The sequence below is a fragment of the Streptomyces altiplanensis genome (genome assembly GCF_053591575.1).
Genome location: NZ_JBSFUB010000035.1, coordinates 1 through 54,640, shown reverse-complemented (window position 1 = coordinate 54,640; position 54,640 = coordinate 1). Strand labels below are relative to the sequence as shown.

Genomic DNA, 54,640 nt, shown 5'->3' with positions numbered 1-54,640 from the left:
CGGCGGTCGCCGTTCCCGGTCCGTAGCCGGGCGGGCCGGGCGGGCCGCGTCCTTCCCGGTGGCGCCCGGACGCCCTGACACCAGGGCCGGTCCATGGACGAAGCGCCCGGTCCCGCCGTCGCCCCGGTCACCGGTGCCGGGGCCGCGGGCAGGTCCACCGCCGCGCAGGCGCTCACCGGGCGCCTGCCGCGCGCCGCCGACGTGCGCGCCGTCGCGGCCGGAGGGCGGTGAGCGAACGGGTGTGCGCGGGCCTTGCCTCCGCGCGGTGGTGCGGGACACCATCGACCGCGACCGCTGCGCGGCTGACGAAGAACGACCGGCGAGCTGAGAGCGTGAGGGCTTCCATGAGCGACGTGCGTACGGCGACGGGCGCGGACACCGGCACGGGCATGACCCGGCGGCGGTTCGGTGTGCTGGCCGGTGCCGGTGCCGCCGCACTGGCGGTGCCCGCCAGCGCGCAGGCCGCCCGGGCGACGCGTCGCGCCTACCTCGGTACGTACACCACCCAGCCCGGCGGCGGCACCGGCATCGGGCTCGCCTCCTACCGGCCGCGCAGTGGAGAGCTGGCCTCCACCGGGGTGCTCGCGGGCGTGCAGAACCCTTCCTTCCTCGCGCTCTCGCCCGACCGCCGCACCCTCTACGCCGTCGACGAGCGCGCCCAGGGCGCCGTCACCGCCGTGCGCGTCGGGGCCGGGGCGCCCGAGGTGCTGGGGCGCGCCCGCGCCACCGGCGGCGCCGACCCCTGCCACCTCTCCGTGCATCCCGGCGGGCGGTTCCTGCTGACCGCGAACTACACCGGCGGCAGCGTCTGCGTGCACCCCGTCGGGCGCGGCGGCGTGCTGGGCGAAGCCACCGACGTCGTACAGCACACCGGGTCCGGGCCCGATCCCGAGCGGCAGGAGGGCCCGCACGCGCACATGGTGGTCACCGATCCCGGCGGACGGTACGTCGTCGCCGTCGACCTGGGCACGGACTCCGTCCACACCTACCGGCTCGACCCGCGCACCGGCCGCCTGGAGGAGCGGGGACGCGCCGCGATGAGGCCGGGCGCCGGGCCGAGACACCTCGCCTTCCACCCTTCCGGCCGGCACGCGTACGTCGTCAACGAGCTGGACAGCACGCTGGTCGTGTGCGGCTACGACCGGCGCGCCGGGACCCTGACCCCCGGCGCCCCCCAGCCGACGCTCCCGCCCGGCACCGGGCTCACCGGGCGCAACTACCCGGCAGGGGTGCTGGTCTCGCCCGACGGACGGTTCGTGTACGTCTCCAACCGGGGCCACGACAGCATCGCCGCCTTCGCCGTCGAACGCGGCGGCGCGGCGCTGCGGCCGCTGTCCGCCACGCCGTCCGGAGGTTCGTACCCCCGGCACATCACGCTCGACCCGTCCGGCACGCTGCTGTTCGCCGCCAACCAGAAGTCCGGCACGGTCGCCGTGTTCCGCGTGGACCGGGGCACGGGCCGGCTGTCGCCGGCGGGCGCGGTGCTGACGGCGCCGGTTCCGGTGTGCGTGCTGCCGGTGTAGGGCCGGCCGGTCCCGGCCCGGGGCGGCGGACGTACGACCAAAGGCCGAGCGCGGACCGCCCCGACGACAGGGTTCATGCGCCGGTACGCCCCTTACCCTGAGCGAATGACCGCCCTGGAACCGCGCGACGCCGAGGTCGCGCCCGAAGCCGCCGGGACCCCCGGCGTACCCGCCGCCGACCGGAGCGGTGTTCTCGGCAGCGCCCACCGCGCGCTCAGCATCGGCATCATCGCCGTCGTCCTGCTGATCGCCTTCGAGGCGACCGCCGTCGGCACGGCCATGCCCGTCGCCGCCCGCGAGCTGAACGGCGTCTCCCTCTACGCCTTCGCCTTCTCCTCCTACTTCACCACCAGCCTCTTCGCCATGGTGCTGTCCGGCCAGTGGGCCGACCGCAGCGGCCCCCTCGCCCCCCTCGCCACCGGCATCAGCGCCTTCGCCGCCGGACTGCTGCTCTCCGGCACGGCGGACGCGATGTGGCTGTTCATCCTCGGCCGGGCGGTCCAGGGGCTCGGCGGCGGACTCGTGATCGTCGCCCTGTACGTCGTCGTCAGCCGCGCCTACCCGGCGCGGCTCCAGCCCGCGATCCTGGCCGCGTTCGCCGCGAGCTGGGTCGTGCCCTCCGTGGTGGGTCCGCTCGTGTCCGGGACGGTCACCGAGCACCTCGGCTGGCGCTGGGTCTTCGTCGGCATCCCCGTCCTGGTCGTCTTCCCGCTCGCGCTCGCCCTGCCCGCGATACGCCGCACGGCGGCCGGCCCCGCCGGGGCGGGCGCCCCCGCCCCGGCCTTCGACCGCCGCCGGATCCGCCTCGCGCTCGGCATCTCGCTGGGCGCCGGGCTGCTCCAGTACGCCGGTCAGGCCGCGTCTGTCCAGGGCGCGCGGTGGCTCGCGCTGCTCCCGGCGGCGGTGGGCGGCGCGCTGCTCGTGCCGGCCGTCCTCGGGCTGCTGCCGCGCGGCACCTACCGGGCGGCGCGCGGGCTGCCCTCGGTGGTGCTGCTGCGCGGCGTCGCGGCCGGGTCGTTCATCGCGGCGGAGTCCTTCGTACCGCTGATGCTGGTCACCCAGCGCGGGCTGTCCCCGACGGCGGCCGGGCTCTCGCTCGCGGTCGGCGGCGCGACGTGGGCGCTCGGTTCGTACGTCCAGTCGCGGCCGCGCATGGAGCCGTACCGGGAACGGATGGTGTCCGGGGGCATGGTCCTGGTCGCCGCGGCGATCGCGACCGCGCCCAGCGTGCTGATCACCGCCGTCCCGGTGTGGGTGGTCGCGGTCGCCTGGGGCGTCGGCTGCTTCGGCATGGGCACGGTCATCGCCTCGACCAGCGTGCTCCTGCTCAAGCTCTCGGCCCCCGAGGAGGCGGGCGCCAACTCCGCCGCCCTCCAGATCTCCGACGGCCTCTCCAACGTCATGCTCCTCGCGGTCGGCGGCGCGGTCTTCGCGGCGCTGGGCGGCGGCGCGGTGGGCTCCGCCCACACCGCGGCCTCCACCGCCACCGCCTCCCACCCGGCGGCCTTCGCGGCGGTGTTCCTGCCGATGGCGGGGGTGGCGCTGGCGGGGGCGTGGGTGGCGACCAGGCTGCGGACACGGGACGCGTGAACCGGCGGCCGCCGGGGAAGGGCTTCGCGCGCTCGTGTGAGGTGGGTCCCAACGGCGGGTGGTGCGGCGACGTTCATACGTGAGGCCGGGCGACCCGCCGGTAAGGTGGCCCGGTTGTCGTACGACCCTTCGGCGACCGTCCCGCCACGTACCCGAGCGCCCCGAACCGGAGACCGTGACTACTACCGCCTCCCACCACCTCTCACCCGCCTTCCCCGGCCGCGCCCCCTGGGGCACCGCCAACAAGCTGCGTGCCTGGCAGCAGGGGGCGCTGGAGAAGTACATCCAGGACCAGCCGCGCGACTTCCTCGCGGTCGCCACCCCCGGCGCGGGCAAGACGACCTTCGCGCTGACGCTCGCCTCGTGGCTGCTGCACCACCACGTCGTGCAGCAGATCACGGTGGTCGCGCCGACCGAGCACCTCAAGAAGCAGTGGGCGGAGGCCGCCGCCCGGATAGGCATCAGGCTCGACCCCGACTACAGCGCCGGTCCGCTCAGCAAGGAGTACCACGGGGTCGCCGTCACCTATGCCGGTGTCGGCGTACGCCCCATGCTGCACCGCAACCGCTGCGAGCAGCGCAAGACGCTGGTGATCCTCGACGAGATCCACCACGCCGGTGACTCGAAGTCCTGGGGCGAGGCCTGCCAGGAGGCGTTCGACCCGGCGACCCGGCGTCTGGCCCTGACCGGCACGCCCTTCCGGTCGGACACCAACCCCATCCCCTTCGTCGCGTACGAGGAAGGCAACGACGGCATCCGGCGGTCCTCCGCCGACTACACCTACGGCTACGGCAACGCCCTGGCCGACGGTGTCGTCCGGCCCGTCATCTTCCTCTCCTACAGCGGCAACATGCGCTGGCGCACCAAGGCCGGTGACGAGATCGCCGCCCGGCTCGGCGAGCCGATGACCAGGGACGCCATCGGGCAGGCCTGGCGCACGGCGCTCTCGCCGACGGGGGAGTGGATCCCGAACGTCCTCGCGGCCGCCGACAAGCGGCTGACCGAGGTGCGCAAGGGCATCCCGGACGCCGGCGGGCTCGTCATCGCCACCGACCAGGAAAGCGCCCGCGAGTACGCCAAGATCCTGAAGAGGATCACCGGTGACCGGCCGACCGTCGTCCTGTCCGACGAGAAGGCCGCCTCGAAGAAGATCGACCAGTTCAGCGCGGACGAGTCCCGCTGGATGGTCGCGGTCCGCATGGTGTCGGAAGGCGTCGACGTACCGCGCCTGGCGGTCGGCGTGTACGCGACGACGATCTCCACGCCGCTCTTCTTCGCCCAGGCCGTCGGGCGCTTCGTACGATCGCGCAGGCGCGGCGAGACCGCGTCCGTGTTCGTTCCCACGATCCCGATGCTCCTCGAATTCGCCAACGAGATGGAGGTCGAGCGGGACCACGTCCTCGACAAGCCCAAGAAGGGCGGCGAGGACGAGAACCCGTTCGCCGAGGAGGACAAGCTCCTCGCCGACGCCGAGAAGCCGGAGGACGAGGAGACCGAGGAGCAGCTGCCCTTCGAGGCCCTGGAGTCCGACGCCGTCTTCGACCGGGTGCTGTACGACGGCGCCGAGTTCGGCATGCAGGCCCACCCGGGGAGCGAGGAGGAGCAGGACTACCTCGGTATCCCCGGACTGCTGGAGCCCGACCAGGTGCAGCTCCTCCTCCAGAAGCGGCAGTCCCGGCAGATCGCGCACAGCCGCCAGAAGCCGGCCGCGGAGGCCGACCTGCTGGAGAAGCCGGCCGAGGCGCGTCCCGTGGTGACGCACAAACAGCTGCTGGAGCTGCGCAAGTCGCTCAACACGATGGTCGGCGCGTACGTCCACCAGAGCGGCAAGCCGCACGGCGTCATCCACACCGAGCTGCGCAGGGTCTGCGGCGGTCCGCCGAGCGCCGAGGCCACGGCCGGGCAGCTCCAGGACCGCATCAAGAAGGTCCAGGAGTGGGCCACCCGCATGCGGTGACGCCCGCCGGGAGGTGACGCGCGGGGCCCGGAGACGCTTCTCCGGGCCCTGTCCGTTCCGGGGGCGGGACCCGCCGGCCCGGGAAGAACACGGATTCGGTCGAATGCGGATCAAGTGCCTTCACGCGCCCGGATTCTGGACGAGGCCTTCCGCTGAGCGGAGTCGATCGCTACCTTTCCCGCAACGCATACGCCCCGTGGCAGAGCCGCCGCGGAGCGCAGCCGGTGCCATGGCCTGCCGGCGGCCTCTGCGCGCGACGTCGACGGGACCGGCGGCGCACCCGTCGGAGAGCCGCCGCACTCACCACAGAGGAGTGGGCGTCGTGACCGCGGAGACTTCCCAGACGCTCGACCGGGGACTACGTGTCCTCAAACTGCTTGCCGACACCGACCACGGGCTGACCGTCACCGAGTTGTCCAACAAACTCGGGGTGAACCGCACGGTCGTCTACCGCCTGCTCGCCACCCTCGAGCAGCACGCGCTGATACGCCGCGACCTGGGCGGCCGCGCCCGCGTCGGCCTCGGCGTGCTCCGCCTGGGCCGGCAGGTCCATCCGCTCGTACGGGAAGCCGCGCTGCCCGCGCTGCGCTCCCTCGCCGAGGACATAGGGGCCACGGCGCACCTGACGCTGGTCGACGGCGCCGAGGCCCTCGCGGTCGCGGTCGTCGAGCCGACGTGGACCGACTACCACGTGGCGTACCGCACGGGGTTCCGCCACCCCCTCGACCGGGGGGCGGCCGGCCGGGCCATCCTCGCCGCCCGCCAGGGCGCCCTGGGGGACGGCGGTTTCACCCTCACCCACGGCGAACTGGAGGCCGGCGCCAGTGGCGCGGCGGCGCCCCTGGTCGGCATCACCGGCCTCGAGGGCAGCGTCGGTGTCGTCATGCTCGCCGACTCCGTTCCCGAGCGGGTGGGGCCGCGCGTGGTCGACGCCGCCCGTGAGGTCGCCGACGCGCTGAGGTGAGGGGGCCGCCCGGCGGCCCGGAGGCCGCGAAGCGGTGCGAGGGGTGCACGGGGGAGAGGGGCGCGCGCCCACTAGATTGGGGACGTGCTCTCACGTCTCTCCCGCCCCCGTGTCCTCGCCCTTTGCGGGGCCCCCGCGCTCGCGCTCTTCGCCGTGGCCGCCTTCGCGCCGCTGCCGTACGTCCTCGCGCAGCCCGGCAGCACCGCGAACGTGCTCGGTGCGGACAAGGGCGAACCGGTGATCACCATCACCGGCGCGCCGGTGCGCGAGACCGCCGGAGAGCTGCGGATGACGACGATCGTGGCGACGGGGCCGTCCGTCGACATCGACCTGGGACAGGTCGTCGACGCGTGGTTCAGGACCGACCGGGCCGTCATGCCCAAGGAGGCGGTCTACCCGTCCGGCGACACCGACGCCGAGGTCGAGAAGCACAACGTCGCGGAGATGGAGCAGTCGCAGGAGACCGCCGTCGACGCGGCGCTCGACTACCTCGGCAAGAGCCCCGACCAGGTGAAGGTGGACCTCAACCTCGCCGACATCGGCGGCCCCAGCGCCGGGCTGCTCTTCTCCCTCGGCATCGTCGACAAGCTGGACGGCGACGGCTCGGGCGGCGACCTCACCGGCGGCCGCACCATCGCCGGTACGGGCACGATCACTTCCGACGGCGACGTGGGCCCGGTCGGCGGCGTGCCGCTCAAGACGCAGGCGGCCCGGCGCGACGGGGCGACGGTGTTCCTCGTACCGGAGGAGGAGTGCTCGCAGGCCCGGGCGGAGAAGCCCGAAGGGCTGCGCCTGGTGCCCGTCACGACGCTGAAGGACGCGGTGCGGGCGCTGGTGGCGCTGGAGAAGAAGAGCGGGAAGGTTCCGAGCTGCTAGCGGGCGCCTGTACGGGCGGTACGTCGTCCATCGTCCGCCAGGACGGGAAGACCACCGGGCTCAGCGTCGCCAGGAAGTACGCCCCGCCGAACACCAGCAGCGCCGTCACGAGCCCCGCCTCCTCGACCAGCAGCCCCGCCGCGAGGCCGCCCAGCGGCATGGTCAGCTCGCAGCCGGCCGTGGACACGCCGCCGACGCGGCTGCGCAGTTCCTGGGGGACGCGTTCGTACGTCACCGTCGTCAGGATCGGGTTGAGCATCCCGGCGGCCAGACCGCCGACCGCCATCGTCACGGCCAGCGCCGCCGTCCCGTCCACCAGCGCGGCGACGGCGAAGCGCGGCAGTCCGCAGAGCAGGAACGCGACGGTGAAGACCACCCGGCGCGGGAAGCGCTCGCCGACCGCCCCGTAGAGCAGGGCGCCGAGCAGCGCCGCCCCGCCGAAGACCGCGGCGAGCATGCCCAGGACGGCCGCGCCGCCCGGGTCGCCCTGGGCGTGGACGGGCAGGAGGACCGAACTCCAGCCCTGGTCGAGGCCGTTGGTGAGCATCACCATCAGGACCACGGCCAGCAGGAGCCGCCGGCGCAGGAGGAAGACGTACCCCTCGCGCAGTTCCGTGCGGTACGTCGTGAACGACACCGGCGCCGCCTTCTGCGGCTCGGCCGCCCGTACGCCCCGCACCCCCGCCGCGACCAGCAGCGCCGACACCGCGAACGTCGCCGCGTCGAGCAGCAGCACCGCCTCGGCGCCGAGCACCGCGATCAGTACGCCCGCGAGCGCGGCGCCGATCATGCGGGCCCCGCGCGAGACGCCCTCGAAGAGGCCGGCGGCGCGGGTGAGGGTGGTGCCGGCGTGGGCGGCGAGGTCGGGGAGGAGGACGTAACGGGCGGTCGTGCCGGGCGTATGGGCGAAGCCGCCGGCCGCCATCAGCGCGCACAGCATCCAGAACTCCAGCGCGCCGGCCCAGTGCAGCAGCGGGATCGCGCCGACGGCGAGGCCGCACACCAGGTCGGAGGCGACGGAGACCCGGCGGCGGCCGATCCGGTCGATGAAGGGACCGCCGACGAGCGCGGCGACGACGACCGGCAGCGTCGCGCAGAAGGCGACCACACCGGCCCGGCCGGCGCTGCCCGTGGTGTCGAGCACGAACCACGGGACGCCGATCATCGTGAGCGAAGTGCCCGCTGTGGAGACGGTGTTGGCGGCCAGGACGGCCGCGAAGGGTTTCTTCCGCCCCTGCGCCTTCACGCGATACGGGCAGGCCGGGCCGGGGGCTGCTGGGCGAGGCGCAGCCCCAGCTCGACCATGGTCCAGCCGAGGCGGGCGCGCAGGGGGTGCGACGGCGCGGGGCGGGGGACACGGGCGTACCCGGCGGCCCGGGCGCGCAGTTCGGCGGCGCGCTGGTGGTGGAGCCGCAGGTGTATGTCGGAGTGCATGGCGGGCGGTTTCCTCTCAGTCCGTGGGGCGGCGGGGGAAGGAGTGCGTGTGCAGGCGGACCTGGGAGGAGCCCTCGTCGGACAGCCCGTAGTAGCTGGTGATGAGGGCGTGCATCTTCTCGTTCAGCTCCTTCAGCTGCTCAGGGGTGAGCTGGAGCGTGAAGTCGCTCAGGTCCGAGCTGCCGGCCCACTCCTCGGGCCATTCGCGCGCCGTGCCGAGCCAGGTGCTGACCTCCTGGGTGTGGATGTTGGCGATCTCGTGCATGAAGAGGTCGGCGGCTCCGCGCACGGCGGGATCGGGGCTGTTGTGCAGCTCCCTGCTGAAGGTGGTCCCCTCCTGTGCCGCCTTCCACCACCGCTCGCGGCCCTTGCCGCGCTCCGGCTCGTCCTCGACGAAGCCGTGGGCGGCGAGCTGGCGCAGGTGGTAACTGGTGGCGCCGCTGGACTCGCCGAGGCGCTGGGCCAGTTGGGAGGCGGTGGCGGGTCCGTCGTGGCGCAGGGACTTCAGCAGCTGGATGCGCAGGGGGTGGGCGAGTCCGCGCAGCGACCGGGCGTCCAGTACGCGGGAGTCGGGCTCCCGGTGTTCGGCGTCGGCGGGTGCGGGGGTGCCGGGCTGCTCGGGCTCTTGGGGCATGCCTCCACCCTAGGCTTGCAAAGAAGTCTCTGCAAGCACTTCGTTGCAACGGCTTCTTTGCATCGATTCCTTTGCGGGTCGCCTTCGCGTGCCTGCCTTCGCGTGCCTGCCCTCGCGCGCTTCCGTCCGCCCGGGCCGGCCCCCGTCAGGCGGGCCCGTCCGCCGCGGCCTGCTCCACCAGCGGGATGATCCGCAGGGGCACGGGATTCTCCATGACGATCGCCGTGGAGGCCCGCACGATGCCCTCGAAGCCCACCACCCGGTCGATCACGCGCTGGAGATCGGCGTTCGAGCGGGCGACGAGGCGGCAGAGCATGTCGCCGTGCCCCGTCGTCGTGTGCAGCTCCAGCACCTCCGGTACGGACGCCAGGTGCGCCCGTACGTCGGCGCCCTGGCCCTGTTTGATCTCCAGCGTCGCGAACGCCGTCACCGGATAGCCCAGCGCGGCCGGATCGACGTCCGGGCCGAACCCGCGGATGACTCCGTTGGACTGAAGGCGGTCCATCCGCGCCTGCACGGTCCCGCGTGCCACCCCCAGGCGGCGCGACGCCTCCAGCACCCCGATCCGGGGCTCGCGCGCCAGCAGCACGATGAGCCGGCCGTCGAGTTCGTCGATACCGTCCGTGGACATGGGCCGCCCCGCTTCCCGACACCTCGTGCTGAGCCTGGTCATCCTGTACAGATCGCCCGGCCATTCTGACGAGTTGGTGAACAGATTGCCCAGCATTTCGACGAACTATTGCGCAGCTTGCGATACGGAGAGAGCCTGCCGCCATGACTGAGACCACGCAGCACACCACCCCCAGCACCGCGCGCGAGGCCGATCCCTTCCCGGTCAAGGGAATGGACGCGGTCGTCTTCGCCGTCGGCAACGCCAAGCAGGCCGCGCACTACTACTCGACCGCCTTCGGCATGAAGCTCGTCGCCTACTCCGGACCGGAGAACGGCAGCCGTGAGACCGCGAGCTACGTCCTGACGAACGGCGCCGCGCGCTTCGTCCTCACCTCCGTCATCAAGCCCTCCACCGACCGGGGCCGCTTCCTCGCCGACCACGTCGCCGAGCACGGCGACGGTGTCGTCGACCTCGCCATCGAGGTCCCGGACGCCCGCGCCGCGTACGCCTACGCCGTGGAGCACGGCGCGCGCGGCATCGAGGAGCCGCACGAGGTCAAGGACGAGCACGGCGTCGTCGTCCTGGCCGCGATCGCGACGTACGGCAAGACCCGCCACACCCTCGTCGAGCGCTCCGGCTACGACGGCCCGTACCTGCCGGGCTTCGTCGCCGCCCACCCGATGGTCGAGCCGCCGGCCAAGCGCACCTTCCAGGCCATCGACCACTGCGTCGGCAACGTCGAGCTCGGGAAGATGAACGAGTGGGTGGCCTTCTACAACAAGGTCATGGGCTTCACCAACATGAAGGAGTTCGTGGGCGACGACATCGCCACCGAGTACTCCGCCCTCATGTCGAAGGTCGTCGCGGACGGCACCCTGAAGGTCAAGTTCCCGATCAACGAACCCGCGATCGCGAAGAAGAAGTCGCAGATCGACGAGTACCTGGAGTTCTACGGCGGCGCCGGCGTCCAGCACATCGCGCTCGCCACGAACGACATCGTCGCGAGCGTGCGCTCCATGCGGGCGAACGGCGTCCAGTTCCTGGACACCCCCGACTCGTACTACGACACGCTCGGCGAATGGGCGGGCGAGACGCGCGTACCCGTCGAGACGCTGCGCGAGCTGAAGATCCTGGTGGACCGCGACGAGGACGGCTACCTGCTCCAGATCTTCACCAAGCCGGTCCAGGACCGGCCGACCGTCTTCTTCGAGATGATCGAGCGGCACGGCTCGATGGGCTTCGGCAAGGGCAACTTCAAGGCCCTCTTCGAGGCGATCGAGCGCGAGCAGGAGAAGCGCGGCAACCTCTAGCACGCTGCCGCAGCACGGCATTTGGGGCATCCGCCACGGCCTTCCCGGTCTGGTGGGTGCCCCCTTCTTCGCCCTGATGATCTCCCCGGTACTCTGACCGCTCGCATGCGTCACGGGGGAGCGGAATGGCTGAAAGTGGAAGCATAAATGTCGAGCCGTCGGAGCTGCGGGCCTCCGCAGGCGCCGCCGACGCGATAGGAGACGGCCTGCGCGCGCCGGTCGAGAAGGCGGAGCGCGACGCACGGTCGGCCTCCGTCTCCATGAACAAGTGGTCCCTGGCCGCCGAACTCGACCGGGTGGCGAACGACTGGGGCACGGCCCTGCACGACCTGCGCAAGAGCATCGGCGGCGAGGGCGGCGACAGCGAGGCCGAGCGGCTGAGGCGGACCGCCGACGGCCACCAGTTCAACGAGGACCTGACCGCCCAGTCCTTCGCGGCGGTGATGTGAACCATGGCGTCTCAGTTCGGCGTTCTGATGAAGCAGGACTTCTCCGACCTCGAAGCGGCCGCCGACTCCTGGCGGGCCCTGGCCAAGTCCCTGGAGACGGGCCAGGTCCAGCACCGCCGCCAGGTCACCGGGCCGCTGCACGCCAGCGGCTGGGAGGGCACGGACGCCACGTACGGCTTCATGATGATGGAGGACAACGAGCGCAAGCTCGGCAACGCCCAGTCGCAGGTGAGCTCCATCGCCACGGTCCTCAAGGGCACGTGCGAGAAGATGCAGCTGGCGCAGCAGAATCTGCGCAAGGCGGTCCGCGAGGCCGAGGCCGACCGGTACGCCGTCGACGACGACGGGTGGGTCTCCGACCCCACCGACGACAACATGTCCTCGGCGGAGCGGCACGATCCCGACTACCAGCGGTCCCGGCAGGCGCGCAGCGGCCCGCTCGGTGAGTACCGGGCGCGTATCGACCAGGCGATCGCCGACGCCGAGAGCGCCTCGGACGAGGGCAAGGCACTGCTGCACCAGATCGACACCTTCGACCTGGACAAGGTCTACGGCTCCAAGAGCGCCCAAGACGACGCCAAGCTGGTGGCCGGCTCGTACGGGATCGACGAGAAGGACATCCCGAGCAACAAGGACCCCCGGCAGAACGCCGCCTGGTGGAAGAGCCTCACCCCCGAGCAGCAGCAGATGTACATGGACGCCTACCCGCAGAAGGTCGGGTGGCTCGACGGCATCCCTTCGGCGGACCGCGACGAGGCGAACCGCAAGTCCATCGAGCTCTCGCTCGGCGCGTACCGGGAAAAGGAACAAGCCGGTCAGCTCGGGATTCACGACGACCGCCAGTACTCCGGCCTGCTCAAGCTCCAGGACGAGCTCGACAAGGCGGACGGTGCTACGCGCCCGAGCAGTCAGCTCTACGTCCTCGGCATCGACGCCGAGAAGGGAGACGGCCGGGCCCTGGTGGCCAGGGGCAACCCCGACACGGCGGACAACACGGCCATCCAGGTGCCGGGCACCGGCAATGACCTGACGAACATCGACGACCAGCTCAACCGGGCCGACCGCCTTCAGGGAGCGGCCATGAAGGCCGATCCCGCTGCCAGCACCTCCGTCGTCGCCTGGCTCGGCTACGACGCGCCGGAAGCCGACGGCAGTGTGGTCACCACCGGGCGTGCCGAGGACGGTGCCCAGGATCTGCGCGGCTTCACCCGCGGGCTGCGCGAGTCCCACCAGGGGGAGCCCACCCATATGACGGTGCTCGGGCACAGCTACGGCTCGACGATGGTGGGCGCGGCCGCCTCGGGCGGCGACGGCCTCGGCGCGGACGACGTGGTGGTCGTCGGCAGTCCCGGTATGACGGTCGACCACGCGTCGGACCTCAATATGGACGCCGGCCACGTGTGGGCCGGGTACGCGGAGGACGACCCGGTCACCGACGAAGCAGCCGACCTGACGCTGGGGGAGAACCCGGCGGAGGAGGAGTTCGGCGGCCGGGTCTTCGACGTCGACACCGAAGGCCACAGCGGCTACTGGGACGAAGGCAGCGAAAGCCTCCGCAATCAGGGAAGGATCATCGTGGGGCAGCCGCCCAGCGAGGGTCAGCACCGGGAGAACGACTAGCGTGCCCGGGTACTCGTCCGAGCCGGGAGCCTGCTGAACCATGCGCATACACATGAAGCGCCGCCGTACCGCCCTGTCCGTACTGACGCTCCTGGCGCTGCTCGCTACTGGAGGATGCATGACCGACGGAAAGAACGACCCGCTCCCCGTGAAGAGCCGGCAGAAGGCCGAGTACGAGGTCCGGGCCCTGATCGACCTGCTGGCCGAGGAGATCGGGTCCGAGGTCGATGCCAAGTCGGTCAACAAGGAATTCCGGGACTGCATCGGCAAGAACAACGAAACCGCCAACGACGGGCGGTTCGACCTGGACTACACGGTCCAGACTCCGCTGCCCCGCGCGCAGTACAACACCGCGCTCGGCAAGCTGAAGAAGAGACTGGAGGCTGAGGGCTACAAGGTCAGCGCCTACCGCGAGGGCGACTGGCGTCACATCCTGCTGTACGCGAAGGGCGGTGACGCCAACTTCTTCGTGTCGGTCGGCGCGATGAAGCCCCCGTACGACCGGATGATCCTCAGCGTCACGACCCCCTGCTTCCTCCCGCCGGAAACGAAGCAGGAAGAGGTCTCCGCCCCGCTTCCGCGCCCGCAGCGCGCGTCGGCACCCGTCGCGGCCCCGGCCCCCGCGCCGGAGCGGCCTGTGGCCCAGCGCCCCGCGGGAGTCGGCGACTTCGGCTGACGGGGGTGTGGGGCGCGTGGCCACTCGTGCTGCGTGCGCGGTGCCGCGCGCCCCTGACCCGTGGGGCCCTTGCTCGCTATCGTGAGTCATGGCCATGACTAGCGTGAGTGCGAGCACGAGTGACGAACGCATCGACTTAGCCGTCCCGTCGAAGCGATGGCTCTGGAAGAAGCCCCTCGGGCAGACCACCGTCCTCCAGTCCTTCGCCTTCGACGACTCCCGGCAGCGGCTGTACGTCCTCCAGATGATGCAGGGCGGCATCAGACTCTCCGGCGAGCCGAGGGCCCGCACCGGTACGGAGAGACGGCAGCGCGGCGACATGTGCCTCAACCAGCTCGACTTCAAGGGCGCGCTGCTCGGCCGCATGTACCTGCTGGGGCACGGGCACGGCGTCGGCATGGGCGTCGAGCGGGACGCGGCCGGGGCGACCTGGATCTGGACGGAGACGGACGCGCGGGTCGCGGAGTCCATGGCGTTCGGGCGCGGCATCACGCGGTTCCGGTTCGTGGACCGGCAGGTACGGCGGAGCTCGGCGGAACCGGCCCGCCACCCGGTCGAGGGGTCCACCGCGAACCAGCCGTCCGTGGACATGAGCCGCAAGCGCATCGCCGTCCGCCACCGCATCGGCGGCAAGGTGCGCTACCGCGTCTTCTCACTGGCCCACGCCGTCGCCGGCGACTTCTCGAAGCCTCTGCACGACTTCGCGCAGACCGCCGCGCACCCCGACCCGGACATCGACTTCCAGGGCTTCGCGCTGTACGGCAACTACCTGTACCAGCTGGCCGGCGAACCGTACGGGCCGGCCAACCCGCGTTCCGGGCAAGGCAACACGTACGTCTCCTGCATCGACATCCGCACCGGCGAACCGGTCCAGCGCACCCGCACCGAGGCCGGCTACTCCCTCGACCACCGCGAACCGGAGGGCCTCGCGGTACGGCGCACCGGCAAGCCGCGGCTGTGCATGGGGTTCGCCTCGGGGGAGCCGGGGGCCCGCAGGTACTCCATCTACTACAAGCAGCACGCCTGAGCTGCCGGCGGGGGCCGGGCCCCCGCCGGCAGGCGCCGCGATCCCCCGCGAGGGGCCGGTGCCGCGCCGGGGCGTCTCCCCGGACGCCGAACGTCCGGGTACGCCGGTCTGTTCGGGGCGGTCGCGTTCGGCGCCCCGCGGGGGAGCGCCCCGGCGCGTCCCTCCCGCCACCGTGGCAGGCGAGGCGGCGCTCAACGGCGTACGGAGGACGCCGGCCGGCGGGGGCCGCCTCCCGGGGGCTCGCCCAAGGCGTTCAGCGCCTCGCGCGCCCTCATGGACGGCAGCGGCGAGAACGACGGGTTGATGCGCAGTGCCTCCTCCAGGTGGCGCCTGGCCGCGCCGGACCTGCCCAGCTTCCGCTCGATCATCCCCAGGTGGTAGAAGAACTGCGCGTCGCGGGGACCCTGGTCCGTGGCCCTGAGGGCGTACTTCAGGGCCTCCCCGGAGTTCTTCCTGCCGCCCGCGCGGTACAGGGACCACGCCAGGGCGTCCGCGACGTACGCGTTCGGGTGCCGCTTCCACTCCGCCCGCAGCCGGCGGACCGCTGCCGACGGGGCGCCGTGGTCCGCGTCGAGCCGCCCGAGCAGCAGCTCGTCGCCGCCGCCCCCGCGCTGTTCCGTCAGCGCCACCCGGGCCCGCACCAGCGCGTACTGCTCCTTCGCCTCGTCCTCGCGGCCCAGGGACTCCAGCAGCTCGCCGTACTCCAGGCCGACGGCCGGGAGCGGCGTCTGCCCCAGCGCCGCCAGGTAGTCGCCCTCCGCGTCGGCCGGGCGCGCCAGTGCCGCCATGACCCGGGCGCGGCCCGCCCTGGCCCGCGCGTAGCCGGGGTCCGTGCGCAGGGCCGCCTCGTAGTGGCGCAGGGCCTCGTCCGGCTCGCCGCGCTCCCACGCCAGCTCGCCCAGGCCGTACAGCCCGGTCACCTTCTGGGCCGTGGAGCCCGCGAGCGCCGTCGCGTCGGACAGCGCCGCCGCCGCGTCCTCCCGCCAGCCCCGGTCGCGGTACACCTCCGAGGCGAGCCGCCGCGCCTGCGGGCCCGGGCGCAGCGCCTGGAGCTTCTCCACCGCCTCGGCGGCCGCCTTTTGGTCACCCAGATGCCGGTACGCGCCGATCAGGGCCGGGTACGCCGTCCACCGTTTCGGCGACCGCTCGCGGACCGCCTCGCCCCACTTCTTCGCGGCGCGGTGGTCGCCGCGCGCGTGGGCGAGCGCCGCGAGACCGACCACGGCGTCCGGATTCGCTCGCGGCCGTACGGACAGCGAGTGGCGCAGCGCCATCTCCGCGCGCGGGAAGTCCGCCGGGTCGGCCGTCCAGCGGCCCCGCTCCAGGTACGCGGAGCCGAGCACCGCCCAGGAGCTGTCGTCGCCGGGGTGCTCGCGCAGCCACGACTCGCGGTCCCCGATGAACGCGGTCAGGTCGGACGGCGAGGCCGGCTCCCCGGCGCCCACGGCCTCGACGGCGGCCGCCGCGCGCCCGACGGGACCCGGCACCGGCGGGGCTCCGTCCAGCGCTCCCCAAGCGAAGACCCCCGCGGCACCCGCGACCAGCACCGCCGTGCCCACGAGCAAGGCGACCGGGAGCCGCCGCCGCTTCACCCGCTCTTCCGTCTCCATGGCGATCACTGTGCGTCAGTATGAAGAGCACATCCGGACACGCGGAGTGGAACGCAGACGGGTTCACACCGATGGCCCCCGAGTGCCACGCTGGGACCATGGACGATCTTCTCCAGCAACTGCGCGCGGGCCTGCCGGCCGAGGCTCTGATCACCGACGCGGACATCACGGCTTCGTACGCCCACGACATGGCGGGTTTCTGCGACGCCGGCGCCCCGGCCGTCGTCGCCCTGCCGCGCACCGTCGAGCAGGTCCAGCACATCATGCGCACGGCGACCGCGCTGCGGGTGCCGGTCGTGCCGCAGGGCGCGCGGACCGGGCTGTCCGGCGCCGCCAACGCGAGTGACGGCTGCATCGTGCTGTCCCTGGTGAAGATGGACCGGATCCTGGAGATCAGCGCTGTCGACCGGATCGCCGTCGTCGAGCCGGGCGTGATCAACGCGGTGCTGTCGCGCGCCGTGGCCGAGAAGGGGCTCTACTACCCGCCGGACCCGTCGAGTTGGGAGACGTGCACCATCGGCGGCAACATCGGCACGGCGTCGGGCGGGCTGTGCTGCGTGAAGTACGGCGTGACCGCCGAGTACGTCCTGGGCCTGGACGTCGTCCTCGCCGACGGCCGCCTCCTGACCACCGGGCGGCGCACGGCCAAGGGCGTCGCGGGCTACGACCTGACCCGGCTCTTCGTCGGCTCCGAGGGCACCCTCGGCGTCGTCGTCAAGGCGGTCCTGGCGCTCAGGCCCGCCCCGCCGCAGCAGCTCGTCCTCGCCGCCGAGTTCCCGTCGGCCACCGCCGCCTGCGACGCGGTCTGCGAGATCATGGCGCGGGGCCACGCCCCCTCGCTGCTCGAACTCATGGACCGTACGACCCTGCGCGCCGTCAACAAGATGGCCGGCATGGGCCTCCCCGAGTCCACCGAGGCACTCCTGCTCGCCGCCTTCGACACCCCCGACCCCGCCGCCGACCTCGCCGCCGTCGGCGAGCTGTGCACCGCGGCCGGCGCCACCGAAGTCGTCCCCGCCGAGGACGCCGCCGAGTCCGAACTGCTGCTTCAGGCGCGGAGGTTGTCCCTCACCGCACTGGAGGCGGTCAAGTCCGCGACGATGATCGACGACGTGTGCGTACCGCGCTCGAAGCTCGGCGCGATGCTGGAGGGGACCGCCGTCATCGCCGAGAAGCACGACCTCACCATCGGGGTCTGCGCACACGCGGGCGACGGCAACACGCATCCGGTGGTGTGCTTCGACCAACGGGACGAGGACGAGTCGCGGCGCGCCCGTGAGTCCTTCGACGAAATCATGGCGCTCGGCCTGGAACTCGGCGGCACCATCACCGGCGAGCACGGGGTCGGCGTGCTCAAGAAGGAATGGCTGGCGCGCGAACTCGGACCGGTGGGAGTGGAGTTGCAGCGCTCCGTCAAGGCGGCCTTCGACCCGCTCGGTCTCCTCAATCCGGGCAAGCTCTTCTGAGACCCGAGGCGTACGGCGAAGGACCGATGCCCCGGTCACGGCACTGCGCATAGCGTGAGGGGCAGCAGGTCGAGCAGCAGCCACCTCGACGAGGAGGAACCATGCCCGCGAGCCTTGATCACACCATCGTCCGGAGCCGCGACCGCTTCGCCGCCGCCCGCTTCCTCACGGAGCTGATGGGCGCCTCGGAGCCGGAGCCCTTCGGTCCCTTCGCGAGCGTGCCGCTGGAGAACGGCGTCACGCTCGACTACCTCGACTCCGCGAGCGCGCGGATCGTCTCGCAGCACCTGGCGTTCCTGGTGCCCGACGGCGAGTTCGACGAGATCCTGGCACGGGTCGAGGAGCGCGAACTCCCCTACTGGGCCGACCCGCACCACGAGCTGCCGCAGCAGATCAACCACCACCACCGAGGGCGCGGTTTCTACCTCGACGACCCCGACGGCCACTCCATCGAGTTCCTCACGCACACGTACGTGAAAGCCTCCGGGGAGGCCCTGGAGACGACCGGAAAGTAGTGCTTCCAGCGGGACGGGCCCGGCGCGTCGTGGTGGTCTGATAGATGTGGACCTCGTTAACGAGGCCATCGACTAGATACGGGACACGGTGATGAGCGCCCCCACCCCGGCCAGCGGCGACAGCAGCCCCACTCCTGGCTACTATCCCGACCCGTCCATCCCCGGCTACGTCCGGTTCTGGAACGGGGCCGCCTGGGTGCCCGGGACCAGCCGCCCCGCCCCGTCGGACAGCGAGTCCCCGCCGGCCGCGCCCGCTGCCGCCACGCCCCCGGCCCCCTCCGTCGAGGAGACCGGCCCGGTCTTCTTCGACGAGGAGCCGGAGGGCGCGCACCTGCGCGGCGCCGCCCCGGAACCGGCGTCGGCCTGGCAGGCGGACACGTCCCGCCAGACCGGCTTCGGCGGCGACCGCGACCGCCGGGTCTCCTGGGGCTCCACCCCGTCCCCCGCCGGCTCGCCCGCCGCCCCCGACGCCGGCCCGTCCGCTCCCGGCGGTGCGTCCGCTCCCGGCGGCGCGGGCGGCTCCGGTGGTGCCTCCGCGCCCGGTGACGCGGCCGCTTCCGGGCGCTCGGGTGATCCGCGCCGCGGAGGCGGCGGGGTCGACCTCCGTCGTACGGGCGGCTCCACGCCGGAGCGCCCCGCCGACGCGGGCGACCCGGCCCGGTCCGGCGGCGGGGAGGCCGGGAGACCGGCCCCCGGCGCCGACCCCAGCGGGGGCGCGCTCCCCGGCGTCCGTACGCCGCCTCCCGCCGACGGCACCGTCACCATCCGCGCCGTGCGCCGGGACGGGACGGAGTCCCCCCGGACGGCCCGGACCGACGGCACGATGGCCATCAGGACCATGACTCCGGGCGCGGGACAGCGCCAGGTTCCGGGCCAGACACGGCCTCAGACTCCGGGCCGGGCGCAGGCCGCCGGGCGAGCCGATGCCCAGGGGCAGGTCCAGCCGCAGCCGCAGCCGGGCCGGCCCCAGGCCCCCGGTCAGGCGCAGGTTCCGGGGCAGGCCGGTGTGCCTGGCCGGGCTCCCGGGCCGGGGCAGCCCGGCCAGGCGCAGGGGCCGCAGGCCGGTGCGGGGGCTCCCGTCGGGACTCCCGTTGCTTCCGGGGCCGGCGGCGGGGCCGCCTCGTGGGCGCAGCAGGTGCACCAGCTCGCGCAGCCGGACCAGGACGAGGCGGGCGCACCGCCCGTCGTGCCCTGGAAGCCGCCGGTCAGCGACCCGTTCCTGCAGGCCGCCCAGGCCCAGGCCGCGGCCAGGCCCGCCGGCCTCGCCAAGCGGCTGGCGGCGCGGCTGATCGACACGGTCGTCCTCGGTGCCGCGGTCGGCGCCGTCGCCGTACCCCTCGTGTCCGCCGCGCTCGCGCACATCGACGAGAAGATCGAGGCGGCGAAGCTCTCCGGCGAGACCGTGACCGTATGGCTGCTCGACGCCACGACCGCCGGTTACCTCGGCATCGTGCTCGGCGCGTTCCTCCTCCTCGGAGTGGTGTACGAGACGCTGCCGACCACCAAGTGGGGCCGTACGCTCGGCAAGAAGCTGTGCCGGATCCACGTGCGGGACATCGAGGCGCACGAGCCTCCGACGTTCGGCGCCGCGCTGCGACGCTGGCTCGTGTACGGCGTGCTCGGCGTCCTCGCGGTCGGGGTCGTCAACGTGGCGTGGTGCCTCTTCGACCGCCCGTGGCGGCAGTGCTGGCACGACAAGGCGGCGCGTACGTTCGTGGCGGGGGACTAGGGGCAGCCGGGTCCCCCGAACGGCACCCGACCGGATGCGGGCGGCGGGCGGGCGCGGTCGACTGCGGTCATGAGCAACGATCAGCCGCCGCCCGGTCAGCCGCCCGAGGACGACCCGTTCCGCAAGAAGCCGCCCCAGGACCCGCCGCCGTCGACGCCGCCGCCCCCGCCCGGCGGAGGGTCTCCCTACGGTGCCCCGCCCCCGCCGTACGGCACCCCGCCCCCGCCCTACAGCGGCGGCGCCGCCGACCCGCTCGCCGGGATGCCGCCGCTCGCCCCCCTCGGCAAGCGCGTGGCGGCCCGCATCATCGACGCACTCGTCGTCGGCGTTCCGCTGGCCCTCGTCGGCTGGCTGCTCGGCATGTTCGACAACTACAACGGCGACGACTGGGACGAGGTCTCCACCCAGGTGTCCGGCGGCAAGTCGCTCGTCTGGCAGCTCGTCTCGATGGTCGTGTACATCGGCTACGACACCTACATGACGGCCAAGGACGGCCGGACCGTCGGCAAGCGGCTGATGAACCTGCGCGTCGCGATGCTCAACAGCGGCACGACCCCGCCGACCAACGCGTCACTGCTGCGTGCCGTGGTCCTGTGGGTGCCGGCCCTGATCTGCTGCTTCTGCCTGTGGTGGCTGATCAACCTGGTGATGATCATGGTCGACAAGCCCTACAAGCAGGGGCTCCACGACAAGGCGGCCAAGACCGTGGTGGTCTCAACCGCGTAGCGAGTGCCCGCCGACCGCCGAGTGCGCCCGGGCCGCGTGGTCCACGCTGCCGGGGGCCGCTTCCGTCGAGGCCGAGGCCGAGTCCGAGGTCGCGTCGCTCGTACGGGGTGCCGTGCGCACCGTCTTCAAGACCGGCGCGGTCAGTGCGACCAGCACGCCCAGCGCGAGCGCCGCGAGGGCGATGACCGCGGCGCCGATGCCCGACGCCGTGCGGGACAGCAGCAGCATGGCGAGGGTCGAGAAGACGACGGTGGCTGAGCCGTAGGCGAACTGTGCGGCAGTCGGACGCGGCATGGCGGTATCCGTCCTCGGAGCAGCGGCAGGGGTTTCTCGACCGGGTCGCACTTCAGGAGACTCTACGAGGGTGAGTGCCCGCACGGAACCGGCGGTAAGCGTGACCTAACCCACGGTGCCGGTGCATCGGGGGCGCACGGAGTCATTCCGCATTCCATCAGGTGGGATCGGCGCGCCCTCGAAGAAGGTTCATGACCGATCGGAAGTGTCCGGTATCCGGAGCCGAGCGTCTGCATAGTGCACTTGAGCTGTTCAAGTCAAGATCTGTCTTTTCTTCAGCAACTCCGGTCGAATGTCGTCACTTGTGACGCGTGCCGCGCTCGGAACCCCTCACCCTCTTCCGTGCTGACGCGGCCGCAGGGGAGGACAGCATCAAGTGACCACCAGCAGAAGGCGGATCAGAGCCGCCGCCATTGTCGTGGCCATGGCCACGACCGCCGCGACGGCATCCGCGTTCGCCACCGCTCAGGCCGACGACAAGTCGCCGACCGCGGCCGGCATCGAGCGCCGCGACCCGGCGCCCGCCAAGGGGCACGTCGAGCACGACCTCGAAGGTCCGTTCAGCGAGCAGCAGGCGCAGGAGCGCGAAGCGGCGCTCGAACAGGTCCTGTCGGGCGACGCCACGGTGCACAAGCGTGGCGGCTCCAAGGTCGTGAAGCTCGGCAAGGGGAAGTACGTCGAGCTGGGCCGGGAGAAGACCGACAAGATCTTCACGATCCTGGTGGAGTTCGGCGACAAGGTCGACGACACCACCCTGTTCGACCCGGACGGCAGCGGCCCCAAGCCGCCCGTGAAGAAGTACGGCGGCGAAGCCGGCCCGGCGCACAACGAGATAGCCGAGCCGGACCGCGGCCAGGACAACTCCACGGCCTGGCAGAAGGACTACGACCGGAAGCACTTCCAGGACCTGTACTTCGGCGAGGGCAAGGGCAAGGACTCCCTCAAGACGTACTACGAGAAGACCTCCTCCGGCCGCTACTCGGTCGAGGGCGAGGTCTCCGACTGGGTCAAGGTCGACTACAACGAGGCCCGTTACGGCTCCAACTACTGCGGCGACAGCAACTGCGCCAACGTCTGGGACACCGTCCGCGACGGCGTGACCGCCTGGGCCGCCGACCAGAAGGCCAAGGGGAAGACGGACGCCGAGATCAAGGCGCAGCTCGCCGGTTACGACCAGTGGGACCGCTACGACTTCGACTCCGACGGCGACTTCAACGAGTCCGACGGCTACATCGACCACTTCCAGATCGTCCACGCGGGCGAGGACGAGTCGGCGGGCGGCGGCGCCCAGGGCGAGAACGCCCTGTGGGCACACCGCTGGTACGCGTACGGCACGGACGCCGGAAAGACCGGCCCGGCCGGCAACCCGTCCGGCGGCACCCAGATCGGCAGGACCGGCATCTGGGTCGGCGACTACACCATGCAGCCGGAGAACGGCGGCCTCGGCGTCTTCGCCCACGAGTACGGCCACGACCTGGGCCTGCCCGACCTGTACGACACCACGGGCAGGGGCGAGAACGGCGTCGGCTTCTGGTCGCTGATGTCGGCCGGCTCCTGGCTCGGCAAGGGCAAGAACGAGATCGGCGATCTGCCCGGCGACATGACCGCCTGGGACAAGCTCCAGCTGGGCTGGCTCGACTACGACAAGGCCAAGGCCGCGACGAAGTCGACCCACAAGCTGGGCGTCTCGGCGTACAACACCAAGAACCCGCAGGCGCTCGTCGTCGAGCTGCCCAAGAAGTCCGTCACCACCCCTGTCGTGCAGCCCGCCGAGGGCTCCAAGCAGTGGTGGAGCGGCATGGGCGACGACCTCAAGAACACCCTGACCCGCTCCGTCGACCTCACCGGCAAGGCCAGGGCCGAGCTGTCGCTCCAGGGCTGGTGGGACATCGAGGCCGAGTACGACTGGCTGTACGCCGAGGTCTCCACCGACGCGGGCAGGACGTGGACCGCCGTCGACGGCACGGCCGACGGCAAGGCGCTCGCGCGCGACGCCGCCGGCAGCCCGGGTCTGACCGGTGAGGGCGGCGCGCACCAGAAGCTCGTCTTCCCGCTGGACGCCTACGCGGGCAAGAAGGTCGACCTGCGCTTCCGCTACCAGACGGACGGCGGCGCGGGCGGCAAGGGCTTCGCGGCCGACGCGATCACGGTGAGCGCCGACGGCGCCGCCCTCTTCACGGACAACGCCGAGGGCGACGACAACGGCTGGACCGCCAAGGGCTTCTCGCGCGTCGGCGCGTCCTTCACCGAGGACTACGCCCAGTACTACCTGGCCGAGAACCGTCAGTACGTGTCGTACGACAGGACGCTCGCGGTCGGCCCGTACAACTTCGGCTTCGCCGGGACCCGTCCCAGCTGGGTCGAGCACTACCCGTACCAGAACGGCCTGCTGATCTGGCAGTGGGACACCTCGCAGAAGGACAACAACACCAGCGCCCACCCGGGCAAGGGCCTGATCCTTCCGGTCGACGCGCACGCCGAGCCGCTGAAGTGGGCGGACGGCAAGCTCCTGCGGAACAAGATCCAGTCCTTCGACTCCACCTTCAGCCGCTACCGCACGGACGGCTTCACGCTGCACAACGCGGACGTGCCGCTGAAGCTGGCCTCGCGCAAGGGCGTCTCGTCCTTCGACGACCGCAAGGGGACGTACTGGTCCGAGGAGAACCCGACCGGTGGGGTGAAGGTCACTGACACCAACACCAGGATCTCGATCGCCGGCGAGCCCAAGAACGGCTCGACGATCACCGTGAAGGTCGGTCCTTCGACCAAGTAATTCGTATAACCGCAGGTCAGTGCATGATCGGCCGTCGCCCTCTAGCGGGCGGCGGCCGTTCACGTTTAGATGCCTCTTGCCCGGCTCTTATTGACACGACGTCTTATGGGGGATTGATCGGCATGTCCGGTGGAGGTTTCGTACGGCTGCCCGGCGGCAGTGTGGTGGTCGCTCTCACCCTGCCCAGCCCGGTGACCGACGGCCACAAGGTCCGTGTCCTGGTCCATTCCGTGAACCGGGCCCGCGCCCTGACGCGGCTGCGCAACCTCGGCCTGCGGGCGGTCTACCTGCGGGGCAACGCCCACCCGCCGACGCCGGACGAGATCACGGCGGTCCTGCACCACCCCGACGGCCTGCTGTGGCGCACGGCGCCGCAGGAGACCGTGGAGCTCTGGCACCCCATACGGGCCCTGCTCAGGCCCGTACGCCCGGCCTGAGCCCAGCCAGGGCCCGGCCCGGCCCCGCACGGGCGGGGAGCGGGGAAGGGCGGCCGTCCTAGACCACCGGCTTGCCCGACAGCTCCACGCCCGCCCCGCGCATCTCCTCCAGCGCCCGCTCCGTCGTCGTCTCCGCGACGCCGGCCGTCAGGTCGAGCAGCACGTGCGTGGTGAAGCCCTCGCGGACCGCGTCCAGGGCCGTGGCCCGTACGCAGTGGTCCGTGGCGATGCCGACGACGTCGACCTCGGTGACACCGCGCTCCCGCAGCCAGTCGGCCAGCGGGACACCGTTCTCGTCGGCGCCTTCGAAGCCGCTGTACGCCGCCGCGTGGGCGCCCTTGTCGAACACGGCGGCGATGGCGCCCGAAGCGACGGCCGGCGCGAAGTTCGGGTGGAAGCCCACGCCCTCCGTACCGGCGACGCAGTGCACCGGCCAGGAGTGGACGTAGTCCGGGCTGGAGGAGAAGTGGTCCCCGGGGTCGACATGGTGGTCGCGGGTGGCCACGACGTGGCGGTAACCGGCCGGGGCCTGGCCGATCAGGTCGGTGATGGCGGCGGCGACGTCGGCGCCGCCCTCCACCGGGAGGCTGCCGCCCTCGCAGAAGTCGTTCTGAACGTCCACGACGATCAAGGCGCGGTGCATGGCGGGGCCCTTCGGTGGGGATCGGCGGCGGGTGTCCGCTGTGACGTGATGGTTCGAGAGTAGGGATTTCAACGGCCCTGTGGCAGGGGGCCTTTGGCTTCCGGAGGGCCGGCGGCGCCGCCGGCGGCCCGCCCTGTGGCCTTCCGCTTCCCTCTCACCCGGCGTTCATGCGTACTCGGTGGGGATCACCGGCTCGCCCCTCGACAGCTGCACCGCCGACATCGGCAGGGCCCCGCGTGCGGCGATGTGCCGTTCCCGTACGTCGTCGAGCGGCTCGCGCGCCACGACCTCGCCGCCCTTGACCAGCTCGACCTGGAGCTCCCGGCCGGCCAGCCCGGCCGGCAGGGGCCCGGTGCCGACGACCTCCGCCTCCGCGACGCCGTGCGCGTCCGGCCGGCGCGCGGCCCACTTGCGGCCGCCGATCGAGGCCTTCCCGCCCAGCGACTTCTTCGCCACCGGCCGCAGCGGAGCCTTCGGGTCCGCCGAGTCGGCGCGGGCGACCAGCTTGTAGACCATGGAGGCGGTGGGGTGCCCGCTGCCGGTGACCAGCTGCGTGCCCACGCCGTACGCGTCCACCGGAGCCGCCGCCAGTGAGGCGATGGCGTACTCGTCGAGGTCGCTGGTCACCACGATCCTCGTCCCGGTGGCGCCCAGCTCGTCCAGCTGCTGGCGCACCCGGTGCGCGACCAGCAGCAGGTCGCCCGAGTCGATGCGGACCGCGCCGAGCCCCGTCCCCGCCACCTCGACGGCGGTGCGGACCGCCTCGGCGACGTCGTACGTGTCGACCAGCAGCGTCGTCCCGCTGCCGAGCGAGGCGACCTGCGCCTGGAAGGCCCCGCGCTCGCTGTCGTGCAGCAGGGTGAAGGCGTGCGCGCTGGTGCCGACGGTGGGGATGTTGTACCGGAAGCCGGCCGCGAGGTCCGAGGTGGAGGAGAAGCCGCCGACGTAGGCGGCGCGCGCCGACGCGACGGCGGACAGCTCGTGCGTACGCCGGGCGCCCATCTCGATCAGCGGCCGGTCGCCCGCGGCGGCGGCCATCCGGGAGGCGGCGGCCGCGATGGCCGAGTCGTGGTTGAGGATCGAGAGGATCACGGTTTCGAGCAGCACGCACTCGGCGAAGCTGCCCTCGACCCGCAGGATCGGGGAGCCCGGAAAGTAGACCTCACCCTCCGGATAGCCCCAGATGTCGCCCGTGAAGCGGTACGAGGCGAGCCACTCCAGCGTCGGTTCGTCGACGATCGCGCGCTCCCGCAGGAAGCCCAGCACGCCCGCGTCGAAGCGGAAGTTCTCCACGGCGTCCAGAACGCGCCCGGTGCCCGCCACGACGCCGTAGCGGCGCCCCTCGGGCAGTCTGCGGGTGAAGACCTCGAAGACCGAGCGGCGGTCGGCAGTGCCGGCCCTGAGGGCGGCCTGCACCATGGTGAACTCGTACTGGTCGGTGAAGAGCGCTGTCGACGGCACGTCCACCGGCAGCCCAAGGTCCGCAGTGTTCATGAGAGGGATGCTACCCCCTAATCTCGTCAGAGTGACGATTTCTGGGCAGCCGTTTGTGCGGCGCCCGTCGGCGGGTGGCACCATGGGACGAGTGAGTACGGCTCCCGCAGAGATCGAACGCCCAGAGACGACCGAGGACACCTCCGCCGTCCCCGAACCCGATGTTCCCTGGGTGACGCTGGTCCACAACGACCCCGTCAATCTCATGAGCTATGTCGCGTACGTCTTCCAGACCTATTTCGGCTATTCCAAGGACAAGGCGCACAAGCTGATGCTCGACGTCCACCACAAGGGCCGCGCCGTCGTCTCCAGCGGCAGCCGCGAGGAGATGGAGCGCGACGTGCAGGCGATGCACGGCTACGGGCTCTGGGCGACGCTCACGCAGGACCGCGGCTGATGGCCGGGCTCTTCGAGGGGATTCCGGGCGGCGGCGCGGCCGTCGCGCTCGACGGGGTCGAGATCTCGATCCTGCGCAGCCTGGCCGTACAGCTGCTGGAGCTGGTCGGTCCCGGCGAGCAGCCCGCGGCGGGCGAGGATCCGCTGGCCGTGCTGTTCGCCGAGGGACCGAGCGAGGCGCCGGCCGACCCCGCGCTGGCGCGGCTCTTCCCCGACGCGTACGGCGACCCGCAGGCCGGGCCCGGCGAGGAGGACGAGCGGCAGGTGCGGGCCGATTCGGCCGAATTCAGGCGCTTCACGGAGAACGACCTGCGGACGCGCAAGCGCGAGGACGCCCTCGCGGTCGTACGCGGCCTCGACGCACTGGCCACCACCGGCGAGGACGGCGCCGTGCTGAAGCTGACGGGGGACGAATGCCGGCGCTGGCTCGGCACGCTCAACGACCTGCGGCTGACCATCGGCACCCGCCTGGAGGTCACCGACGAGGACGAGGACGGCGAGCTCTACCGGCTGCCGGACTCCGACCCGCGCAAGCCGATGGTGATGGCCTACCTGTGGCTCGGCGCGCTCCAGGAAAGCCTCGTGGAAACTCTTATGCCCTGACCTGTCCGGACATGTCGATCACGGCGTTCGCTCAACGGACACTCAAATCCGGATAACGATCGCATTAACGCCTGGGGTTCCTTTGCCGCCCCAGGCGTTGTTTGTCCTATTTTCCCCGTGGTGTGCGCCACATCGGGTGCAGTGGATCACTGGTGTGGGCGTGATAAATCTTCACGACCGCCCGGAGACGCCACCCCTGTCTCCGGGGGCGCTGACGTCGGCTGACCGCCGACACGCACTCCATTCCACATCCGGGGGCCTGGCCCCTCAAAGGATCGTCACAGTCGATCCGAGCCGCTCAAGGCCGGATCGGCATGGAGAAAGGCGCGACACACCATGACCTCAGTGCAGGTCGACAAGCAGAACGACGGCAGTGAGGCCGAGGGCGCCACATCCGCCGAGGGATACCAGCGCGGACTCGGTGCCCGCCAGATCCAGATGATCGCCATCGGCGGCGCCATCGGCACCGGCCTCTTCCTCGGCGCCGGCAAGGGCATCTCCATCGCCGGCCCCAGCCTGATCCTGGCCTACGCCATGGCGGGCCTGGTCATCTTCTTCATCATGCGGGCGCTCGGCGAGCTCCTCATGTACCGCCCGGTCTCCGGTTCCTTCTCGGAGTACGCCCGCGAGTTCGTCGGCCCCTTCGCGGGCTTCGTGACCGGCTGGACGTACTGGCTCTTCTGGGTCGTCACCGGCATCACCGAGGTCACCGCGGCCTCCGAGTACATGCAGTACTGGACCAAGGGCACGGACGGCTGGACCGATCAGCCGCAGTGGGTCTTCGCCCTGATCTTCACGGTCCTCCTCTTCTGCGTGAACCTGATCTCCGTGAAGCTCTTCGGTGAGCTGGAGTTCTGGTTCTCGATGATCAAGGTGACCGCGATCGTCGGCATGATCCTGATCTGCGCCGGCATCCTCACCATCGGCTTCTCCGACGCCGGCGACACCGCCTCGGTCACCATGCTCTGGGACCAGGGCGGCTTCTTCCCCAACGGCATCGGCCAGACGCTGATGACCCTCCAGCTGGTCATGTTCGCCTTCCTCGCCGTCGAGCTGGTCGGCGTCACCGCGGGCGAGGCCAAGGACCCGAAGACGGTCCTGCCCAAGGCCATCAACACCGTCCCGTGGCGCATCGCCGTCTTCTACGTCGGCGCGCTGATCATGATCCTGTCGGTCGTCCCGTGGACCCACTTCCAGCCGGGCGTCTCGCCGTTCGTGGCGGCCTTCGAGAAGATGGGCCTCGGCGTCGGCGCGGCCATCGTCAACTTCGTGGTCCTCACCGCCGCCCTGTCCTCCTGCAACTCGGGCATGTACTCCACCGGCCGCATGCTGCGCGACCTCGCGCTCAACGGCCAGGGCCCGAAGTTCTTCACCAAGCTGACCAAGAACGGCCTGCCCCTGGTCGGCACGTCCTTCTCCGCCGCCCTGATGCTGGTCGGCGTGTGGATCAACTACCAGTGGCCGGGCGAGGCGTTCAACTACGTCGTCTCCTTCGCCACCATCTCCGGCATGTGGGCCTGGATCATGATCCTGGTCAGCCAGATCCGCTACCGGGCCAAGTCCGACCGCGGCGAGCTGCCGAAGTCCTCCTTCCGGGCCCCGGGAGCGCCGTACACGAGCTGGTTCGCCCTGTTCTTCATCGGCATGGTCATCGTGATGATGGGCATCGACGAGAACGCCCGGATCTCCCTCTACTGCGCGCCGCTGTGGGCACTGCTGCTGGGCGTGTCCTGGCTGGTGCTGAAGAAGCGCAACAGCGAGCCGTCGGCCGCCGAGTCGAACTGATCCCAGCATGTGGTCCCGTCCGTACCATCCCTCGGTACGGGCGGGACCCTTTGCTTATCCTGGGGCCCATGCTGACCATTTCCCAGGCCCTGTACGACCAGATCGTCGCGCACGCCCGCGCCGACCACCCCGACGAGGCCTGCGGCGTGGTCGCGGGCCCGGCCGGCTCCGGGCGCCCCGAGCGCTTCATCCCGATGCTGAACGCCGCCCGCTCGCCCACGTTCTACGAGTTCGACTCCTCGGACCTGCTCAAGCTCTACCGCGACATGGACGACCGGGACGAGGAGCCCGTGGTCATCTACCACTCGCACACCGCCACCGAGGCGTACCCCTCGCGCACGGACGTCAGCTACGCGAACGAGCCCGGCGCCCACTACGTCCTGGTCTCCACCGCCGACAAGGACGGCGCCGGCCCCTTCCAGTTCCGTTCGTTCCGCATCGTGGACGGCGTGATCACGGAGGAAGACGTCAAGGTCGAGGCGTAACCGCCGCCGGCCGCGGCCGTACTGCGAAAGCGCGCGGCGTACGCGGACGGGGTCACCCCGAAGTGCCGGGCGAAGGCCCGGCGCAGGCTCTCGTCGCTGCCGATGCCACTGCGCGCGGCCGCCCCGGTGACCCCGGCCCCGTTCTCCAGCAGGATGCGCGCCGCCTCCAGCCGTACGCCCTCCACGAACCCGGCGGGCGAGGTGCCCGTCCGGTCCCGGAACAACCGCGTCAGATGACGCGTGCTGACCCCCGCCCGGCGGGCCATCGCCCGCAGGCTGTGGTCGGCCGCCGGATCGGCGACGACGGCGTCCAGCAGCGGACGCACCACCGGATCACGGGTCGGCGGCGTGCGGGACGCGGCGGAGAACTGCGACTGGCCGCCGGGCCGCTGGAGGAACACCACCAGGTCACGCGCGACGCGCCGGGCCTCCTCCGGCCCCAGGTCCTGCTCCACCATCGCCAGGCACACGTCTATGCCCGCCGTCACCCCGGCCGAGGTGAGGACCGGTCCGTCCTGGACGTGGATGGCGTCCGGCGTGACCGCGACCTCCGGGAAGCGCCGGGCCAGCTCGGCCGCGTACTCCCAGTGCGTCGTCGCCCGCCGCCCGGCGAGCAGCCCCGCCGCGGCGAGCGCGAACGCGCCCGTGCACACGGCGGCCACCCGCCGCGACACCCCCGCCAGCGCGGCGACCTGCCCGGGCGGCCCCGGCGTACGGAGGAAAGCGTCCACATCGGCGGCCCCCGGCACGACCAGGGTGTCCGCACGGTCCACATCGGCGGCGGCGGCGTCCGCGCCGATCCGCAGACCGGTGGACGTGGTCACGTCCCGCCCGTCCGGAGTGCAGACCCGCACGGTGTACGCGCCGGTGTGACGCGCGGCCGTCGTGAAGACCTCCAGAGGAGCCGAGACGTCCATCAGCCGTACGCCGTCGAAGGCGAACACCACCACCGAGTGAGTCATCCCGCGAGATTAAGCGGTGCGTGTCCCGATCTGTGGGAACCGTGTCCCCACGGACATGGCACCGGCACACGCCCGGGCGCAAGCTGAACCCATGAACACAGCAGCCGGAATCACCGTCCCCGACACCGGGCTCGCCACCGCCGCCACCGAACTCGTCCGCGACACGGCGACCGAGCTGATCTACGACCACTCCCGCAGGGTGTTCTGGTTCGGCAGCCTCCAGGGGCGCAGGCGCGGCCTGAGCTTCGACCCCGAACTCCTCTACATCGGCGCCATGTTCCACGACCTCGGCCTCGGCGAACAGCACCGCGCCAGCGGCCGCCGCTTCGAGGTCGACAGCGCCGACGAGGCCCGCCGCTTCCTCCAGAGCCACGGCGTCCCCGAGGACAGCATCCGCCGCGTCTGGACCGCCATCGCCCTGCACACGACCCCCGGCATCCCCCGGTTCATGGAGCCGGAAGTCGCCCTCGTCACCGCCGGGGTGGAGTACGACGTACTCGGTATCGGCTACGACGACATCAGCCCCGACGACCGCGCCGCGGTCACCGCCCTGCACCCGCGCCCCGACTTCAAGAAGCGCATCCTCGCGGCGTTCACCGAAGGCATCGCCCCCAAGCCGGACACCGCCTTCGGCAACGTCAAGGCCGACGTGCTGGAGCACTTCGTGCCCGGATACGAGCGCGGCGACTTCGTCGAGACCATCCAGAACTCGGCCTGGCCCGAGTAAGGCCCGCGAGATCCCCGCGAGATCCCCGAGCGCGGCCCGAGGAAAGCCCGGTGGAAACCCGGCGGGAGACCGTGCGCGACCCGCCCGCCGCCGGCACGGCCGCCCGCCCTCCTCCTGGCGGGGGAGGAGGGTGCCACCGCCCTCGGCCTCGCCCTCGTCCGCGACTGGGGCGCCACCGGCCTCCCGCGCACTGTCCACGGCGTATCGTCCGAGGTCAGCACCCGTCCGGCGACCGGCGCCCCGGCCGTCGCCCACCACCCGCCGCCCAGGCTCCGTCCACCTGTCGAACGCTTTTCGGCCACCATGTGAGATCACATGCCGGGAAAGGGGCCGGGAATCTATACGATGACCGCATGGTTCCCCACGACGTGAGTGAGACGACGCCGAGCACCGTGCTGCTCGTGGCGCGCCTGCACGTCGACCTGTGCCGGCTCGCCAGCGCGATCTGTACGGCCGCCGCCTGAGCCGCGGGCCCCATCGAGCACACGCATGCCCCTGCGCGGGGGACTGACTGCCGCGCGCCTTTCACGCCGCCCTCCTGACAGGAGTCGAAAGCCATGGCCATCGAGGTCCGCATCCCGACCATCCTCCGCACCTACACCGACGGCGCCAAGGCCGTCGAAGGCAACGGCGACACCCTCGCCGGCCTCTTCGCGGACCTGGAGTCCCGCCACACCGGCATCCAGGAGCGCATCGTCGACGGCGGCCAGCTGCGCCGCTTCGTGAACGTCTACCTCAACGACGAGGACGTCCGCTTCCTCGACGGCATCGACACCAAGCTCGCCGACGGCGACAGCGTCACCATCCTCCCGGCCGTCGCCGGCGGCATGGTCTGATGCGGTACGACTCCCCGCTGGCGGCGGTCGGCAACACGCCGCTCGTCCGCCTCCCGCGGCTGTCCCCCTCCGACGACGTCCGCATCTGGGCCAAGCTGGAGGACCGCAACCCCACCGGCTCGATCAAGGACCGCCCCGCGCTCCACATGGTCGAACAGGCCGAGAAGGACGGCCGGTTGACGCCCGGCTGCACCATCCTGGAGCCCACCAGCGGCAACACCGGCATCTCGCTCGCGATGGCGGCCCGCCTCAAGGGCTACGACATCGTGTGCGTCATGCCGGAGAACACCTCCCAGGAGCGGCGCGACCTGCTCGCCATGTGGGGCGCGAGGATCATCTCGTCCCCGGCGGCCGGCGGCTCCAACACGGCCGTACGGGTCGCCAAGGAGCTCTCCGCCGAGAACCCCTCCTGGGTGATGCTCTACCAGTACGGCAACCCGGACAACGCGGGCGCGCACTACGCGACCACGGGCCCGGAGATCCTCACCGACCTCCCGTCCATCACCCACTTCGTGGCGGGCCTGGGCACCACGGGCACGCTGATGGGCGTGGGCCGCTACCTGCGCGAACACAAGCCGGACATCAAGATCGTCGCTGCCGAGCCGCGCTACGACGACCTGGTCTACGGCCTGCGCAACCTCGACGAGGGCTTCGTCCCCGAGCTGTACGACGCCTCCGTCCTCACCACCCGCTTCTCGGTCGGCTCGGCCGACGCCGTGACGCGCACCCGCGAACTCCTCCAGCAGGAAGGAATCTTCGCGGGCGTCTCCACGGGGGCGGCGCTGCACGCGGCGATCGGCATGGGCAAGAAGGCGGTCAAGGCGGGCGAACCGGCGGACATCGTGTTCGTCGTCGCGGACGGCGGCTGGAAGTACCTGTCCACGGGCGTCTACACCGCGCCCACCACCGAGGCGGCGATCGAAACCCTCCAGGGCCAGCTCTGGGCGTAGGGGAACGCGCCCGCGACGGGCGATGTCCTCCCCCGCGGCACGGGCTCGACGCGGTCGCACCGGACTCTCCCGGTGCGGCCGCGTTCAGCCCCCGGGGGGCCCGGAGCGACGAGGTCCGGGGGAGTCCGGGGAGCGGACCCCGGAGCCGCGGCCCCGGCCGAAGCCCCGCGCAGCGCTCCGCCCGCCGGGCCGCGCCTCACCGCGCCAGATGCCGGACCTGCTCCCAGACCCGGGGATCCGCGACCCCCACCCGGCGCCGGAACCCCCGCACCCCCACATCCCGCAGCTCGTCCGTCTCCAGGAAGCTCGGCCGCCCGCGCGCGTCCCCGACCGACCCCGGCGGCAACGCGATCACCCCGGGCCGCTCGTCGTGGAACCTGCTGGTGATCTTCGCGATCAGGGCGCTGTCACCCCGTACGGACAACACCAGACAGGGCCGGTCCTTCGACCCGGGCCCGTCCTCGTACGGCACGTCCGCCCACCAGATCTCCCCCGCCCGCGGCGCCCGTTCCGGTCCGCTCCGGCCGGGCCCGCGAGGCCCGCGCGGCCCCTTCGGCGGACGCGTACGCCCGTTCGTACGCTCATCCGCACGGCCGCCCGAACGCCCCCGCGTACGCCCGCCCGGCCGCCGCCCGCGCCCCCGCCCCCGCCCGTCGACGAGAGCCGCCACCAGCGCGAGCACCACCACGGCGACCAGCGCCACCCACCACGACGTGTCCATATCCCCGACGGTACCGGCGCACCGCCCGGCGCGCGCTCCGCCCGAATCAGTGACAGTGCAGGTGAGTTCCCCCACAACGCCCCGCCATCGAGGAGCGACCGGGACTTTCGCGCCTTACGCTCGACGAACCCGCACGAACCCTCCCCGTCCCTGCTACGGAGGTTCACGCTCCATGAAGCTCACCGTCGTCGGCTGCTCAGGGTCGTTCCCGTCCGCGGAATCGGCCTGCTCGAGCTACCTCGTCGAGGCCGACGGCTTCCGGCTGCTCCTCGACCTGGGCAACGGCGCCCTCGGCGAGTTGCAGCGCCACGTCGGTCTCTACGACATCGACGCTGTCTTCCTCAGCCACCTCCACGCCGACCACTGCATCGACATGTGCGGCTACTTCGTCGCGCGCTACTACCGGCACGAGGGGGGCCGCCCCCCGGCGATCCCCGTGTACGGCCCCGAGGGCACCGAGCAGCGCCTCACCACGGCGTACGCCGACACCCCCACCGAGAAGTCGATGGCCGAGGTCTTCGACTTCCGCACGCTCACCTCGGGCACGTTCGACATCGGCCCCTTCTCGGTCCGTACGGAGAAGGTCCGCCACCCGGTCGAGACGTACGGCATCCGCGTCGAGCACGGCGGCAGATCCCTCGCCTACTCCGGCGACACCGGGACCTGCCCCGCCCTGAGCGAACTGGCCGACGGCGTCGACCTGTTCCTGTGCGAGGCGTCGTTCACGTACGGCAAGGAGGACATTCCGGGCCTCCACCTCAACGGCCGCGAGGCGGGCGAGGAAGCCGCGCGGGCGGGCGTCGGCCGGCTGGTTCTCACGCACATCCCGCCGTGGACGGACGCGGAGGTCAACCTGGCCGACGCGCGCGCGGTGTACGACGGGCCGGCGGAACTGGCCGTCGCGGGCGCGGAGTACGAGGTCTGACGCGGCGAAACGTTCCGCGCAACGCACGAGGGCCCCCGGACCACAGCTGCGGTCCGGGGGCCCCCTCGCATGCGGCCGGTGCGGGGCTTACTTCGCCTCGGCCTTCTGCAGCTCGGCGAGCTCCTCGTCGGACTCGCGGCCCGGCGTCGGGAGGTTGAACTTGGTGATCGCGAAGCGGAAGATCACGTAGTAGACCACCGCGAAGCACAGACCGACCAGGGCCAGGCCCCACGGGTTGGTCGCGATCCCGAGGTTCAGGAAGAAGTCGACCGCGCCGGCGGAGAAGCCGAAGCCGTCCTTCATGCCGAGTGCCCAGGTCAGGGCCATGGAGACACCGGTCAGCACCGCGTGGATCGCGTACAGCACCGGAGCGATGAACATGAAGGTGAACTCGATCGGCTCGGTCACACCGGTCACGAACGCGGTGAGCGCGAGCGAGAACATCATGCCGCCGACGACCTTGCGGCGCTCGGGGCGGGCGCAGTGCACGATCGCGAGGCAGGCCGCCGGGAGGGCGAACATCATGATCGGGAAGAAGCCGGTCATGAACTGCCCGGCCGTCGGGTCACCGGCGAGGAAGCGGTTGATGTCGCCGCTCTTGCCCTCGAAGGAACCGGCCTGGAACCAGGGGAACGAGTTCAGCAGGTGGTGCATGCCGACCGGGATCAGCGCACGGTTGGCGACACCGAAGATGCCCGCGCCGACGGCGCCGGAACCGACCAGCCACTCACCGAAGTTGTGCAGACCCGTGCCGAGCACCGGCCATATGTAGCCGAAGACGATACCGATGAACAGGCCCGCGAAGGCGGACAGGATCGGAACGAGGCGGCGGCCGCCGAAGAAACCGGCCCAGTCCGGAAGCTTCGTCCGGTAGAACTTCTGGTACAGCAGGGCGACGACGATGCCCATCACGACACCGCCGAGGACCTTGGCGTCCACGGGTGCCTCAGTCATGACGATCTTGCCGTCGACGACCTTGGCGACCTTGGCCAGGTTCGGGTCGGTGAAGGTGGCCAGGACGTTCTTGAAGACCAGGTAACCGGTGACGGCGGCGAGCGCGGTCGAACCGTCGGACTTCTTGGCGAAACCGATCGCGATACCGACGGCGAACAGCAGGGCCATGTTGTCGAGGATGGCGTTGCCACCCGCGGCCATGAACCCGGCGATCTTGGTGATGAAGGCCGGGAACGACTCGCGGCCGAGCATGTCGGGGTTGCCGAGGCGAACCAGGAGCGCGCCGGCCGGCAGCACGGCGACCGGCAGCATGAGGCTGCGGCCGATGCGCTGCATGACAGCCATCGCGCCGGCGCCCTTCTTCTTGGCGGCCGCGGGGGCGGCGGCGCTGTCCGTGGACATCAATTCCTCCATGGGGCAAGGCGCCGCCAGGGGGAAAGGGGGACGGCGGCGTCTCCGGTACAACGCGGCGCACTCGCCACGTGGTCTACACCACTCAGTGGTGTAGACCAGTTTTAACACGGTGAAGGATGGATAAGGAACCCGCGAATTCCGTGCTCCCGGACACACTCCGGGACGCACCCGCCCACGCACGGAAAAGGCCCCCGGACCGGGCAGGTCCGAGGGCCCTCGCTTCCCTTGCTCTTGTGCTCCGATGCTCTTGTGCTCCGAGGAACGCGCCGCGACGCTAGGGCGCTACGGCTTGGTGGTGTCCCGCTCGATCCCCGCCTCCACCTCCGGAGGCTCGCGGCCCGGCGTCGGAATGTCGAGCTTCGTGATCGCCAGGCGGAAGACGAGGTAGTACACGACCGCGAAGCAGAGCCCGATCGGGATGACCAGCCATGGCTTGGTGCCCAGATGCCAGTTCACGACGTAGTCGATCAGACCGGCGGAGAAGCTGAACCCCGCATGCACCCCGAGCGCCCAGGTGATCGCCATCGACGCCCCCGTCAGCAGGGCGTGCAGGCCGTACAGCAGCGGCGCCGCGAACATGAAGGAGAACTCCAGCGGCTCGGTCACACCCGTGACGAACGACGTGAGCGCGACGGACACCATCAGACCCGTCACCTCCTTGCGCCGCTCGGGCCGCGCACAGTGCGCGATGGCCAGAGCCGCCGCGGGCAGCCCGAACATCATGATCGGGAAGAACCCCGACATGAACTGCCCCGCCGACGGGTCCTCGGCGAAGAACCGCGTCAGGTCCCCCTGCACGACCTTGCCGTCCGGCGTTCTGAACTCACCCGCCTGGAACCAGAAGAAGGTGTTCAGGAACTGGTGCATGCCGATGGGGATGAGCAGCCGGTTCGCGAGGCCGAAGATGCCGGCGCCCCACGCCCCGAGACCGATCAGCTGCTTCGAGAACCAGGTCAGCCCGTCGCCGACCGGCTCCCACAGCAGACCGAACAGCACGCCCAGGACGACGCACAGGAACGCCATCATGATCGGCACCAGCCGCCGGCCGTTGAAGAAGCCGAGCCAGTCCACCAGCCTGGTCCGGTGGAAACGCTGCCAGACGACCGCCGTCAGCAGCCCGATCAGGATGCCGCCGAGCACCCCCGGATTCTGCGGAGTGCCCTCGGGAAGGGCCTCCGTCACCGTGCCCTCGCGCGGAAACGCCTTCAGCACGTTGAAGTAGACGAGGAAACCGACCACCGCGGCGAGCGCCGTGGAACCGTCCGCCTTCTTGGCGAAACCGATCGCGACCCCGATGCAGAACAGCAGCGGCAGACCGAAGGAACCGTCCAGGATCGACGTACCGCCGTTGAGGAGGACCTTCGACGTCTTCTCCCAGAACGGCCCGTCCAGATACGCCGAGAACAGGTTGCCCAGGCTGACGAGCAGACCCGCCGCCGGCAGGACCGCCACCGGGAGCTGAAGGCTCCGGCCGACTTTCTGGAGCCCCTGGAACAGGCCGCTCCGCCACGTCCGCTGCGGCGCGGCCCCGCTGTTCGAACTCATGCGCGTCCTCCCGGAACAAGCCAGGTTTGGCGGGCGTTGCAAACTGGTGTAGACCAGTTGCGGTACGGTCCGGAGCTCGGCCGGAAGACAGGGCACCGGTGATCGCCATCATTCGGTACAGGGCGATTACTCGCCCGCGAAGTTGGGCCAACCGTGAGTTACCGTGGCAAAGCGGCCACGGTGGGCCGAGACGTCGCGCTTTGAACAACAGGGAGAAAGACATGGCCAGCAAGGCTGAGAAGATCGTCGCCGGGCTCGGCGGTATCGAGAACATCGACGAGATCGAAGGCTGCATCACCCGCCTCCGCACCGAGGTCCTCGACCCGAGCAAGGTCGACGAAGCCGCCCTCAAGGCCGCCGGCGCCCACGGCGTCGTCAAGATGGGCACCGCCATCCAGGTCGTCATCGGCACGGACGCCGACCCCATCGCCGCAGACATCGAAGACATGATGTGAACCACCCCTGACTCACCCGTGAGGGGCCCGATTCCGTACCGGAACGGGCCCCTCACGCATGTACGGCTAGGCTCCACACCATGTCTCGAATCGACGGCCGCACCCCCGAACAGCTCCGCCCGGTCACCATCGAACGCGGATGGAGCAAGCACGCCGAGGGCTCCGTCCTCATCTCCTTCGGCGACACCAGAGTCCTCTGCACCGCATCCGTCACCGAAGGCGTCCCGCGCTGGCGCAAGGGCAGCGGCGAAGGCTGGGTCACCGGCGAATACTCGATGCTCCCCCGCTCCACCAACACCCGCGGCGACCGCGAATCCGTACGCGGCAAGATCGGCGGCCGCACCCACGAGATCAGCCGCCTCATCGGCCGCTCACTGCGCGCGGTCATCGACTACAAAGCCCTCGGCGAGAACACAGTCGTCCTGGACTGCGACGTCCTCCAGGCCGACGGCGGCACCCGCACCGCCGCCGTCACCGGCGCCTACGTCGCCCTCGCCGACGCCGTCGCCTGGGCCCAGAAGAAGAAGATCGTCAAGGCCGGCCGCAAACCCCTCACCGGAACCGTCGCCGCCGTCTCCGTCGGCATCGTCGACGGCATCCCCCTCCTCGACCTCTGCTACGAGGAAGACGTCCGCGCCGAAACCGACATGAACGTCGTCTGCACCGGCGACGGCCGCTTCGTCGAAGTCCAGGGCACCGCCGAGGCCGAACCCTTCGACCGCAAGGAACTGAACGCGCTCCTCGACCTCGCCGCCGGCGGCTGCGCCGACCTCACGGCCATCCAGACCGTCGCCCTCGAAAGCACGCTCTGACTCCGACAGGCCCCGAGCAACCGCGGACGCCCGTTCCGGCGTCTCCCACACCACGGGCGTACGGGCCGAACCGTACGCCCGTCCGCACCACCGCGTATCCCGTGCCATCTGGGGAGGACCCGTTCCATGCGCAGTCGCCGTATCGCAGCAGCCGTCGTCACCGCCGCCGCACTCACCGGCCTCGTCGGCTGCGGAGCCCTCGACAAGGCGATGGACTGCGCCCGGACCGCCGAGGCCATCGCCACCAGCGTCGACAAGCTGTCCGCCGCCGTCTCCACGGCGGCGGAAGACCCCACACAGCTGACCGAGGCCCTCAACGACATCGACAGGGAACTGAAGAGCCTCGACGACACCACGGACAACGCGGACCTGTCGAAGGCCGTCGACGACCTGAACAAGGCCGTCGACAACGTCCGCACCGCCGTGGACAACGGCGACGCGACACCGGACATCGCACCCGTCACCGACGCCGCCACCGAGATCGGCAAGGTCTGCACCCCGTAGATACTGGGGGCATGACCCGCCTGATCCTCGCCACCCGCAACGCCGGGAAAATCACCGAGCTCCACGCGATCCTCGCCGACGCAGGCCTCACCCACGACCTCGTCGGCGCGGACGCCTACCCCGAGATCCCCGACGTCAAGGAAACCGGCGTCACCTTCGCCGAGAACGCCCTCCTCAAGGCCCATGCCATGGCCCGGGCCACCGGCCTCCCCGCCGTGGCCGACGACTCCGGCCTCGCGGTCGACGTCATGGGCGGCGCCCCCGGCATCTTCTCGGCCCGCTGGTCCGGCACCCACGGCGACGACGCGGCCAACCTGAACCTCCTCCTGGCCCAGCTGGCGGACATCGACCACCCCCACCGCACGGCCCACTTCGCCTGCGCGGCGGCCCTGGCCCTCCCCGACGGCACGGAACGCGTGGTCGAAGGCCGCCTGACGGGCACCCTCCGCCACACCCCGGCCGGCACGAACGGCTTCGGCTACGACCCCATCCTCCAGCCGGACGGCCACGACGTGACCTGCGCGGAACTGACCCCGGCGGAGAAGAACGCCATCAGCCACCGCGGCAAGGCATTCCGCGCGCTGGTCCCGGTGGTGCGGGAACTGCTGGGCTGAGTGCCGTGAGCATACGAACGGCCTGCGAACCGTTCCTTCGATTCACAGGCCGTTTGCTGTGCGGCGGAAGGGATTCGAACCCTCAAGCCGTTTCACGGGCCACAGATCCTAAGTCTGCTGTGTCGCCATTGCACCACCGCCGCTAGCCGCCTGTCATGGTACCGGGCGGTGGAGTGCGATGGCACGGCCGTATTACGGATCATTGATGCGTACGGCGGCGGTTGCCTCCCCGGCACCAGGTGCTGGTGACGGCATGGCAGTTGGGGCACAGCAGCCGGAGGTTCCCGGCCCGGTCGTCGCTCCAGTCGCCATTGATGTGGTCGACCTCAAGCGTCATCGGCTTGCTGTGCCAGACCGGACCGGTGCGGCACCGGGCGCACTCCTCGGGAACGCCGGTCTCGCGCAGAGCCCGGCGCAGAATCGCTGTGCGGGTTCGGTGCTTGCCCTCGTGTTTCACGAGTACGTCCTCGGCCCGCTTCACCGGCGTCGGGCCGGCCTTGCCTCTCTGGTGGGCCTGCCCCAGGAAGTGTGTGGTTTCGGTACCGTCCTCAGTCGTCCACTGGCGCAACAACGTCCGTTGCCGACCGTTGTCCGGTCGGCCGAGCCGCCGCAGTGTGTCTGCGATGCTGAGGGAGTCCGTGACGGCTTGACGCACTTCTGCGGTGGTCGGCCGATTGCGCCGGCGGGATGAGAAGTGCGAGACGTCGATCTCGTAGTGCGCGAAGCGTTGCATCAAGTAGCGGCCGAGGCGTTCGTAGGGAGTCGCGCCCAGGAAAGCGATGACCTCGTCAATGGTCTGGCATCGTGCGGCAGCATCGACCAACAACTCCCGTGTATACCGCCGGGCTTGGGTCATCATCCCTCACCGTTGAGGTGTGGCGGGCTGAGGGCGGCTGTTCTGCGCACCTTTCCGTGTCCGCGATAAGTGTCCGTTGTTGAATGGCAATTGGGGCAAAGGAGCCGCAGGTTTTCGATGCGGTTGTTGCGCCAGTTGCCGTCGATGTGGTCGACCTCCAGAGCCAATGGGAGGTCTTGCCAGACGGGTCCGATTCCGCACAAGGCGCAGAGATCGCTGACGCCAAGGTCGTGCATCGCTCGCTTGAGACGCACGTGGGGCGTGCGCTTGGCGTGCGCTGAGTGCTCCTCCACCAGGATCTCCTGAGCCGACCGACGGCGTCGGTTGCCCCGCATGTTCTCCGTACGGGCCTGCGGAGTGAAGTGCGAGATGTCGATCCCCAGGGCGTGGATGCGACGGCTGATGTGCGTGTGCTGTCCACCTACGGGGGCGATCCCCAAGTGCCGTAGCACCTCGTACATGTTGGTTGAGGCTGCGGCGGCGGTTTCGAGGGCTTCCCTGGTCCACCGCACCCCTTCGCGCTCGAAGTGGGCGGTGTCGATTCCCAGCTTCTTCATCCGCTCCCGCAGGTATGCGCGCGACGAGCTCTTCGGGTCGACTCCGAGCTCGGTCAGCGCTTCGGACAGCGTCCTCGACGAGCTGGCTGCCTCCGCAAGACGCTCGCGGGTGTACGGGCTCACCGGCATGGCCCCCTCCGTATCCGGCCGCGCGTTCGCGGCCTCGCACGGATCAACGAACCTGTTATCGGATGGGCACGTCCGAAATACGGAAGGTGGTGCGCCACTTGGGCGGCCCGGTGGTCGCTGCGACTGTGACCGGTCGGGCCGCCCGTGGGCCGGGCTGCGGGTCAGAACTTCGGGCCGGGGGTCTGGGCCGCCACCAGTTCCGCCGCTTCCTCCTTCGTCTCCACCGACGGCGGGGAGCCCGCCAGGGGCTTCTGGGCCGTCTCCTTCATGCAGGCCACCGCGATGACGCCGACGAGCGCCGCCGCCATCGAGTAGTACGCCGGCATGAGGTTGTTGCCGGTCAGGCTGATGAGGCCGGTGATGACCAGGGGGGTCGTGCCGCCGAAGAGGGAGGCGGAGAGGTTGTAGCCGACCGACAGGGAGCCGTACCTGACGTTCGTCGGGAAGAGGGCCGGGAGCGCCGCCGACATGGTGCCCAGCAGGCAGACCAGGGAGAGGCCCAGCATCAGCATGCCGGCGATGATCGCGGGGACGCTGCCCTGCTTGATCAGGAGGAAGGACGGGAGCGAGAGGAAGAAGAAGCCGAGCATGCCCGTCATCAGCAGCGGCTTGCGGCCGAAGCGGTCGTTGAGGCGGCCGACCTGGTTGATGACCGCCATCAGGCAGATCATGACGCCCAGCAGGATGAGCAGGCCGTGTGTCTCGCTGTAGCCGAGTTCGTCGGAGAGGTACGTCGGCATGTAGGACAGCAGCATGTAGTCGGTGACGTTGTACGCGCCGACCAGGGCGATGCACAGGATCAGGGTCGGCCAGTACTGCCGGAAGATCTTGGCGAGGTCGCCCTTGGCGGTGGTCTCCACCGTGTCTGCGGCCTCGGAGGCGCGGGCGTTTTCGCTTTCCAGCTTCTGGAAGGCGGGGGTCTCGTCCAGGCGCATCCGGAGGTAGAGGCCGACGAGGCCGAGCGGGCCCGCGACCAGGAACGGGACGCGCCAGCCCCAGGCTTCCATGGCGTCGGAGCCGAGCCAGGCGGTGAGGGCGGTGACGAGGCCCGCGGCGCCGGTGTAGCCGGCGAGGGTGCCGAATTCGAGGAAGCTGCCGAAGAAGCCGCGGCGCTTGTCGGGGGCGTACTCGGCGATGAAGGTGGAGGCGCCGCCGTACTCGCCGCCCGTCGAGAAGCCCTGCACCAGGCGGAAGAAGATCAGCAGGAGGGGTGCCCAGAAGCCGATGGTGGCGTAGGACGGGATCAGGCCGATGGCGAACGTGCCGATGGCCATCAGGATCATCGTGAGGGCGAGGACCTTCTTGCGGCCGATCCTGTCGCCCATGGGTCCGAAGACCATGCCGCCGATGGGGCGTACCAGGAAGGCGACGGCGAAGGTCGCGAAGGAGGAGAGGAGCTGGACCGTGTCGTTCCCGGGTGGGAAGAAGACGTGGCCGATCGTCACCGCCAGGTAGCTGTAGATGCCGAAGTCGAACCATTCCATGGCGTTGCCGAGCGAGGCCGCTTTGACCGCCCGCTTGACCGCCGCGTCGTCGGTGACGGTGATGTCGGAGCGGCGCAGTGGCGGGTTCTTCCGTCTCCTGGCGGCGCGGAAGAGGGTGTGGTGGCGCTTGATCGCCTGGGGGTCGGCCCCGTGGTCGGGGCCGGGGCCGGTGGCCGCCATGGCAGGTTCCTTTCCTTGGACGTGTTTCCCATGTCCAAGTGGAACCTCTGCCTTTTATTTGACGGTGCAAACCAAGGTCCCCGGTTCCGGGACCTTGGTCACAGTTCTCAGATGCCGAGGTCCTTGATGATCTTGGCTACGTGGCCGGTCGCCTTCACGTTGTAGAAGGCGTGCTCGACCTTGCCCTCCTCGTCCACGACGACCGTCGAGCGGATCACGCCGGTCACCGTCTTGCCGTAGAGCTTCTTCTCGCCGAAGGCGCCGTACGCCGTGAGGACCTCCTTGGACGGGTCGCCGACCAGCGTGACCTTGAGGTCTTCCTTCTCGCGGAACTTCGCGAGCTTCTCCGGCTTGTCGGGGGAGACGCCGATGACGTCGTATCCGGCCTGGGCCAGCAGCTCCAGGTTGTCGGTGAAGTCGCAGGCCTGCTTGGTGCAGCCGGGGGTCAGGGCGGCCGGGTAGAAGTAGACGATGACCTTGCGGCCCTTGTGGGCGGCGAGGGAGACCTCGGTGCCGTCGGCGTCGGGCAGGGTGAAGTCGGGGGCGGTGTCGCCGGGCTGGAGTCGCTCGCTCATCAGGTCTGGTCTCCTCGTGCGGGATGTGGGATGTCGGATGTCGGGATGTCTGGGTAGGGGTAACGCGGTGACACGGTGACGCGAGGTGCGGCACAGGTACGGCCCCGAGCGTAATGGGGGTGCCGTGGGGTGCGGGACGGCCCCAGCTGACAGACTGTCGACGAAGAACCAACCGGATTCGGCCCACGACCACGGAGGCAGCGCAGTGTCGGATGCCAGGACCCCTGCGCAGATCGAGGCGGACATCAAGAGCCGGCGGGACCAGCTGGCCGTAACGCTCGACGAGATCGGGGTGCGGCTGCACCCGAAGACGATCGTCGGTGACGCGAAGGCCAGGGTCGCCTCGACCGTGGACCAGACCGCGGGCCGGGCGTTCGTCGCGGTGAACCGGACGGTGTCCGATGTGAAGGCGCAGTTCGTGTCGGAGGACGGGTCGCCGCGTCTTGAGCGGCTCGTTCCGGTGGCGCTGGTGGCCGTGGGGCTGGTGGGGCTGATCGCTCTGTCGACGCGCCGCAGGCGTGGCTGACCCTCCGGCTTACGACGGACGATCGGACAGGTAGGTTCGGGGCGTGAGCGAGAACACCACGCACGACAAGCTGCCCATCCGGATGCTGCACGACCGGGTGCTGGTCAGGTCAGACACCCCTGAGGGCGAGCGCCGCTCGGGCGGCGGCATTCTGATTCCGGCGACCGCGGCGGTCGGCAAGCGGCTGGCCTGGGCCGAGGTGGTAGCGGTCGGTCAGAACGTACGGACCGTGGAGCCGGGGGACCGGGTGCTGTACGACCCGGAGGACCGGGCCGAGGTCGAGGTGCGCGGCACTCCGTACGTACTGATGCGGGAGCGCGATCTGCATGCGGTGGCTTCCGAGCGGGTGTCGGAGGACTCGACCGGTCTGTACCTGTAGGTCCGGGGTCTGGGCGGGCAAGTGAGCAAGTGAGTATGCGGGCAGGGGCCGGTGACCGGAGTCACCGGCCCTTTCCGCTGGGTTTTGCTACGGTGGGAGCACCCCCGACGAGACGCGCCGTACCGGGTTGTAAGGCAAAGACGACGCACCCCGTTGATTCCGCGTTTCGTTTTCGGAGGTGCCGTCATGGCCTGGGTTCTGCTGGTTGTCGCCGGTCTGCTCGAAGTGGGCTGGTCGATCGGGATGAAGTACACCGACGGTTTCACGAGGCTCTGGCCCAGTGTGTTCACGGGTGCGGGGATCGTCGCGAGCATGGTGCTGCTGTCGCACGCCGCCAAGACGCTGCCGATCGGTACGGCGTACGGCGTGTGGGTCGGTATCGGTGCGGCCGGTGCGGCGGTGCTCGGCATGGTGGTGCTGGGTGAGCCGGCGACCGCCGCCCGGATCTTCTTCGTCTGTCTGCTGCTGGTGGCGGTGGTGGGGCTGAAGGCGACCTCGGGCCACTAGCGGGCCGGGGGGCCGTCGGCGCGTCAGGCGTGTCAGGCGTGTCAGGTGCGGCCGCGGCCGCCGTTCAGGAGGCCCTCGGAGGGGGTGCCGGTGGCGCCGCCTCCCGGCTCGGTGGCGCCGCCGGCGCCGGTTGTTCCGCCGTCGGTGGTGCCTGGGGTGCCTGTGGTGCTGTCCGCGCCGCGGGGGCCGCCCGTGCCGCCCGTATCGGGTGTGCCGCCGGTGCCGGTCGTGGCGTCGCCGGTGTCCGTGGTCCCGTCGTCGGTGGTGCCCCTGGTGCCCGGGGTGTTGCCCGGGCCGGTGGTGGTGCCGGTGTCCGTCGCGCCGCCCTGGTCCTGGCCGTCGGCCGGGCTCCGTGCCGGGTCCTCCGGGTTCTCGCTCGCCGAGGGTTCCTGCGGCTCCCCGGTGTCCGGCTGCCCGGACGAGGGGGCGGCCGATTCGTCCGAGCCGGGCGCCATCTCCAGTTCGAAGTCCCGTACCGGCTCGCCTTCGAGCGCGGCGGCCGTGAACTGGCCCCAGATCTGCGCGGGCGCGCCGCCGCCGTTGATGCGCGGCTGGCCGAGGGCTCCGTACAGCGACTTCTGTGTGCCCGTGTCCGGGTCCTGGCCCATGACGGCGACGACCGTCGCCAGGTCGGGCGTGTAGCCCGCGAACCAGGCGGCCTTGTCCTCCTCGGCGGTGCCGGTCTTGCCGGCGGCGGGGCGGCCCGCGGACTGGGCGGCCGTGCCCGTGCCGCCGTCGACGACGCTCCTGAGGATGGCCGTCGTGGTGTCGGCGGCCTCGCGGGAGATGCTCCGTCCGCCGCCCGTGTCCTGCTTCGGCAGGCTGATGTTCTGGCCGTTCTTGGTGATCTTCTCGACGATCGTGTACGTGCCGTGCTCGCCGTGGTTGGCGAGGGTCGCGTACGCCTCCGTCATGTCGAGGACGCTGGCGGTGGCGACGCCGAGGGCGATGGAGGGGTACGGGTCGAGGCTCGGGGTGTGCGCGGGGAGGCCGAGGGCCACGGCGGTCTTCTTGACCTCGGCGGGGCCGACGTCCTGTGCCATCTGCGCGTACACCGCGTTGATGGACTTGTCCGTGGCGGTACGCACGGTCACCGGACCGTACGAGCGCTGGTCCTCGTTCTCCGGGGCGTACCCGGTCGGCCCGGCGGGGCCTTCGACCATCCGCTCGTTGGTGCCGTCGTAGACGGTGTCCGGGGTGATCGGGCGGCCGTCCTGGGTGGTGGAGCTGTTCTCGACGGCCGAGGCGAAGACGAACGGCTTGAAGGTCGACCCGACTTGGTAGTCGCGGCGCGTCGCGTTGTTGACGTACTGCTTGGTGTAGTCGATTCCGCCGTACATCGCGACGACCTTGCCGCTCCCGGGGTCGATGGAGGCGCCGCCGACGCGTACGTTGCGGTCGGCCTTGCGGTCCTTGCTCGTCTGCGACATCACCTGGTCGCCTACGGCTTCGGCGAAGGCGTCCTGCTTGGACTTCTCCAGGGTCGTGGTGATGCGGTGGCCGCCGGTGGCCAGGGTGTCCTCGTCGATGATCCTGTTGCCGGTGAGGTAGTCCTTGACGGCCTGGACGATGTAGCCGCGCTGTCCGGAGAGGCCGGATGCGGGCCTGGCCTCCTGCGGAGCGGGGAACTCGGCCGCGGCGCGGTCGGCGGGGCTGAGCCAGTTCTCCTTCACCATGCCGTCGAGTACGTAGTTCCAGCGGTCCAGGGCGCCGGCCTTGTTCTCGGGGTGGGTGGCGGTGTCGTACGCGTTGGGGGCGTTGAGGAGCGAGGCGAGGTAGGCGCCCTCGAGGGTGGTGATCTCGTTGATGTTCTTGCCGTAGTACGCCTGGGCGGCGGCCTGGACGCCGTACGCGTTGCGCCCGAAGTAGCTGGTGTTCAGGTACCCCTCGAAGATCTCGCTCTTGGTCTCCTCGCTGTCGAGCTTGATCGCGATGAAGAACTCCTTCACCTTGCGGGTGACGGTCTGTTCCTGGCCGAGGTAGTAGTTCTTGACGTACTGCTGGGTGATGGTGGAGCCGGACTGCTTGCCCTTGCCGGTGAGGGTGTTCCAGCCGGCGCGCAGCATGGCCTGGGGGTCGACGGCCCGCTCGGAGTAGAAGTCGCGGTCCTCGGCGGCGAGTACGGCGTGCTGGACGGTCTTGGGGATGTGGGCGATCTTGACGTTCTCGCGGTTGATCTCGCCGTCGCGGGCGAGCTGGGAGCCGTCGGCGTAGAGGTAGACGTTGCTCTGGGCGGTGGCGGTGCTGTTGGCGGCCGGGATGTCGACGAGCGCGTAGCCCGCGGCGAACCCGCCGCACAGGAGCAGGCCCAGCAGCAGGAACGTACCGAGGAGCATGCGCCAGGTCGGGACCAGGCGGCGCAGGCCGGTGCGCCGGGGCCGGGGTTTCTTCCCCTTGGTCACCTTCTGCCCCTTCGTCTCCGCCTTCCCGTCCCCGCCCCCCGGGTTCTGGTGGGAAGGGTCCCGGGGCGCCCGCCCCTGGGGCTGCTGTGGCTCGTCGGTCATGTCTGTGGAGACTCCCTGGGCGGGGCCAGAGGTTCGTTCTCCGGCATAACGGTGTGGTATCAGGCGATTCGCCCGGTACGCCCATACTGCACGCACCCGGGACCAGTGCCCCGGTCCCCGGGCGGAAAACGCCTGCGGCGGATGACCCTGTTGGGCTAGGGTCGGGCGTTTTGGTGCCGGAAGCCAATCGAGGGGGTCGGTGTGCGTGTATACGCGGTGGTCGCGGCCGGCGGGTTCCGCCGTCACGCGGCGTACCGGGTGGCCACGGCGGCCGGGGTGTTCACCAACACCGTCTTCGGCTTCATCGTGGCGTACACCTTCACGGCCCTGTGGGACGAGCGTCCGCACCTGGGCGGGTACGACCTGTCGCAGGCCCTCACCTATGTGTGGCTGGGGCAGGCGCTGCTGATGACCGCCGCCATGATGGGCGGCGGTTTCGAGGACGAGCTGATCGAGCGGATCCGTACCGGCGACATCGCGATCGACCTCTACCGCCCCGCCGACCTCCAGCTCTTCTGGCTGGCGGGCGACCTGGGGCGGGCCGCCTTCCACCTCCTGGGGCGCGGTGTCGTCCCGATGGCGCTCGGCGCGCTCGCCTTCGATCTGGCGCTGCCCGCCGATCCGCTGGTGTGGGCCGCGTTCCTGGCCGCCGTCGCGCTCGGCGTCGTCGTCAGTTTCGCGATCCGGTTCCTGGTGGCGCTGTCCGCGTTCTGGCTGCTCGACGGGGCGGGCGTGGCGCAGATCACCTGGCTCGCCGGTCTCTTCTTCTCCGGAATGGTGCTGCCGCTCACCCTCTTCCCCGGCGCCCTGGGCACGCTCGCGCGGGCGCTGCCCTGGTCGTCGCTGCTCCAGATCCCGGCCGACGTCTTCCTCGGCAAGCACACGGGGTGGGGCCTGGTGCGGGCGTACGCCTTCCAGATCGGCTGGGCGGCGGCGCTGCTGACGGCCGGGCGGCTGCTCCAGTCGGTGGCCACGCGCAGGGTGGTGGTCCAGGGTGGCTGAGGTGACCGGGGCGAGCGAAACCGCCGGGGCGGCCGGGGCGGCCGGGACCGCCGGGGCCGCCGGGGCCGCCGGGGCCGCCGGGGCCGCCGGTCCGGCCGGTCCGGCCGGGCCCGTCGGGCAGCTGCGGTCCGGCGTCAGGGCGTACGGGCTGATCGCGGCGATGTGGATCCGCTCGACGATGGCGTACCGCGCGTCCTTCGTGATGACGGCGTTCGGCAACTTCGCGGCGACCGGCCTCGACTTCGTCGGCATCCTGCTGATGTTCTCCCACGTGGACGCGCTGGGCGGCTACACGCTGCCGGAGGTGGCCTTCCTCTACGGGACGGCGGGCACGGCCTTCGGCCTCTCGGACCTGGTGATGGGCTCGATGGACCGGCTGGGGCGCCGGGTGCGCGACGGCACGCTGGACACCCTGCTCGTACGCCCCGTCCCGGTCCTCGCGCAGATCGCGGCCGACCGTTTCGCGCTGCGCAGGCTGGGGCGGATCACGCAGGGCCTGCTGGTGCTCGGGTACGCGCTGGTGGCGCTGGACATCGCGTGGACGCCGCTGAAGGTCCTCATGCTGCCGGTGATGGTCCTCAGCGGGGCGGCGGTCTTCTCGGCGGTGTTCGTGGCCGGGGCGGCGTTCCAGTTCTGGGCGCAGGACGCGTCCGAGGTGCAGAACTCCTTCACGTACGGCGGCACCACACTGCTCCAGTACCCGCCGACGGTCTTCGCGAAGGACCTGGTGCGCGGGGTGACGTTCGTGCTGCCGCTGGCCTTCGTCAACTGGCTTCCGGCGCTGTACGTGCTGGACCGTCCCTACCCGCTCGACCTGCCGTCCTGGCTCGCCTTCCTGCCGCCGCTGGTGGCGGTGGTGTGCTGTGCGCTGGCCGGGGCGGCGTGGCGGGTGGGCCTTCGTTCGTACCGCAGCACGGGGAGCTGACACGTCATGGAGACGGATTTCACCGGCCACGAGGGCTTCATCGAGCTGGACGGCGTCGAGAAGGTCTTCGACGTACGCCGCAGGAAGGGCCGGCTGCGGCGCGAGAAGACGCAGGTGCGGGCGGTCGACGGGATCAGCTTCTCGGTGACGCGCGGCGAGATGGTCGGCTATATCGGGCCGAACGGCGCGGGCAAGTCCACCACCATCAAGATGCTGACCGGCATCCTGACGCCGAGCGGCGGCCGCGTGCGGGTGGCGGGCATCGACCCGGCGCGGGAGCGGACGCGGCTGGCACAGCGGATCGGGGTGGTGTTCGGGCAGCGCACGACGCTGTGGTGGGACCTGCCGCTGCGGGACTCGTACCGTCTGATGCACCGCATGTACCGGATCCCGGACGAGCGTTTCAAGGCGAACATGGCGCGCTGCGTCGACCTCCTCGACCTGGGCGGGCTGCTGGACGTGCCGGTGCGGCAGCTGTCGCTGGGGCAGCGGATGCGGGGCGACATCGCGGCGGCGCTGCTGCACGATCCCGAGGTGCTGTACCTCGACGAGCCGACGATCGGTCTGGACGTCGTCTCGAAGGCCAAGGTCCGTGACTTCCTGCGGGACCTGAACGCGGAGCGCGGCACGACGGTCCTGCTGACGACGCACGACCTGACCGATATCGAACAGCTGTGCAAACGCGTGATGGTCATCGACCACGGACGCCTGGTGTACGACGGCACGCCGGGCGGGCTGCACGAGGTGGGCGAGAGCGAGCGGACCCTGGTCGTGGACCTGGAGCGCGAGCTCCCGCCGGTCGAGGTGGCGGGCGCGCGGGTGGTGAAGGTGGAGGGGCCGAGGCAGTGGCTGGCGTTCCCGGCGTCGGTCTCGGCGGCGCCGCTGGTGGCGGCGGTGGCCCAGAGGTATCCGCTGGTGGACCTGTCGGTGCGGGAGCCGGACATCGAGGCGGTGATCGCGAAGATGTACGCGGACCGATCGGCGCTCTGAACACTGGGATGCGGCACCGCAGTTGACTAGTCTGGACGTATGACCAGTGGACTTCCGGAAATGCGCGCCTCCGACGCCGAGCGCGAACGGGTCGCCGAGGTGCTGCGCGACGCGGTCGCCGAGGGGCGGCTGGACATGGAGGAGTTCGACCAGCGCCTCGACGCCGTGTACAAGGCGCGTACGCACGGTGAGCTGGAGCCGCTGGTGCGTGACCTGCCGGCGCCGGGCACGGGCGGCCCGGTCGCGCCGGACGGGGCCTTTGCCCCCTCCTCCGGTGCGCGGGTCTCCTGGCGGGACCGGATCGGCGGGCCGGCCACGTCGAGGGGCGCCTTCGCCTTCTGGGGCGGTTTCGGGCGCAAGGGCACGTGGACGGTCGGCCGGAGGTTCACGGCGTTCGCGATGATGGGCGGCGGCGAGATCGACCTGCGCGAGGCGCGCTTCGAGGAGCGCGACACCGTGATCCGCTGTTTCGCGATCATGGGCGGCCTGGTGGTCACGGTGCCGCCCGGCCTGGACGTGAACGTCAAGGGCTTCGGCTTCATGGGCGGTTTCGGCGACCTGGCGGAGAAGTCGTCGCAGCCGCCCGAGCCGGTGGCACCGGACTCGCCGCGCGTGACGGTCACCGGGTTCGCGCTGATGGGCGGGGTGGGTGTGGAACGCAAGGTCACGCGCGCCGAGAAGCAGCGCCTCAAGGAGGCGCGCAAGCAGGAGAAGCTGGCGAAGAAGGCCGAGACCGACCGCAAGGAGCTCGGCTGACCCCGCGTGACGACGTCGCGTCGTGCGCGCACGAGGTGTGAGGACGCGTACGGGGCCGACGCGACGACGTCACGGACGGGCGGACGGGCGGCGGCCTCACACTCCGGCCGGTGCCGTGCTCCTGTTCAGGCTCGCGAGGTCGAACGCCATGCCCATGCGCCGGTACCCCGCGTCGCTCGGGTGCAGGTGATCACCCGAGTCGTACGCCGGAAGGAGCCGGTCCGGGGCGTACGGGTCGCGCAGGGCCCGGTCGAAGTCCACGACCGCGTCGAAGATGCCGCCCGTACGGATCGTCTCGTTCACCTGGTCCCGCACCGCTTCGAGCTGCGGAGTGTGCGCCCGCGTCCCCTCGAAGGGCATCACCGTCGCCCCGATCACGCGCAGGCCGCGCACCCGCGCCTGGCGCGCGAGCTGCTCCAGGCCCGCCGTGATGCGCGCCGCGTCCAGCTCGTGCGGCGGCCGGAGGATGTCGTTGATGCCGAGGACGATGACGACCGCCTTCGCGCCGGAGCGCGACAGCACGTCACGGTCGAAGCGGGCGAGGCCGCTGGGGCCGACCCCGTCGCTGAGCAGCCGGTTTCCGCTGATCCCCTGGTTGAGTACGCCGTAGCGCCCGTCGAGGCGGTCGGCGAGCACGTCCGTCCAGCGGCGGTTCGCGCCGGCCGTGGAGGTGACGCCGTCGGTGATCGAGTCGCCGATGACGACGACCGAGCCCTCGGCCTTGCCGCTGAGGACGTCGACGGCGGTGAGGTAGCGCCAGTACGGCGTCTGCCCGGTGTAGGCGTCACCGCGCGGGTCCTCCGTACGGTCGCCCTCCGCGACGTACGACGTCTGGCGGGCCCGGGGGTGGTGCGTGACCGGGCCGCTGGGTGTGGGGGAGTAGGTGGTGACGAGCAGGTCCGCGTCGTGCGGGACCTTCAGCAGGGCGGAGTCGCTGACGACCTGCCCGCCGGCCGGGATCACGACCGAGGGGGAGCCGCCGAAGAGCAGCCGGCGCATGGTGCCGTTCGCGGCGGTCGGGGCGCCGGGGGTGGCGGCGACGGCGATCGAGGCGTGCGTGATGCGCAGCGGCTGGGTGCCGAAGAGGTTGGAGAGGGTGATGCGGGCACTGGTGCCACCGATGCTGGTGTGCACGACGTTACGCAGGGAGCGCCCCGGGAACCCTTGTTCCGTGCCGGGCTCGGCCAGGGCGGGCGCGGTGGACCAGGTGCCGATCCAGGAGGCGGAGGTGGCGGGTGCCGCGGAACGGAGCGGCGTACGGGGCTGGGCCCGGGGGTCGTCGGCGGGACCGCCGAGCATCGCTGTGGCGAATATGGCCCCGGAAACCAGGACCACCACCGCGGCGAGCGCGGCGAGCACGGCATAACCGTTGCGCTTGGTCATGCTCGGTGTATCTCCTCGGGCGCAGGGAGCCCGAGGCTCCGTTCGAACTCATTCAATGATGCGCCATTGCACCTCCCTGGTAGACGTCGGGAACTCGCAGTGCGTTCCACGAGTAGGTCAGGTAGGGAAAATACGTACGAGATGGTGCGTGCGAGGCGAACGGGTGGAGCGGATGGATCGTAACGAAAAGGGAACTGACGACATGTCCGGCAAGGAGAAATCTGCCCGCGCGACCTCCCCGCCGCCCACGCCCCTGCCCGCGTCTTCGTCCGCGTCTTCCTCCTCGCCCCCGTCCGCCCCCCTCCCGCCCTTCGCGTACAGCGCGGCCGACGAGGAGAAGCGCCAGGGCGTGCGCCGCATGAAGGCGACGGCCACCGGGCTGCTGCTCCTGGTCGCGCTGGTCTACGTACTCGCCACCTGGGCGGAGCGGTCGGGCGTCGGCGGCTGGCCGGCGTACGTCGCGGCGGCGGCCGAGGCGGGCATGGTGGGCGCGCTCGCCGACTGGTTCGCCGTGACGGCCCTCTTCAAACGCCCGATGGGCCTGCCCATCCCGCACACCGCGATCATCCCGACGAAGAAGGACCAGCTGGGCACCACGCTCGGTTCCTTCGTCGGCGAGAACTTCCTCTCCGAGGGCGTCGTACGCGCCCGCCTGCGCGCCATCGGCATCGGCAGCCGCGTCGGTGCCTGGCTGGCGGAGCCGGCCCACGCCGACCGCGTGACGGAGGAGCTCTCCACGGCCCTGCGCGGCGCGCTGACCGTCCTGCGCGACTCCGACGTCCAGGCGGTCGTCGGCGAGGCGATCACGCGGCGCGCGGACGCCGCGGAGATCGCCCCGGGGATCGGGAAGGCCCTGGAGAACGTCGTCGCGGACGGCGCGCACGACCGCGCGGTCGACCTGGTCTGCGCGCGCGCCCACGACTGGCTGGTGCTGCACGTGGACTCGGTGATGGACGCGGTGCAGGGCGGGGCGCCGGGCTGGACGCCGCGCTTCGTGGACAGGAAGGTCGGCGAACGCGTCTACAAGGAGCTGCTGCGCTTCATCTCCGAGATGCGCGACATGCCGGACCACCCGGCGCGCGGCGCGATCGACCGCTTCCTGACGGACTTCGCGTCCGACCTCCAGTCGGACACGGACACGCGGGCCAAGGTGGAGCGGCTGAAGTCGGAGATCCTGGGGCGGGGGGAGGTCCAGGACGTGATCGCCTCGGCCTGGGCGTCCGTACGCGCCATGATCATCTCGGCGGCGGAGGACGAGCAGAGCGAACTGCGCCTGCGGGTAAGGGCCTCGCTGCTCTCGCTGGGCGCGCGGCTGGCGACGGACAGGCGGCTTCAGGAGAAGCTGGAGGGGTGGGTGGAGGGCGCGGCGGTGTACGTGGTGACGACGTACCGCGGCGAGATCACTTCGCTGATCAGTGACACGGTCGCGGGCTGGGACGCGGAGCAGACGTCGAAGAAGATCGAGGCGCACATCGGGCGGGACCTGCAGTTCATCAGGATCAACGGCACGGTGGTGGGGGCGCTGGCGGGGCTGCTGATCCACACGGTGTCTCACGCGGTGGGCGGTTAGGCCGGCGGGCACCGGGGCCCGGGCCCCGGTGGCCCGGGGATACGCACCGGGCGCGTGACCGCCTGTCGTCGGTCACGCGCCCGGCCCACTGGGGGAGTTGCCCGGTAGTACGTGCGGCGGCCTCCGCGTGTTCAGCGGCGCCCCGCCGTCCGCCCTGCTTCTCCGCTGCCCGTTACGTGGGAGGGCTGGCACCACCTCGACAGCGCCGAGCGCGCGCTGGGCGCCGCCGAGGGGCGCGAGCGCGTGAAGATCGTCGAACGCGAGGCGAT

The 54,640-nt window shown here is 71.1% G+C and carries 57 protein-coding genes, 1 tRNA gene and 1 riboswitch (1 of these 59 cut by a window edge); of the genes, 39 read left to right on the top strand and 19 right to left on the bottom strand.

The genetic code is table 11. The features are described from left to right. From ACWD0Y_RS17675 to ACWD0Y_RS17645, 7 genes are all read left to right on the top strand, one after another. A protein-coding gene (locus ACWD0Y_RS17675) for a xanthine dehydrogenase family protein molybdopterin-binding subunit (RefSeq protein ID WP_450261256.1) crosses the window boundary here: on the top strand, positions 1-26 show its 3' end. The gene continues 2,290 nt to the left of window position 1, outside the view; 26 of the gene's 2,316 nt are visible here — the last part of the coding sequence; its start codon lies beyond the left edge, outside the window; the stop codon is at positions 24-26. A gap of 67 nt (positions 27-93) precedes the next feature. Beyond that, positions 94-231, top strand: a complete 138-nt coding sequence (locus ACWD0Y_RS17670; RefSeq protein WP_450261255.1) for a hypothetical protein — start codon at positions 94-96, stop codon at positions 229-231. Between the two features lie 113 nt (positions 232-344). Continuing rightward, positions 345-1,523, top strand: coding sequence for a lactonase family protein (locus tag ACWD0Y_RS17665; protein ID WP_450261254.1), 1,179 nt, complete (start codon positions 345-347; stop codon positions 1,521-1,523). Positions 1,524-1,628: 105 nt separating this feature from the next. Then, positions 1,629-3,113, top strand: coding sequence for an MFS transporter (locus ACWD0Y_RS17660; protein ID WP_450261253.1), 1,485 nt, complete (start codon positions 1,629-1,631; stop codon positions 3,111-3,113). Positions 3,114-3,288: 175 nt separating this feature from the next. Further along, a complete protein-coding gene (locus ACWD0Y_RS17655) occupies positions 3,289-5,070 on the top strand; it encodes a DEAD/DEAH box helicase (protein WP_450261252.1) in 1,782 nt (593 codons plus the stop codon). A 322-nt stretch (positions 5,071-5,392) separates the two neighbouring features. Beyond that, positions 5,393-6,034 (top strand): IclR family transcriptional regulator, encoded by a 642-nt coding sequence (locus ACWD0Y_RS17650; RefSeq protein ID WP_093800639.1) that lies wholly within the window; start codon positions 5,393-5,395, stop codon positions 6,032-6,034. Positions 6,035-6,118: 84 nt separating this feature from the next. Then, the gene (locus tag ACWD0Y_RS17645; RefSeq protein ID WP_450261251.1) at positions 6,119-6,910 is read left to right on the top strand and encodes a S16 family serine protease; all 792 of its coding nucleotides are present in this window, start codon (positions 6,119-6,121) and stop codon (positions 6,908-6,910) included. Here the strand turns inward: ACWD0Y_RS17645 and ACWD0Y_RS17640 are convergent. From ACWD0Y_RS17640 to ACWD0Y_RS17625, 4 genes are all read right to left on the bottom strand, one after another. Further along, entirely contained in the window at positions 6,837-8,156 is a 1,320-nt protein-coding gene (locus tag ACWD0Y_RS17640) for an MFS transporter (RefSeq protein ID WP_450261250.1), read from the bottom strand. The two genes, ACWD0Y_RS17645 and ACWD0Y_RS17640, sit on opposite strands and share 74 nt — an antisense overlap. Beyond that, on the bottom strand, positions 8,153-8,344 hold the full coding sequence (locus ACWD0Y_RS17635) for a hypothetical protein (RefSeq protein ID WP_450261249.1): 192 nt from the start codon (positions 8,342-8,344) through the stop codon (positions 8,153-8,155). The genes ACWD0Y_RS17640 and ACWD0Y_RS17635 overlap by 4 nt, the downstream gene beginning before the upstream one ends. Before the next feature lie 16 nt (positions 8,345-8,360). Next, a complete protein-coding gene (locus ACWD0Y_RS17630) occupies positions 8,361-8,978 on the bottom strand; it encodes a helix-turn-helix domain-containing protein (RefSeq protein ID WP_450261248.1) in 618 nt (205 codons plus the stop codon). Positions 8,979-9,123: 145 nt separating this feature from the next. Next, on the bottom strand, positions 9,124-9,609 hold the full coding sequence (locus ACWD0Y_RS17625) for an Lrp/AsnC family transcriptional regulator (protein ID WP_450261247.1): 486 nt from the start codon (positions 9,607-9,609) through the stop codon (positions 9,124-9,126). 143 nt (positions 9,610-9,752) lie between these two features. On the opposite strand from ACWD0Y_RS17625, the gene hppD reads away from it, so the two are divergent. From hppD to ACWD0Y_RS17600, 5 genes are all read left to right on the top strand, one after another. Further along, complete coding sequence (gene hppD / locus ACWD0Y_RS17620) at positions 9,753-10,901, top strand: 4-hydroxyphenylpyruvate dioxygenase (protein WP_093800645.1); 1,149 nt, start codon at positions 9,753-9,755, stop codon at positions 10,899-10,901. Positions 10,902-11,026: 125 nt separating this feature from the next. Then, positions 11,027-11,350 carry a hypothetical protein gene (locus ACWD0Y_RS17615; RefSeq protein WP_450261246.1) on the top strand — a complete coding sequence of 108 codons (324 nt, stop codon included), beginning with the start codon at positions 11,027-11,029 and terminating at the stop codon, positions 11,348-11,350. A 3-nt stretch (positions 11,351-11,353) separates the two neighbouring features. Further along, positions 11,354-12,970 (top strand): alpha/beta hydrolase, encoded by a 1,617-nt coding sequence (locus ACWD0Y_RS17610; RefSeq protein WP_450261245.1) that lies wholly within the window; start codon positions 11,354-11,356, stop codon positions 12,968-12,970. A 40-nt stretch (positions 12,971-13,010) separates the two neighbouring features. Further along, positions 13,011-13,646 (top strand): hypothetical protein, encoded by a 636-nt coding sequence (locus ACWD0Y_RS17605; RefSeq protein WP_450261244.1) that lies wholly within the window; start codon positions 13,011-13,013, stop codon positions 13,644-13,646. Positions 13,647-13,734: 88 nt separating this feature from the next. After that, positions 13,735-14,673: a phage baseplate protein gene (locus ACWD0Y_RS17600; protein ID WP_450261243.1), complete on the top strand. Its 939-nt coding sequence runs from the start codon at positions 13,735-13,737 to the stop codon at positions 14,671-14,673. 191 nt (positions 14,674-14,864) lie between these two features. Here ACWD0Y_RS17600 and ACWD0Y_RS17595 read toward each other — a convergent pair whose 3' ends face one another. Further along, positions 14,865-16,283 (bottom strand): tetratricopeptide repeat protein, encoded by a 1,419-nt coding sequence (locus ACWD0Y_RS17595; protein WP_450261242.1) that lies wholly within the window; start codon positions 16,281-16,283, stop codon positions 14,865-14,867. A gap of 98 nt (positions 16,284-16,381) precedes the next feature. On the opposite strand from ACWD0Y_RS17595, the gene ACWD0Y_RS17590 reads away from it, so the two are divergent. The 4 genes from ACWD0Y_RS17590 (at position 16,382) to ACWD0Y_RS17575 (ending at position 20,719) form a co-directional block, all read left to right on the top strand. Further along, entirely contained in the window at positions 16,382-17,749 is a 1,368-nt protein-coding gene (locus ACWD0Y_RS17590; protein ID WP_450261241.1) for an FAD-binding oxidoreductase, read from the top strand. Between the two features lie 101 nt (positions 17,750-17,850). Further along, complete coding sequence (locus tag ACWD0Y_RS17585; protein ID WP_450261240.1) at positions 17,851-18,264, top strand: VOC family protein; 414 nt, start codon at positions 17,851-17,853, stop codon at positions 18,262-18,264. Between the two features lie 91 nt (positions 18,265-18,355). Continuing rightward, positions 18,356-19,993, top strand: a complete 1,638-nt coding sequence (locus tag ACWD0Y_RS17580; RefSeq protein WP_450261239.1) for an RDD family protein — start codon at positions 18,356-18,358, stop codon at positions 19,991-19,993. 69 nt (positions 19,994-20,062) lie between these two features. Next, entirely contained in the window at positions 20,063-20,719 is a 657-nt protein-coding gene (locus ACWD0Y_RS17575) for an RDD family protein (protein WP_450261238.1), read from the top strand. Here ACWD0Y_RS17575 and ACWD0Y_RS17570 read toward each other — a convergent pair. After that, complete coding sequence (locus tag ACWD0Y_RS17570; protein ID WP_450261237.1) at positions 20,708-21,013, bottom strand: hypothetical protein; 306 nt, start codon at positions 21,011-21,013, stop codon at positions 20,708-20,710. The two genes, ACWD0Y_RS17575 and ACWD0Y_RS17570, sit on opposite strands and share 12 nt — an antisense overlap. 376 nt (positions 21,014-21,389) lie before the next feature. Here ACWD0Y_RS17570 and ACWD0Y_RS17565 point away from each other — a divergent pair, with 376 nt between their 5' ends. Both ACWD0Y_RS17565 and ACWD0Y_RS17560 read left to right on the top strand, forming a co-directional pair. Then, positions 21,390-23,786, top strand: coding sequence for an immune inhibitor A domain-containing protein (locus ACWD0Y_RS17565; RefSeq protein ID WP_450261236.1), 2,397 nt, complete (start codon positions 21,390-21,392; stop codon positions 23,784-23,786). Positions 23,787-23,908: 122 nt separating this feature from the next. Continuing rightward, on the top strand, positions 23,909-24,223 hold the full coding sequence (locus ACWD0Y_RS17560) for a hypothetical protein (protein ID WP_093800654.1): 315 nt from the start codon (positions 23,909-23,911) through the stop codon (positions 24,221-24,223). Between the two features lie 58 nt (positions 24,224-24,281). Here the strand turns inward: ACWD0Y_RS17560 and ACWD0Y_RS17555 are convergent, their stop codons facing one another. Both ACWD0Y_RS17555 and ACWD0Y_RS17550 read right to left on the bottom strand, forming a co-directional pair. After that, positions 24,282-24,866 (bottom strand): nicotinamidase, encoded by a 585-nt coding sequence (locus ACWD0Y_RS17555; protein ID WP_450261235.1) that lies wholly within the window; start codon positions 24,864-24,866, stop codon positions 24,282-24,284. A 165-nt stretch (positions 24,867-25,031) separates the two neighbouring features. After that, positions 25,032-26,360, bottom strand: a complete 1,329-nt coding sequence (locus ACWD0Y_RS17550; protein ID WP_450261234.1) for a nicotinate phosphoribosyltransferase — start codon at positions 26,358-26,360, stop codon at positions 25,032-25,034. 82 nt (positions 26,361-26,442) lie between these two features. On the opposite strand from ACWD0Y_RS17550, the gene clpS reads away from it, so the two are divergent. From clpS to ACWD0Y_RS17530, 4 genes are all read left to right on the top strand, one after another. Further along, entirely contained in the window at positions 26,443-26,757 is a 315-nt protein-coding gene (clpS, locus tag ACWD0Y_RS17545) for an ATP-dependent Clp protease adapter ClpS (RefSeq protein ID WP_450261233.1), read from the top strand. Further along, entirely contained in the window at positions 26,757-27,359 is a 603-nt protein-coding gene (locus ACWD0Y_RS17540; protein WP_450261232.1) for a DUF2017 domain-containing protein, read from the top strand. Before clpS ends, ACWD0Y_RS17540 begins: the two co-directional genes overlap by 1 nt. A 336-nt stretch (positions 27,360-27,695) precedes the next feature. Further along, complete coding sequence (locus ACWD0Y_RS17535; RefSeq protein ID WP_450261231.1) at positions 27,696-29,144, top strand: amino acid permease; 1,449 nt, start codon at positions 27,696-27,698, stop codon at positions 29,142-29,144. 68 nt (positions 29,145-29,212) lie between these two features. After that, the gene (locus ACWD0Y_RS17530; protein WP_450261230.1) at positions 29,213-29,629 is read left to right on the top strand and encodes a Mov34/MPN/PAD-1 family protein; all 417 of its coding nucleotides are present in this window, start codon (positions 29,213-29,215) and stop codon (positions 29,627-29,629) included. Here the strand turns inward: ACWD0Y_RS17530 and ACWD0Y_RS17525 are convergent. Next, positions 29,518-30,591 (bottom strand): GlxA family transcriptional regulator, encoded by a 1,074-nt coding sequence (locus ACWD0Y_RS17525; RefSeq protein ID WP_450261229.1) that lies wholly within the window; start codon positions 30,589-30,591, stop codon positions 29,518-29,520. The two genes, ACWD0Y_RS17530 and ACWD0Y_RS17525, sit on opposite strands and share 112 nt — an antisense overlap. 91 nt (positions 30,592-30,682) lie before the next feature. Between ACWD0Y_RS17525 and ACWD0Y_RS17520 the strand changes: the two genes are divergently transcribed. From ACWD0Y_RS17520 to ACWD0Y_RS17505, 4 genes are all read left to right on the top strand, one after another. Next, positions 30,683-31,318 (top strand): HD domain-containing protein, encoded by a 636-nt coding sequence (locus ACWD0Y_RS17520; protein ID WP_450261228.1) that lies wholly within the window; start codon positions 30,683-30,685, stop codon positions 31,316-31,318. A 353-nt stretch (positions 31,319-31,671) separates the two neighbouring features. Then, positions 31,672-31,782 (top strand): putative leader peptide, encoded by a 111-nt coding sequence (locus tag ACWD0Y_RS17515; RefSeq protein ID WP_344497705.1) that lies wholly within the window; start codon positions 31,672-31,674, stop codon positions 31,780-31,782. Positions 31,783-31,875: 93 nt separating this feature from the next. Then, positions 31,876-32,154 carry a MoaD/ThiS family protein gene (locus ACWD0Y_RS17510; RefSeq protein ID WP_093800663.1) on the top strand — a complete coding sequence of 93 codons (279 nt, stop codon included), beginning with the start codon at positions 31,876-31,878 and terminating at the stop codon, positions 32,152-32,154. Continuing rightward, positions 32,154-33,104: a PLP-dependent cysteine synthase family protein gene (locus ACWD0Y_RS17505; RefSeq protein WP_093800664.1), complete on the top strand. Its 951-nt coding sequence runs from the start codon at positions 32,154-32,156 to the stop codon at positions 33,102-33,104. Before ACWD0Y_RS17510 ends, ACWD0Y_RS17505 begins: the two co-directional genes overlap by 1 nt. Positions 33,105-33,300: 196 nt before the next feature. Here ACWD0Y_RS17505 and ACWD0Y_RS17500 read toward each other — a convergent pair whose 3' ends face one another. Further along, positions 33,301-33,825 carry a type II toxin-antitoxin system PemK/MazF family toxin gene (locus ACWD0Y_RS17500; RefSeq protein ID WP_450261227.1) on the bottom strand — a complete coding sequence of 175 codons (525 nt, stop codon included), beginning with the start codon at positions 33,823-33,825 and terminating at the stop codon, positions 33,301-33,303. Between the two features lie 172 nt (positions 33,826-33,997). On the opposite strand from ACWD0Y_RS17500, the gene ACWD0Y_RS17495 reads away from it, so the two are divergent. Next, positions 33,998-34,750 carry an MBL fold metallo-hydrolase gene (locus ACWD0Y_RS17495; protein WP_450261226.1) on the top strand — a complete coding sequence of 251 codons (753 nt, stop codon included), beginning with the start codon at positions 33,998-34,000 and terminating at the stop codon, positions 34,748-34,750. Between the two features lie 87 nt (positions 34,751-34,837). Here the strand turns inward: ACWD0Y_RS17495 and ACWD0Y_RS17490 are convergent, their stop codons facing one another. After that, entirely contained in the window at positions 34,838-36,106 is a 1,269-nt protein-coding gene (locus tag ACWD0Y_RS17490) for a PTS transporter subunit EIIC (protein ID WP_450261225.1), read from the bottom strand. A 294-nt stretch (positions 36,107-36,400) separates the two neighbouring features. Next, positions 36,401-37,663 (bottom strand): PTS transporter subunit EIIC, encoded by a 1,263-nt coding sequence (locus ACWD0Y_RS17485; protein WP_450261224.1) that lies wholly within the window; start codon positions 37,661-37,663, stop codon positions 36,401-36,403. A 221-nt stretch (positions 37,664-37,884) separates the two neighbouring features. Between ACWD0Y_RS17485 and ACWD0Y_RS17480 the strand changes: the two genes are divergently transcribed. From ACWD0Y_RS17480 to rdgB, 4 genes are all read left to right on the top strand, one after another. Beyond that, on the top strand, positions 37,885-38,118 hold the full coding sequence (locus ACWD0Y_RS17480; protein ID WP_093800669.1) for a glucose PTS transporter subunit EIIB: 234 nt from the start codon (positions 37,885-37,887) through the stop codon (positions 38,116-38,118). An 80-nt stretch (positions 38,119-38,198) separates the two neighbouring features. Then, positions 38,199-38,930, top strand: a complete 732-nt coding sequence (rph, locus tag ACWD0Y_RS17475) for a ribonuclease PH (RefSeq protein ID WP_450261223.1) — start codon at positions 38,199-38,201, stop codon at positions 38,928-38,930. A gap of 126 nt (positions 38,931-39,056) precedes the next feature. Continuing rightward, positions 39,057-39,434: a hypothetical protein gene (locus ACWD0Y_RS17470; RefSeq protein ID WP_450261222.1), complete on the top strand. Its 378-nt coding sequence runs from the start codon at positions 39,057-39,059 to the stop codon at positions 39,432-39,434. An 11-nt stretch (positions 39,435-39,445) separates the two neighbouring features. Next, positions 39,446-40,048 (top strand): RdgB/HAM1 family non-canonical purine NTP pyrophosphatase, encoded by a 603-nt coding sequence (gene rdgB / locus ACWD0Y_RS17465; protein WP_450261221.1) that lies wholly within the window; start codon positions 39,446-39,448, stop codon positions 40,046-40,048. 59 nt (positions 40,049-40,107) lie between these two features. On the opposite strand, the gene ACWD0Y_RS17460 is transcribed toward rdgB, so the two are convergent. From ACWD0Y_RS17460 to bcp, 5 genes are all read right to left on the bottom strand, one after another. Then, positions 40,108-40,191: transfer RNA gene (locus ACWD0Y_RS17460), tRNA-Leu, on the bottom strand. A 56-nt stretch (positions 40,192-40,247) separates the two neighbouring features. After that, entirely contained in the window at positions 40,248-40,904 is a 657-nt protein-coding gene (locus ACWD0Y_RS17455; RefSeq protein ID WP_450261264.1) for an HNH endonuclease, read from the bottom strand. Continuing rightward, the gene (locus tag ACWD0Y_RS17450) at positions 40,904-41,590 is read right to left on the bottom strand and encodes an HNH endonuclease signature motif containing protein (protein ID WP_450261220.1); all 687 of its coding nucleotides are present in this window, start codon (positions 41,588-41,590) and stop codon (positions 40,904-40,906) included. Before ACWD0Y_RS17450 ends, ACWD0Y_RS17455 begins: the two co-directional genes overlap by 1 nt. 161 nt (positions 41,591-41,751) lie before the next feature. Further along, positions 41,752-43,254 (bottom strand): glycine betaine/L-proline transporter ProP, encoded by a 1,503-nt coding sequence (gene proP / locus ACWD0Y_RS17445; protein ID WP_450261219.1) that lies wholly within the window; start codon positions 43,252-43,254, stop codon positions 41,752-41,754. A 107-nt stretch (positions 43,255-43,361) separates the two neighbouring features. Beyond that, the gene (bcp, locus tag ACWD0Y_RS17440) at positions 43,362-43,829 is read right to left on the bottom strand and encodes a thioredoxin-dependent thiol peroxidase (protein ID WP_450261218.1); all 468 of its coding nucleotides are present in this window, start codon (positions 43,827-43,829) and stop codon (positions 43,362-43,364) included. Positions 43,830-44,034: 205 nt separating this feature from the next. Here bcp and ACWD0Y_RS17435 point away from each other — a divergent pair, with 205 nt between their 5' ends. From ACWD0Y_RS17435 to ACWD0Y_RS17425, 3 genes are all read left to right on the top strand, one after another. Continuing rightward, entirely contained in the window at positions 44,035-44,355 is a 321-nt protein-coding gene (locus tag ACWD0Y_RS17435) for a DUF3618 domain-containing protein (protein WP_450261217.1), read from the top strand. A 43-nt stretch (positions 44,356-44,398) separates the two neighbouring features. Beyond that, complete coding sequence (locus tag ACWD0Y_RS17430; RefSeq protein WP_093800676.1) at positions 44,399-44,734, top strand: GroES family chaperonin; 336 nt, start codon at positions 44,399-44,401, stop codon at positions 44,732-44,734. Positions 44,735-44,815: 81 nt separating this feature from the next. Continuing rightward, a riboswitch (guanidine-III (ykkC-III) riboswitch) is annotated at positions 44,816-44,884 on the top strand. 36 nt (positions 44,885-44,920) lie between these two features. Next, the gene (locus tag ACWD0Y_RS17425) at positions 44,921-45,241 is read left to right on the top strand and encodes a DMT family transporter (protein WP_093800677.1); all 321 of its coding nucleotides are present in this window, start codon (positions 44,921-44,923) and stop codon (positions 45,239-45,241) included. 41 nt (positions 45,242-45,282) lie between these two features. Here ACWD0Y_RS17425 and ACWD0Y_RS17420 read toward each other — a convergent pair whose 3' ends face one another. Next, positions 45,283-47,745, bottom strand: a complete 2,463-nt coding sequence (locus ACWD0Y_RS17420; protein WP_450261216.1) for a transglycosylase domain-containing protein — start codon at positions 47,743-47,745, stop codon at positions 45,283-45,285. Between the two features lie 201 nt (positions 47,746-47,946). On the opposite strand from ACWD0Y_RS17420, the gene ACWD0Y_RS17415 reads away from it, so the two are divergent. The 4 genes from ACWD0Y_RS17415 (at position 47,947) to ACWD0Y_RS17400 (ending at position 51,418) form a co-directional block, all read left to right on the top strand. After that, positions 47,947-48,747 (top strand): ABC transporter permease, encoded by an 801-nt coding sequence (locus tag ACWD0Y_RS17415; RefSeq protein ID WP_450261215.1) that lies wholly within the window; start codon positions 47,947-47,949, stop codon positions 48,745-48,747. A 121-nt stretch (positions 48,748-48,868) separates the two neighbouring features. Continuing rightward, entirely contained in the window at positions 48,869-49,672 is an 804-nt protein-coding gene (locus ACWD0Y_RS17410; RefSeq protein ID WP_450261263.1) for an ABC transporter permease, read from the top strand. A 6-nt stretch (positions 49,673-49,678) separates the two neighbouring features. Continuing rightward, entirely contained in the window at positions 49,679-50,662 is a 984-nt protein-coding gene (locus tag ACWD0Y_RS17405; RefSeq protein WP_450261214.1) for an ABC transporter ATP-binding protein, read from the top strand. A 39-nt stretch (positions 50,663-50,701) separates the two neighbouring features. Further along, complete coding sequence (locus ACWD0Y_RS17400) at positions 50,702-51,418, top strand: DUF1707 SHOCT-like domain-containing protein (RefSeq protein WP_450261213.1); 717 nt, start codon at positions 50,702-50,704, stop codon at positions 51,416-51,418. Between the two features lie 96 nt (positions 51,419-51,514). Here ACWD0Y_RS17400 and ACWD0Y_RS17395 read toward each other — a convergent pair whose 3' ends face one another. Continuing rightward, entirely contained in the window at positions 51,515-52,801 is a 1,287-nt protein-coding gene (locus tag ACWD0Y_RS17395) for an SGNH/GDSL hydrolase family protein (RefSeq protein ID WP_450261212.1), read from the bottom strand. A 202-nt stretch (positions 52,802-53,003) separates the two neighbouring features. Between ACWD0Y_RS17395 and ACWD0Y_RS17390 the strand changes: the two genes are divergently transcribed. After that, entirely contained in the window at positions 53,004-54,371 is a 1,368-nt protein-coding gene (locus tag ACWD0Y_RS17390) for a DUF445 domain-containing protein (protein WP_450261211.1), read from the top strand. The last annotated feature ends 269 nt before the right edge of the window (positions 54,372-54,640 follow it).

Coding starts and splice junctions, on each gene's coding strand:
- ACWD0Y_RS17390 (WP_450261211.1), top strand. CDS start 53,004: ATGTCCGGCAAGGAGAAATCTGCCCGCGCGACCTCCCCGCCGCCCACG.
- ACWD0Y_RS17420 (WP_450261216.1), bottom strand. CDS start 47,745: ATGACCGACGAGCCACAGCAGCCCCAGGGGCGGGCGCCCCGGGACCCT.
- ACWD0Y_RS17615 (WP_450261246.1), top strand. CDS start 11,027: ATGGCTGAAAGTGGAAGCATAAATGTCGAGCCGTCGGAGCTGCGGGCC.
- ACWD0Y_RS17635 (WP_450261249.1), bottom strand. CDS start 8,344: ATGCACTCCGACATACACCTGCGGCTCCACCACCAGCGCGCCGCCGAA.
- ACWD0Y_RS17535 (WP_450261231.1), top strand. CDS start 27,696: ATGACCTCAGTGCAGGTCGACAAGCAGAACGACGGCAGTGAGGCCGAG.
- ACWD0Y_RS17395 (WP_450261212.1), bottom strand. CDS start 52,801: ATGACCAAGCGCAACGGTTATGCCGTGCTCGCCGCGCTCGCCGCGGTG.
- rdgB (WP_450261221.1), top strand. CDS start 39,446: ATGACCCGCCTGATCCTCGCCACCCGCAACGCCGGGAAAATCACCGAG.
- ACWD0Y_RS17500 (WP_450261227.1), bottom strand. CDS start 33,825: ATGGACACGTCGTGGTGGGTGGCGCTGGTCGCCGTGGTGGTGCTCGCG.
- ACWD0Y_RS17455 (WP_450261264.1), bottom strand. CDS start 40,904: ATGACCCAAGCCCGGCGGTATACACGGGAGTTGTTGGTCGATGCTGCC.
- ACWD0Y_RS17560 (WP_093800654.1), top strand. CDS start 23,909: ATGTCCGGTGGAGGTTTCGTACGGCTGCCCGGCGGCAGTGTGGTGGTC.
- rph (WP_450261223.1), top strand. CDS start 38,199: ATGTCTCGAATCGACGGCCGCACCCCCGAACAGCTCCGCCCGGTCACC.
- ACWD0Y_RS17555 (WP_450261235.1), bottom strand. CDS start 24,866: ATGCACCGCGCCTTGATCGTCGTGGACGTTCAGAACGACTTCTGCGAG.
- ACWD0Y_RS17470 (WP_450261222.1), top strand. CDS start 39,057: ATGCGCAGTCGCCGTATCGCAGCAGCCGTCGTCACCGCCGCCGCACTC.
- ACWD0Y_RS17605 (WP_450261244.1), top strand. CDS start 13,011: ATGCGCATACACATGAAGCGCCGCCGTACCGCCCTGTCCGTACTGACG.
- ACWD0Y_RS17530 (WP_450261230.1), top strand. CDS start 29,213: ATGCTGACCATTTCCCAGGCCCTGTACGACCAGATCGTCGCGCACGCC.
- ACWD0Y_RS17405 (WP_450261214.1), top strand. CDS start 49,679: ATGGAGACGGATTTCACCGGCCACGAGGGCTTCATCGAGCTGGACGGC.
- ACWD0Y_RS17590 (WP_450261241.1), top strand. CDS start 16,382: ATGGACGATCTTCTCCAGCAACTGCGCGCGGGCCTGCCGGCCGAGGCT.
- ACWD0Y_RS17495 (WP_450261226.1), top strand. CDS start 33,998: ATGAAGCTCACCGTCGTCGGCTGCTCAGGGTCGTTCCCGTCCGCGGAA.
- ACWD0Y_RS17625 (WP_450261247.1), bottom strand. CDS start 9,609: ATGTCCACGGACGGTATCGACGAACTCGACGGCCGGCTCATCGTGCTG.
- ACWD0Y_RS17450 (WP_450261220.1), bottom strand. CDS start 41,590: ATGCCGGTGAGCCCGTACACCCGCGAGCGTCTTGCGGAGGCAGCCAGC.
- ACWD0Y_RS17480 (WP_093800669.1), top strand. CDS start 37,885: ATGGCCAGCAAGGCTGAGAAGATCGTCGCCGGGCTCGGCGGTATCGAG.
- ACWD0Y_RS17485 (WP_450261224.1), bottom strand. CDS start 37,663: ATGAGTTCGAACAGCGGGGCCGCGCCGCAGCGGACGTGGCGGAGCGGC.
- ACWD0Y_RS17660 (WP_450261253.1), top strand. CDS start 1,629: ATGACCGCCCTGGAACCGCGCGACGCCGAGGTCGCGCCCGAAGCCGCC.
- ACWD0Y_RS17550 (WP_450261234.1), bottom strand. CDS start 26,360: ATGAACACTGCGGACCTTGGGCTGCCGGTGGACGTGCCGTCGACAGCG.
- ACWD0Y_RS17400 (WP_450261213.1), top strand. CDS start 50,702: ATGACCAGTGGACTTCCGGAAATGCGCGCCTCCGACGCCGAGCGCGAA.
- ACWD0Y_RS17595 (WP_450261242.1), bottom strand. CDS start 16,283: ATGGAGACGGAAGAGCGGGTGAAGCGGCGGCGGCTCCCGGTCGCCTTG.
- ACWD0Y_RS17575 (WP_450261238.1), top strand. CDS start 20,063: ATGAGCAACGATCAGCCGCCGCCCGGTCAGCCGCCCGAGGACGACCCG.
- ACWD0Y_RS17515 (WP_344497705.1), top strand. CDS start 31,672: ATGGTTCCCCACGACGTGAGTGAGACGACGCCGAGCACCGTGCTGCTC.
- clpS (WP_450261233.1), top strand. CDS start 26,443: ATGGGACGAGTGAGTACGGCTCCCGCAGAGATCGAACGCCCAGAGACG.
- ACWD0Y_RS17600 (WP_450261243.1), top strand. CDS start 13,735: ATGGCCATGACTAGCGTGAGTGCGAGCACGAGTGACGAACGCATCGAC.
- bcp (WP_450261218.1), bottom strand. CDS start 43,829: ATGAGCGAGCGACTCCAGCCCGGCGACACCGCCCCCGACTTCACCCTG.
- ACWD0Y_RS17630 (WP_450261248.1), bottom strand. CDS start 8,978: ATGCCCCAAGAGCCCGAGCAGCCCGGCACCCCCGCACCCGCCGACGCC.
- ACWD0Y_RS17585 (WP_450261240.1), top strand. CDS start 17,851: ATGCCCGCGAGCCTTGATCACACCATCGTCCGGAGCCGCGACCGCTTC.
- ACWD0Y_RS17510 (WP_093800663.1), top strand. CDS start 31,876: ATGGCCATCGAGGTCCGCATCCCGACCATCCTCCGCACCTACACCGAC.
- ACWD0Y_RS17525 (WP_450261229.1), bottom strand. CDS start 30,591: ATGACTCACTCGGTGGTGGTGTTCGCCTTCGACGGCGTACGGCTGATG.
- ACWD0Y_RS17670 (WP_450261255.1), top strand. CDS start 94: ATGGACGAAGCGCCCGGTCCCGCCGTCGCCCCGGTCACCGGTGCCGGG.
- ACWD0Y_RS17425 (WP_093800677.1), top strand. CDS start 44,921: ATGGCCTGGGTTCTGCTGGTTGTCGCCGGTCTGCTCGAAGTGGGCTGG.
- ACWD0Y_RS17505 (WP_093800664.1), top strand. CDS start 32,154: ATGCGGTACGACTCCCCGCTGGCGGCGGTCGGCAACACGCCGCTCGTC.
- hppD (WP_093800645.1), top strand. CDS start 9,753: ATGACTGAGACCACGCAGCACACCACCCCCAGCACCGCGCGCGAGGCC.
- ACWD0Y_RS17610 (WP_450261245.1), top strand. CDS start 11,354: ATGGCGTCTCAGTTCGGCGTTCTGATGAAGCAGGACTTCTCCGACCTC.
- ACWD0Y_RS17570 (WP_450261237.1), bottom strand. CDS start 21,013: ATGCCGCGTCCGACTGCCGCACAGTTCGCCTACGGCTCAGCCACCGTC.
- ACWD0Y_RS17580 (WP_450261239.1), top strand. CDS start 18,356: ATGAGCGCCCCCACCCCGGCCAGCGGCGACAGCAGCCCCACTCCTGGC.
- ACWD0Y_RS17490 (WP_450261225.1), bottom strand. CDS start 36,106: ATGTCCACGGACAGCGCCGCCGCCCCCGCGGCCGCCAAGAAGAAGGGC.
- ACWD0Y_RS17665 (WP_450261254.1), top strand. CDS start 345: ATGAGCGACGTGCGTACGGCGACGGGCGCGGACACCGGCACGGGCATG.
- ACWD0Y_RS17540 (WP_450261232.1), top strand. CDS start 26,757: ATGGCCGGGCTCTTCGAGGGGATTCCGGGCGGCGGCGCGGCCGTCGCG.
- proP (WP_450261219.1), bottom strand. CDS start 43,254: ATGGCGGCCACCGGCCCCGGCCCCGACCACGGGGCCGACCCCCAGGCG.
- ACWD0Y_RS17520 (WP_450261228.1), top strand. CDS start 30,683: ATGAACACAGCAGCCGGAATCACCGTCCCCGACACCGGGCTCGCCACC.